Here is a 57,671-nt window from a genome sequence, read left to right as displayed (position 1 = left end):
ATTGATTAGTCATATCAAGGCTAATCCAATCGTTTCCAGTCTTTATTTTTGCTCCTACTTGCATAAATTTTTTTAATAAAAATGTTAATATTTTTGGTTCGGTGTTATAGCAAATGATACGTCCATTTGAAATAGCAGCTGCTGTTAGAAAAGTTCCTGTTTCAATTCTATCTGGTATGATTTTATATTTTCCCCCGTAAAGTTTAGAAACTCCTTTTATAATAATTTTTTTGCTTCCTGCCCCTTTTATTTGAGCTCCTAGACTATTAAGAAAATTTGCAACATCAACTATTTCTGGTTCAAGTGCAGCATTAAAAATTATAGTAATTCCTACAGCTAATGTAGCTGCACTCATAGCAGTAATAGTAGCTCCTACACTAGATTTAGAAAACATGATTCTAGTACCTTGTAACTTTCCTACAACTAATCCAATAATGTAATTTCTATATATAGTAATATTAGCTCCTAATTTAGTTAATCCGAATATGTGTAAATCAATTGTCCTATTTCCTATTTTGCAGCCTCCAGGAAAAGATATTTTTGCATATCCAAATCTTGCTAATAAAGGACCTAATATCCATATAGAAGCACGTATTTTTTTTGTTATACAATAAGGTATTTTGCAAACTTTTGCTTGATTTGAATCAAGGTATATTGTTTTTTTTATTTCTATTTTAACTCCTAACTTATCTAGTATTTTTATTGCGTTTATAGTATCTTGAATTTTTGGAATATTGTGCAGTTCTATTGGTTCTTTTGATAATATAGATGTTAGTAATATAGGTAAAGCGGCATTTTTAGATCCAGATATTTTAACTTCTCCCGAAAGATTAGTTGGCCCAGTTATATAACATGTTTTCATTTTTTATTTAGCGATTTTTCCCATTCTGTTACAGAATATGTTTTTATTGAAATAGAATGAATTTTTTTTTCTGTAATATAGTTCATTAATTTTGAATAGATTATTTTTTGTTTTTCTACTTCGCTTTTATTGTGAAAAATATTATCAATAGCTACTATTTCAAGATAATTGTTATCTCCTCGTACTTTGATTTTGTTTAGAGATAAAGAATCTTTTAATAAATTTTTAATTTGTTTTGTAATCATTAGTGTTTTCCAATAAACATTATTATATAGCGAAAAAATGTTTTGTTAACATACTTATTATTTCATGTAACATACGAACATGTTTTTGAAATAAATATCTAAGATATATATTTTAAAAGTTAATTTTTTAAAATTTTTATTTATTTTTTTAATATATCAAAAGAACATAATTCGTGTTTTCATATTTTTAAATTTTATTAATATAGTTTTTATTTAGAAAGTAATTCACATTTTACAGTTTGTTTTTTTATATCATTAATATTAACATTTTAACTATTGTTTTATAATGATTATTTAAAAGTCTTTAATCAACATCAAGTTGTATTAATTTTTTATAAAATATTCTTTATTTTTTATTTAAAAAAATCTTAAGATGTTTAAAGACATATTTATTGTATTTTTGATAAATTTTAGAAATTTTTAAACATCAAATAATTTTGATAACATATTTAAGTATATTTTTTTAAATGTATTTCAAGGAATTAATGTGAATAATTTAAATCCCATGACATTATCTGGTTTTGAAAAACTGAAAAAAGAATTAGAAATTCTTAAAACAGTAAAAAGACCAAAAATTATAGCTTCTATCATAGAAGCAAGACAACACGGAGATTTAAAAGAAAATGCAGAATATCATGCAGCAAGAGAAGAACAAAGTTTCTGTGAAGGAAGAATTAAAGAAATTGAATTGAAATTGTCAAGAGCGCAAATTATTGATGTTTCTCTTTTGAAAAATAATGGAATTGTTGTATTTGGTTCTACAGTTACTGTATTGAATTTACATGTTAATAAAAGATTTACATATCGCATTGTAGGGGATGACGAGGCAAATTTTAAATTGAATTTAATTTCAGTAAATTCTCCTATAGCTAGAGGATTAATTGGAAAAAAGATCAATTATATTTCTATTGTTAAGACTCCATTAGGTGGTATAAGATATAAAATAGAAAATGTAGAATATATTTAATAAATATACATTTATACACAAAATATTAATTAAATTTTTAAAGAGTTAATACGATTTTTTTTTAAATAAAACTTTTATTGTTCTTTAAGAAAAAACTTTCCTTTGATATAATATTTTTTATAAAATAGGAATTTTATATAATAGATGAGGTTTACAATTTTAGCGTACTTTATTTACTGAATTAAATTTTTTATTACATTTCATAGTTATTCTAATAACGTTCCATAAAAATTTAAATTATTATATTTATAATTATATATATTTAATTCGAATTAGTTTTTAAAAAATTATTATTTAAAAATGGTTTGGTGATGTCTAAATCAAGTTCTTTAAGTTCAAAAAGATGGTTAAAAAGACATATTAGAGACAAATATGTAAGATTATCTTATGAAAAAGATGTGCGTTCTCGAGCTTATTTTAAATTGGATCAAATTCATAATGCTATTAGATTATTTAAAAAAGGTATTAAAATTGTTGATTTAGGTGCTTCGCCTGGTAGTTGGTCAGAATATGCTAGTAAAAAAATAGGAAGATTAGGACATATTATAGCATGTGATATATTACCAATGATTCCTATTAAGAACGTATCTTTTTTTCAAGGAGATATTAGAGATTTGAATTTTTTTAATTGTCTTTTATCGTATTTAAATAATATAAAAATAGATTTAGTGATGTCCGATATAGCTCCTAATATGAGTGGATTTCATTGTATTGATCACTATCGTTCTATAAGGTTAAATAAGTTAGTTTTGAAAATTTCTGAAAAAATATTATCACATAATGGAAAATTATTAATAAAATCGTTTTATGGAAATCAATTTAATGTTTTAATCAAAAAAATAAAAAACATTTTTATTAAAATAAAAATATTCAAACCCGATGCTTCTCGAATTAATTCTAGAGAGGTATACATCGTAGCATCTGAACGAAGAATTTAGTCATCTTATATTTTTTAATAGTTTTAAATTTGTGAGGTTAATCTCTTGAGCGATATGGTTAAGAATTTGATCCTTTGGTTAGTAATTGCTGTTGTATTAATGTCTATATTTCAAAATTTTAGCTTTAATAATTCTAATTATAAAAACGTTGATTATTCTACTTTTTTATCAGAAGTAAATCAAGATCAAATTCGTGAAACACATATTAATGGTCGTGAAGTTAGTGTAATAAAAAAAGATAATACAAAATATGTTACATATGTTCCCATTAGTGATCCAAAATTACTTGATATTTTATTAGCAAAAAACATTAGAATAACAGGAGCAGTGCAAGAAGAACCTAGCTTTTTAACTTCTATTTTTATTTCATGGTTTCCTATGTTGTTATTGATTGGAGTTTGGATTTTCTTTATGCGTCAAATGCAACTGGGTGGTGGAAAAGGTGCTATGTCTTTTGGAAAAAGCAAAGCCAGAATGCTATCTGAAGATCAAATAACTATTACTTTTTCTGATGTAGCTGGTTGCGATGAGGCAAAATCTGAAGTAAAAGAGTTAGTTGATTATCTTAGAGAACCTAGTAGATTTCAGAAATTAGGTGGGAAAATTCCAAAAGGAATTTTAATGGTAGGTCCACCTGGCACTGGAAAAACTTTGTTAGCTAAAGCAATTGCAGGAGAAGCTAAAGTTCCTTTTTTTACTATTTCAGGTTCTGATTTTGTAGAAATGTTTGTAGGAGTAGGAGCATCAAGGGTTCGTGATATGTTTGAGCATTCTAGAAAATCTGCACCGTGCATAATTTTTATTGACGAAATAGATGCTGTAGGTCGTCAAAGAGGTGCTGGGCTAGGAGGCGGTCATGATGAACGAGAACAGACATTGAATCAAATGTTAGTAGAAATGGATGGTTTTGATGGTAATGAAGGAATAATTCTAATCGCTGCTACTAACCGTCCTGATGTATTAGATCCTGCTCTTCTAAGACCTGGTAGATTTGATCGCCAAATTTTTGTAGCTTTACCTGATATTAGAGGTCGTTCAAATATACTTAAAGTACATATGAAGAAAGTTCCATTAGGAAAAGATGTAGATTCTATGATTATTGCTCGAGGAACACCTGGTTTTTCTGGGGCAGATTTAGCAAATTTAGTTAATGAAGCAGCATTATCAGCGGCTCGAACTAATAGTCAAGTAGTTTCTATGTTAGATTTTGAAAAAGCAAAAGATAAAATCATCATGGGAACTGAAAGAAGATCTATGGTAATTACGAATAAACAGAGAGAATCTACGGCATATCATGAAGCTGGTCATGTTATTGTAGGGCGATTAGTTCCAGAGCATGATCCAGCGCATAAAGTAACTATTATTCCTAGAGGAAGATCATTAGGAGTAACTTTCTTTTTACCAAAAGATGATATATTAAGTATTAGCAAAAATAAATTAGAAAGTCAAATATCTACATTGTATGGAGGAAGATTAGCAGAAGAAATTATTTATGGTATAGATAATGTTTCTACTGGTGCATTCAATGATATAAAAGTAGCAACGCGATTAGCTAGGAATATGGTAACCCAATGGGGATTTTCTGAAAAATTAGGTCCTCTTTTATATTCTGAAGAGGAAGGAGAAGTATTTCTAGGTAAAACAGTCTCTAAATCAAAACATATGTCTAATGAAACAGCAAAAGTTATTGACGAAGAAGTAAAATTATTGATAGAAAAAAATTATAAAAGAGCTAAAACTATATTACATAAAAATTTAGATATTCTTCATGCAATGAAAGATGCATTGATAAAGTATGAAACAATTGATTGTTATCAAATAAATGATTTAATGGAACGAAAATCTGTACGTGCGCCTAAGGATTGGAATGCAGATAATTTTTAAAGGTAAGAATAGTATTAATTCAATATTATTGTTTTAGTAGACATTACTTTAAAATATTTTTAATTATTGTAAAATATAGTTATTTGTATTCATGAATTAATTAAAATTGATGGAAGAATATTGACATGCAATAAAATTTTTTTTGATATTGCTATCTCTTAAATTTTCATAAATGTTGAGAGATAGCTTATAGGTAAGACATTGGGGGGAATACTTACAAGAAAATTTTTAGGTGTATTGTTTATGAACTTGTAAAATCTATTTTTATATATATTCTGAATTATTAAAATATTTATATGTAAAAATTAAATGTTGTATAGGATTTATTTATAGATTATAGTTTTCATAATTCATATTACGCGAAAATTTTATATATATTTATTATGGGGATTAGTGCTTGAATTTTATAAAGTATTTTGGAACAGATGGTATTCGAGGAAAAGTTGGAAAGTTTCCTATAACTCCTGACTTTTTTTTTAAACTTGGATTTGTAATAGGATGTTTGTTTTTTAAAGAACATAAAAAAAAGGTCATAGTTGGAATAGATACTAGGAAATCTAGTTTTATTTTAGAATTAGCGTTGAATTCAGGTTTATCTGCATCTGGTGTTTCTGTGATATCTACAGGAAGTATTCCTACGCCAGCTATTGGATATTTAACCGGATTTTTTAATTTAGAATTGGGAATAGTGATATCTGCTTCTCATAATTTGTTTCAAGATAATGGTATAAAATTTTTTCTTAAAAATGGAATAAAGTTGTCTTCTAGAATAGAAAAAAAAATTGAAAATGCATTAAATAAACCTATTTCTTTTCAAAATGTACTTTATTCTGCTTCTGTTATAAGAATTTTCCATGCTCAAAGACAATATATTATATTTTGTAAGTCGGTTTTTCCAAAATATTTTAATTTGAGGAATTTTAAAATTGTATTGGATTGTGCTAACGGTTCTACGTATAAAATAGCACCTGAAATTTTTAAAGATTTTGGTGCGAATTTAATTATTATTTCTGCTTCTCCTGATGGATATAATATCAATAAAAATTGTGGTTCAGTATATATAAACAACTTAAAAAATTTAGTTTTATCTGAAAAAGCAGATGTTGGATTAGCTTTAGATGGTGATGGAGATCGCATGATCATGGTAGATCATTTAGGAAATAAAGTGGATGGTGATAAGATTTTATATATATTAGCAAAATTTTGTTTACATAGAGAATCAAAACAAGAAGGTGTAGTTACAACAATAATGAGTAATCGTGGATTACTAATAGAATTAAAAAAATTAGGTATTCCTTTTTTTGTATCAAATGTAGGAGATGTAAATATAATAAAAAAATTAAGAGAAAAAAATTGGAGATTTGGTGCAGAAAGTTCTGGTCATGTTGCGATGTTAGATAAATCATTTTGTTGTGATGGAATTATTACTAGTTTAAAGATTATGGAAGTTATGATGGATTATAATATGAGTCTTTTCCAATTATGTTCTGGAGTAAAATTTTTTCCTCAAAAAATTATAAATATAGATTTTGAGAAAAGAGATTATTTTTTCAAATATAGAGCAATGCAATTCTTAATTTCTAAATATAAAGGAATGTTAAGTAAATTTGGAAGAATATATTTCAGACGATCAGGTACAGAAGAATGTTTTAGAATTATTGTAGAAGATGAAAATGAAAAGATTGTTAATTATATCTCTGATAAAATAAAAAATATTTAAATATATTTAAAAGTTTAGAATATCGTTTTGATTGAGGATTCGTTTTTTAAAACTTTCTAGAATTTGGAAAATATATGTATAATTTTTTTTTAGGTATTTTTATATTTATTTCTATTTTTCTTGTTTTTTTAATTATGATACAAAATGAACAAGATATTAATCCATATCCTTCTAATATTGTTTTAGGAAAGTCTCGTTATAATTCAATTTATTGTAATAGTATATTGACTAGGGTTATATATGTATTTGCTTTTTTATTTTTTTTAATTAGTATGATAATATGTAATATTAGTTATAATAATATAATATAATTATATTAAATTAATACTAACATGTATTAAAATATTTTTTTATTGTTGAATATGCCGAGGTGGTGAAATTGGTAGACACGCTATCTTGAGGGGGTAGTACTTTTATTTTTAGTGTACGGGTTCGAATCCCGTCCTCGGTAGAAAACAATTCTATCATTATTTTTCAATTTTTCTTTGCATATTTACTCGAATATAATAAAATTATCCCGTGTCTTTAGGATAATTTTATTATATTCGAGTAAATATGCAAAGAAAAATTGAAAAATAATGATAGAATTGTTTTCTATATTAAAAATAATAAAATAATAAAATATAATTATTTTAGACAATCGATGTGAAAAATTTTATTAATGATTGTATGTAATTTTTTTTTTTTTTTTTTTTTTTTTAAAAAAATTTAATATTTTAATTTCTCCTAACATCGAGTTAGGAATAGCAGACTCAGGTAGCATTATTATGCTATTTTTTTTTATATGTTTTTTTATTAATTTTTTTTTTTATTTTTTTTTTTTTTTTTTTTTTTTTTGAAGAAAATATATATTTATTTTGGAAATGTTTGTATTACAGTAGTTTTTATTCCACAATGCTATTATATAAATTGAGGTAAACTAAGATGAGTAAAGAAATCTTAGCTGTTGTGGAAGCTGTTTCTAATGAAAAATCTTTGCCCCGTGAAAAAATTTTCGAAGCTTTAGAAAGTGCACTAGCAATAGCAACTAAAAAGAAATATGATCAAGAAATCGATGTTCGAGTAAAAATTAATCGAAAAAATGGAAGTTTTGAAACGTTTCGTCGTTGGTTAGTTGTAAATGAAGTGTTTCATCCAACTAAAGAAATTACATTTGAAGCTGCTCAATTCGAAAATAATTTAGTAAAAATCAATGATTATGTAGAAGATAAAATGTCATCGGTTACATTTGATAGAATAACTACTCAAACAGCCAAACAGGTAATCGTGCAAAAAGTAAGAGAAGCTGAAAGAGCAATGATCGTAGATCAGTTTCGTAGCCATTCTGGAGAAATTGTTACAGGAATTGTAAAAAAAATTCATAGAGATAGTATTATTTTAGATCTAGGAAATAATGCTGAAGCGTGGATTTTAAAAGAAGATATGTTACCTCGTGAAAACTTTAGATTAGGTGATCGTATAAAAGGTGTTCTTTATGCAGTTTATCCAGAATCACGAGGTGCTCAATTATTTGTAAGTAGATCTAAACCTGAAATGCTAATCGAATTATTTAAAATTGAAGTTCCAGAAATAGGAGAAGAAGTCATTGAAATTAAAGCAGCTGCTCGTGATCCAGGATCTAGAGCTAAAATTGCTGTAAAAAGTAATGATAAGAGAATAGATCCAGTGGGTGCTTGTGTAGGAATGAGAGGAGCACGTGTCCAAGCAGTATCTAGTGAATTATGTGGCGAACGAATCGATATAGTTCTATGGGATAATGACTCCGCTCAATTTGTTATTAATTCTATGGCGCCAGCTGATGTTTCCTCTATTGTTGTAGATGAAGATAATCACACTATGGATATTGCTGTAGATTCTGGAAATCTAGCACAAGCTATTGGAAGAAATGGTCAAAATGTTCGATTAGCTTCTCAATTAAGTGGATGGGAAATTAATGTCATGACGATTGATGATTTAAAATTAAAACATCAAAAAGAAGCTGACAAAATTTTAAATATATTTAAAAAATATTTAAAAATAGACGAAAAAATTTTAAAAATTTTAATTAAAGAGGGTTTTTCTTCAGTTGAAGAATTAGCTTATGTTCCATTTAAAGAATTACTAAATATTAACGCTGTTGATGAAGAATTAGCTTTATTAATTCGTAAAAAATCAAAAAAATCTTTAATTTTAATTGAAGAAGAAAATAAAAAAAAATTAGAACAAAAAAAACCACAACCAGAATTATTAAATTTAAAAGGAATGAATCAAATTATAGCTTTAAAATTAGCAAAAAAAAATATTTTTAATTTAGAAGAGCTTGCTGATCAAGGTGTTGACGATTTAATTGATATTGAAGAACTCAATGTCAAAACAGCTGGTGCTTTAATAATGGAAGCACGTAATATATGTTGGTTTGGTGATAAGACTTAAAGAAGGAATTAATATAATTGTGGAAATAAATATAGAAACTTTAGCTAATAAAATGAAAATTTCAGTAAAAAATTTAATAAAAAAATGTATAAGTGCTGGAATCGTAAAAACAACGTATAATTGTATTTCTTGTCATGAAAAAAAAATTTTAGATGAATATTTAAAAACTTCTAAGTTTTTCCCAGAAAAAACACTAACTGTAAGACGAAAAACACGAAGTACTTTAAGTGTGTCTGGAATGGGAGGAAAAAATAAGTACGTGCAAGTAGAAATTAGAAAAAAGAAAGTATATAAAAAGTTTGATAAAGAATTAAACAATAAAAAATTAAAAAATACTAATACTTCTATTAAAAAACATTCGCTTAATATTCACTCAAATAAAGATACAAAAAATGGAAATATAGTTCATTCTTTCAAAAATATTATTGAAAATAATTGTATTATTGGTAGTTTAAAAAAAAAATTAGCTATTAATCAGGATGACAAAAAAATAAAAAATTTTTCTAAGATTACTGAAAATAAAAATGACTTTTTAAAAAAAATAGAGTTAAACAAAAATTTAAATACAAAAAATTATAATATTGATGAAAGAAAAGTAAGTAAGGGAAAAGTTGGTAATCGAGTGAAATCTATAAAAAATAATAAAAATTATATTAGTACCAGTATAATGCGTACTAATTATATAAATATTAGAAGTAATAATAATTTAGAAATTAGTCCTCAATTTAGAAATAAAAAAAATAAAAAAAGTTCACGTTATAAAAATAATAGAAATATTATTGAAAAAAAAATAACTTTAGAAAATTTAAAAAAATTCACTTATATAAATCAAAAAAATCAATACTATAAAAATAGTGTTTTAAACCAAATTTTTACCAAACCGTCTTCTTTGATTAATAGAAACATAATAATTGGAAATATAATTACAGTATCTGAATTAGCTAATAAAATGGCAGTAAAAAGCTCAAAATTGGTTGAAACGATGAAAAGATTAGGATATATAGTAACCGTCAATCAAACTTTAGATAGAGATATTGCACAATTAGTAGCAGAAGAAATGGGACATAAAGTTACGATATGTCATGAAAATGAATTAGAACAAAAAATTATGGAAAATCGTAATATTAATACAAAAATTAAAGAACCCCGACCCCCTATAGTAACAATAATGGGCCATGTAGATCATGGAAAAACTTCTTTGTTAGATTACATTAGATTAACTAAAGTCGCTTCCCAAGAAGCAGGTGGAATTACACAACATATAGGTGCTTATTATATTACAATAAATGATAAAGTTATTACATTTTTAGATACTCCAGGTCATGCAGCTTTCACAGCTATGAGATCAAGAGGAGCTCAAATTACAGATATAGTAGTTTTAGTAGTTGCTGCAGATGATGGTGTAAAACCGCAAACAATAGAAGCAATACAGCATGCTCAAGCAGCATCAGTACCTATTTTAGTAGCAATAAATAAAATTGATAAATTAGAATCTGAACCTGAAAAAATAAAAAATGAACTAATGAAATATAATATTGTTCCAGAAGAATGGGGCGGTGAAAACATTTTTGTATACGTTTCAGCTAAATCAGGTGAAGGTATAGATAACTTATTAAAATCTATTATAATACAATCTGAAATTTTAGAGTTGAAAACAGTATATAAAGGTATGGCAACAGGGTCAGTTATTGAAGCATTTTTGGAAAGGGGAAATGGACCGAGTGCTACTGTATTAATACAAGAAGGTACATTAAATAAAGGAGATATAGTTTTATGTGGATTAGAATATGGAAAAATTCGCGCTATAAAAAATTTAATAAATCAAGACATTCAATCAGCGAGTCCTTCTATTCCAGTTAAAATATTAGGTTTATCAGGAATTCCTATATCTGGAGATAAAATAATTGTAGTAAAAAATGAAAAAGCTGCGCGTGAAGTCGCTTTATACCGTCAAAAAAAATTTAGAGAAAAAAATATTTTTAAAAGAAAAGCCGTTAAATTATCTAATATCTTTGAGAATATAAAACAAAATAACATTTTAGAGCTTAATATTATTTTAAAATCTGATGTTCAAGGTTCTTTAGAGGCTATTTCTGATTCTTTGAATATACTATCTAATAATGATGTAAAAATAAAAATTATAGGTAAAGGTATCGGAAATATTACAGAAACTGATACATCGCTTGCATTAGCTTCAAATGCTATTATTATAGGATTTAATGTTAAATCTGAATCTTCTGCAAAACGAATTATTAATGCAGAAAATGTAGATTGTCGTTGTTATTCAGTGATATATCATATTATTGATGAAATTAAAAAAATTGCATATGGAATGAAATCTCCAAAATATAAAACGAAAGTTTTAGGATTAGCAGAAGTAAGAAGTATATTTAAATCTCAAAAGTTTGGAAATATAGCTGGATGTATGGTTATAGACGGTGTTATCAAACGTAATAACTTAGTTCGGATATTAAGAAAAAACAAAGAAATTTATGAAGGAGAACTAGAATCTTTGAAAAGGTTTAAAGAAGATGCAAATGAAGTGAGAAATGGAGTAGAATGTGGTATTGGAATAAAAAATTATCATGATATTCGTATTAACGATGTAATAGAAGCATTTTGTACATTAGAAATTAAATAAAATATGTATAATTTCAATTATTATATTTTTCAAAATGATTGGAGAATGTTTTAATGTTGCAATCTAACCGTTTTTTTCGTATATCAAAAGAAATACAGAAAGAAATTTCATGGATTATTCAAAATTCTTTAGAAGATCCTCGTTTGAAATCACTAATAACGGTTTTAGAAGTACAAACATCTCGTGACTTTAATTATTCTAAAGTATATATTAGTATTTTTGATAAAAATGAAAAATTATCTATTAACGTTAATAATGTAGTTTTAACTTTGCAAAAATCTGCATCATATATTAGATATTTGTTAGCTAAAAGAGTTCATTTTCGAAATATTCCTTTTTTAAAATTTTTTTATGATAATTCATTAGTAAAAGGCATAAAAATGAATAAGTTAATAAACAAATCTTGTGAAAATAAGAGAAAAATCTTAAAGAAAAGAGATTGCTAAATGTTTTCTAATATATTTAAAAAAATTAACGGTATCTTATTAATTAATAAGCCAAGAGGTTTTTCTTCTAATAACGTTTTGCAACAAGTCAAAAAAATATTACATGTAAAAAAAGCAGGACATACAGGATCATTAGATCCTCTTGCAACAGGTATGTTGCCTATTTGTTGTGGAGAAGCAACTAAATTTTCTCAGTTTTTATTAGATACTAATAAACATTATCATGTTATTGCACGACTTGGACAAACTACAAATACGTCGGATTCTGAAGGTAAAATTATTAAAGTTAGAATAGTGAATGTTATTTTAAAAAATTTGATCAAAGTTTTAAATTCTTTTAAAGGAGATATTGAACAGGTTCCTTCGATGTATTCTGCAATAAAATATAAAGGTCGATCATTATATAAATATGCTCGAAAAGGAATAATTATACCAAGGAATAGTCGAAGAATTACTGTTTATAAATTAAAATATATTAGTTATAAAAATTGTTTTTTAGAATTAGAAATTATATGTTCTAAAGGAACTTATATTAGAACATTAATAGAAGATATAGGAGAATCTTTAGGTTGTGGTGCACATGTAATACAATTACATAGATTAAAAATTGGAAACTATTTATCCTCCGATATGATTACGATTAATCAACTTAAACAATTAAAAAAAAATAACAAAGGAAATTTTTTTGAAAAATTAGGAAAGATTTTACTTCCTTTAGATTCTCCAGTATTAATTTTTCCAGAAATAAATATATCTAGCATAGAAGCTAATCAAATAAAACATGGAAACAAAATAAAAGTTTTTTGCAATTTAAATAGTTTATTTTTCAGAATAACAGAAGGAAAAAATAAAAAATTTATTGGAATAGGAAAACTTAGTAAATTTAGAGAATTATTACCTTATCGTTTAATTACGTGTAGTTAGAAGTTCATCTATTTTTGTATGAATTTTTTTATAGTATATTGCTATAATAAGATATCAATAGCGTTTTCTAGCTATTTATTACTTTTTAATAGAAAAAGAAAAATATAGAGTATAATACTATGTCTGTAAACATTTTAAAAAAAAACGAGTTAATTTCAAAATTTGGTACTAATGAAAAAGATAGTGGACGATCCGAAGTACAAATTGCATTGTTAACATACAAAATAAATTGCTTACAAAAACATTTTTCTATTCATAAGAAAGATTTTTGTAGCCGACGTGGATTGCTTAATATTGTATCACATCGTAGAAAATTGCTGAATTATTTAAAAAATACGAATATATTGCGTTATACTCATATTATTGATCAATTAAAATTACGTCGTTGAAATTCGAAAAATGACAAACATTTTTTATAATATATATAAACTATTTTTTTTTAAAAGGGCAGATAGCCCTTTTTAAAAATTATATATATATTTGATTTAAAGTAATAGTAAATATATTTAAATGTTATTATTAAAAATATTTCGCATATTGATAAATTTTTTATATTTTTATTGAGAATAAAGAAATTTAAAAATTTTAATTTATATTTTATAAAAATATTAATTGTAATATATTAAGGACATTATTTTGTTAAACCCTATTGTACGTAAATTTCAATATGGTCAGCATACTGTTACATTGGAAACAGGTATAATGGCAAGACAAGCCAATGCAGCTGTAATGGCTAGTATAGATGATACTTCGGTATTTGTAACTGTGGTTGGCCAAAAAAAAGTATTATTGGATCAAAAATTTTTTCCATTAACGGTAAATTATCAAGAAAGAACTTATGCTGCTGGGCGCATCCCTGGTGGTTTTTTCCGTCGTGAAGGTAGGCCGAGTGAAAATGAAATATTAATTGCGCGTTTAATTGATCGTCCTATTCGACCATTATTTCCTAAAAGATTTTTTGACGAAGTACAGATAATTGCTACAGTAGTATCATTAAATCCAAAAATAAATCCTGATATAGTTGCGATGATTGGTGCATCTGCTGCACTCAGTATATCTGGATTACCTTTTTACGGACCTATTGGAGCTGCTAGAGTTGGCTATATAAACAAAAAATATGTATTAAATCCAGATGTTGATCAGATTCAATCTAGTGAATTAGATTTAATAATATCTAGTACTAAAAAATCAATTTTAATGGTTGAAGCTCAAGCTAATATTTTACCTGAAGATAAAATAATAGAAGCTATTGTATTTGGACATAAGCAACAACAAATAGTTATTCAAAATATTAATAATTTAATTAGTGATATAAATATTTCTGAATGGGAAACAAGTATATGTCCTATAAATGAAGATTTAAAATTACGTATTATTGATCTTTCTAAAGATTGTATAAACGATGCGTATCATATTTTAGATAGACAGAAAAGATTAAAAATATTAGACAAAATTCAAGTTGATATTAAAGAAACTCTCATTAATGAAAATTTTATGGTAGATGACGTAGAAGTACAATCGTTATTTCAAGATATTGAAAAAGATATTGTTCGTAATCGTATTCTAAATAATGAATTAAGAATTGATGGAAGAAAAAAAGAAATGATTCGCGAATTAGATATTCGCATAGGAATGTTGCCCAGAGTACATGGTTCTGCATTATTTACCAGAGGAGAAACGCAATCTTTAGTATCAGTAACATTAGGTACATCCCGTGATGCTCAAAACGTTGATGAGTTATTAGGAGATAGAACAGATAATTTTTTATTTCATTACAATTTTCCTCCATATTCAGTAGGTGAAATAGGTGTTGTAGGTTCTCCAAGGCGTCGTGAAATAGGTCATGGAAAATTAGCAAAACGTAGTATATTAGCAGTTATGCCAAAATTAGAAAAATTTCCTTATACAATACGAATAGTTTCTGAAATTACTGAATCTAATGGTTCTTCTTCTATGGCATCGGTATGTGGCGCTTCTTTAGCTTTGATGGATGCAGGAGTGCCAATATCTTCAGCAGTAGCAGGTATAGCAATGGGATTAATAAAAGAATCAGATAAATTTGTAATATTATCGGACATTTTAGGTGATGAAGACCGATTTGGAGATATGGATTTTAAAGTAGCTGGAAGTCAGAATGGTATTACTTCTTTGCAAATGGATATGAAAATCGAAGGTATCACTAAAAAAATTATTAAGTTAGCACTTTATCAAGCAAAGCAATCTAGATTGCATATTTTAAAAGTTATGACAAAATTTTTGCCATTTCCGAGAAAAGATATTTCTGAGTTTGCTCCTAGAATTCATACAATTCAAATAAATCCTGAAAAAATAAAAGATGTCATAGGTAAAGGTGGATCAGTAATTCGTATGTTAACAGAAGAAACCGGTACTACTATTGAAATTGAAGATAATGGAATTATAAAAATTTCTGCTATGATAAAAGAAAAAGCCAAAAATGCCATTCGTAGAATTAAAGAAATTACAACAGAGATTAAAGTAGGAAAGATTTATAGTGGTACAGTAACGCGTATTGTTGATTTTGGAGCATTTGTATCTATTGGAATAGGAAAAGAAGGATTAGTTCATATTTCTCAAATTTCTAGTAAACGTATAGAAAAAATAACTGATCATCTTCATTTAGATCAAAAAGTATTTGTGAAAGTATTAGAAATAGATAGACAAGGAAGACTTCGATTAAGTATTAAAGAAAATAAAAAATTTTTATATTGAAATAATATTTCAATATTTATTTAAAAATAATATATTTTAAAACATTTATTAAAGTCATTTTTATATATGAAAAGACTTTTTCATATACAGAATTCAAAAATTAGTATTATTGTATAATAATGTTTATATCTTTATTATAAAATATGCAAAAATTATATAAATTTTTATTAAAAATCATATTTTTAACATAAATAATTAATATTTAGAATTGGATTTTAAAACTTTTTAATTTTCAACTAAGTAATATAGATTTAAATACAAAACACATTTAAACATTCAATAAAATTCATATCTTATTTTATATGTATCGATTTGCATTTGAAAATATATTTTTAAATATTTTATTTAAAATGCAAAGAAAATAATTTTATTATTAAACTCTTATAGAGTATGAGTGTTTTTTCAAATTATCTATTTTGAGCCGGTTAACATTGTCCAATGAAAATAAAAAATATTTTTATTATAAGTTATGTAAACTGGCCGCTGTTACTTAAGAGGCATATGTATTTACATGATTTACACTTGTAAAAAAACGTTTTCTCATTTAGGTTTAAATTCATTTATTATAAAGGCGTTAAATGAAATAGGATATATAGAACCCTCTCCTATTCAATTTGCATGCATCCCACATCTTTTATCAGGAAGAGATGTATTAGGAATGGCACAAACAGGAAGTGGAAAAACCGCGGCTTTTGCATTACCTTTATTAAATAATGTTAAATTACATTTAAAAATTCCTCAGATTTTAGTTTTGACACCTACTCGCGAATTAGCAGTTCAAGTAGCTGAAGCTTTTTCTTATTTTTCCAAACATTTAATTGGAATACGTGTTTTAGCATTATATGGTGGTCAAAAATATGATGTACAGTTAAAAGTTTTGCGTAAAGGCCCTCAAATTATAGTTGGTACGCCAGGTCGTTTGCTTGATCATTTAAAAAGAGGAACTCTTAACTTATCTAATTTAATGTGTTTAGTGTTAGATGAAGCTGACGAAATGTTAAGAATGGGATTTATAGAAGATGTAGAAAATATTATGTCAAAAATTCCAACTAATTATCAGACAGCTTTATTTTCAGCTACTATGCCTGACGCTATCAGAAGAATTTCGAAGAGATTTATGAAAAATCCTAAAGAAATTAGAATTCAATCTAATACTATTACGCGTCCTGATATTCAGCAAAGTTTTTGGATAGTGTTTTGTAAAAAAACTGATGCATTAGTTCGTTTTTTAGAATCGGAAGATTTTTCTGCAACAATTATATTTGTAAGAACTAAAAATGCAACATTAGAAGTATCTGAAATTTTAGGAAAACATGGTTATAATAGTGCCGCATTAAACGGAGATATGAATCAATCTCTTAGAGAACAAACATTAGAAAAATTAAAAGATGGAAGATTAGATATATTAATTGCTACTGATGTTGCTGCTAGAGGATTAGATGTTGATCGTATTAGTTTAGTGATTAATTATGATATTCCTATGGATGTAGAATCGTATGTACATCGTATTGGTCGTACAGGTCGAGCAGGTAGAAAAGGAAAAGCATTGTTATTCGTAGAAAATCGCGAACGGCGTTTGTTAAGAAATATTGAACGTATAATGAAAATAAGTATGACAGAAGTAAAATTACCTAAAATTGAACTCTTAGGTCAACGTAGATTAGAAAAGTTTGCAAAAAAGGTACAATTTCAGTTAAATAGTAATAATTTAGATCAATATCGAAAATTGTTGCCTAAGTTAAAGCCAACGGAAAAATTAGACATAGAATTATTAGCCGCTGCACTATTAAAAATGGCGCAAGGAGAACGACCTCTCATTATAAATCCTGATGATAATGTAACACGTTTATCTCGTAATACGAATGTGTATACGCATCATATTCACAGATATAATGAAAATAAAAAACGTTTTCAATTTCGTAAAGGAAATAAAGATAATAACATGGATTTATATCGCATTGAAGTAGGTAAAAATGATGGGGTAGAAGTACGTCATATTGTTGGAGCTATTGCTAACGAGGGAAATATTAATAGTAAAAATATTGGAAGTGTTAAATTATTTCCAACATATTCTATTATTGAGTTAACAAAGGGATTGTCTAAAGTTTTATTGCGATTATTTTCTAATACTAAAATATTGAATAAATTAATTAATATAAGAATTTTGTGTAATACAGAGATTTCAAAAAATTATCAGTACAATAATCAAAAAAAATATCATAGTAATGAGTTTTTACATTCAAAAAAAATAATTAATCGAAAAAAATTTACGAAAGATGTTTATAAAGAAAATAAAAACATTGGTTCTTTTCGGCGAAAAATTATTTAATCGTAAAAAATTTTATTAAGATTAAGGTTTTTTAAATATTTTTAAACAATCATTTTGATTTAAAGTAGTTTTAGAAAATTTGCAATTTTTATATTTCTAATAATTTTGATTATAAGGCAAAGGAATAAATATTCTTTGCCTTGTTGAATGATATTTTTTAATTATTTTATTTTTTATAAGCAATCGCTTCAATTTCAATCAAAGAATTTTTTGGTAATTTAGATATTTCTATACAAGATCTTGTTGGAAAACGAGTAGAATATTTTAAAAAAAATTTTTCATATATTTCATTTATGATTTTTAAATTTTTTAAGTCAGTTATAAATAACGTGGTTTTTATAATATTTGCAATATTTGCATCATATTTTTTAAGTATATTTTTAATGTTTTTTAATATATCTCTAGTTTGAAAATCAATATTGTTTATTTCATTTTTTGAATCAATAGAATTTGAAATTTGCCCTGATATAAAAATTAAATTTTCTATGTGTATTGCTGTTGAATAAGGCCCGATAGGTTTTGGTAATATATCATTACTAATTTTTTCAATGTTCATAGTTTATTGATTCCTGATGTACTATTAGTAGTATTAATTTTATATTTTATATTTAAAAACACTTAGAAATATAGTTTATAAAACGTATTTTATTTATGCTGATTCATTAAAACAATATTTTTTTTAAATTCTTTTTCGCAATATTTACATACTAAGTACATATCATTATCTTTTTTAAATTTAAAACTTGATGAAATTTCTATGTCGTTACTAACACAATTACTATTTGGGCATATTAAAACTTTCTCTATAAAATGAGGAACAGTTGGAAAAATTTTTCCAATTAGTTTATAGTTTTTAATATGATTGACTGTAGCACATGGAGCATAAATGGATAGTTGATTTATTTGATTTTCAGAAAGAAAAATGTTTTCTATTTTTATAAGATCTTTTTTAATTAGTTTTTTTGAAGGTAAATTTAATCCTATAGTAATACGTTGTTCTGTTTCTGTAAATTTAAACAGCGTTAACAATTTAAAACCTATTCGAGCAGGAATATGATCAATAACACTTCCAAACTTGATAGCTTCTACTTTTAATTTATTTATTAGATTCATATATGTTTTTTTTTAGTATAAGTGCTAATAGTGCTTGACGTGTATATACTCCATTTTTTGCTTGTTGAAAATACCAGGCATGTGATGTTTTGTCTATATCTTTTGAAATTTCATTAATTCTAGGTAATGGATGTAAAATTTTTAAGTTCTTTTTGGCATATTTCAAATCAATAGTATTTAAAATGCATTGTGCTTTCATATTTATATATTCAGTGGATTCGAAACGTTCTTTTTGAATACGTGTCATATATAATATATCTATTTCTGAAATTATTTCTTTTATATTTTTGTATTTATTCCAAATTATTTTCTTTTTATATAACATAGTACTAATATATTTAGGAATGGTTAATGTATCAGGAGAAATAAAAAAAAAGCAATTATTTTTAAATTTTGATAAGGCTTGTGTTAAAGAATGTACCGTTCTTCCATATTTTAAATCCCCGACAATTCCTATTTTTAAATTATTCAATTTTTTTTGTGTTTCTTGAATTGTAAATAAATCTAATAATGTTTGAGTAGGGTGTTGATTAGCACCATCTCCAGCGTTTATTATAGGAACTTTATCAGAAAACTCAGATGCTAAACGTGCAGCTCCTTCTTTTGGATGGCGAATGATAATTAAATCAACATATGTGCTAATAACTGATATTGTATCTGATAAACTTTCTCCTTTTTTTCCAAAAGAAATATTACTTCCATCAGAAAATCCAATGGTTGATGCTCCTAATCTAAGTATAGCTGTTTCAAAAGATAATCGTGTTCGAGTAGAAGCTTCAAAAAAACAGATAGCGATTATTTTGTTTTTTAATAATTTTGGATAGTTTTTTTTTTAAAAATATTGGCAGTTTTTAAAATTAATTCTAATTCATTTTTAGTTAAATCGTTAATAGATATAATATTTTTTAAATACAAATTTTTATTAATTTCCATTGTGTTACCTTGTTATAAATTAACATAATGTGATTTATTTTTTTTGAAATATTTTAAATATATTTCAAAATTTTAATTATTTAATATCAATTTATAATTAATAATCATAAATTCCTAGTGTTTAATAGTAAAATTTTTTATCAAACTAGTTACCATTAATGCTTTAATTGTATGTAGTCTATTTTCAGATTGTGTAAAAATTGTATTTGAATATAATTCAAATATTTCATTTGTAATTTCTATTCCATTATGTAAATTATATTCTTGAATTATTTCTTTTCCTACAATTGTATTTTTATCATGAAACGCAGGTAAGCAATGTAAAACTTGTACTTTTGTATTTTTTGTTAAATCTATCATTTTAGAGTTTATTTGATATTTTTTAAGAAGTTTAATACGATTATGCCATTTTTCCTTTGGTTCTCCCATAGAAATCCATACATCAGTGTAAATAAAATCAGCATATTTTACTCCTTTCTTTATGTTTTCTGTGCAAATTATATCTCCTCCATTTTTGTTTGCTCTTGATTTGCATTGTAAAAAAAAATTTAATTTAGGCCAAAATTTACTAGGAGATACTAAGCGCAAGTTAAATCCTAATAGTGCTGCTGCTTCTAATAAAGTATTTCCTATGTTATTTTTAGTATCTCCAACGTAAACAAAATTAATATTGGATAATGATTTAGAAGGAGATAGTTCTTTAACAGTTAATAAATCTGCTAGTATTTGAGTAGGATGAAATTTTTTTGTTAGTCCGTTCCATATCGGTATATTGGAATGTTTTTTTAATATTTCAATTATTTTATGATCATGTCCTCGATATTGAATTCCGCTATAAAGACGACTTAATACTCTTGCAGTATCTTGAATGGATTCTTTATATTTTAAATGAGTAGTACCTGGACCTAAATATGTAATGTTTGCTCCTTGATCGAATGCTGCTACTTCAAAAGAACATCTTGTTCTTGTTGATTCTTTTTCGAAGATTAAAACTATTTTTTTGTCATTTAAATAACGTATTTCTTTTTTTCTCTTTTTCGAATTTTTTAAAAAACTAGCCACTTTAATGATGTATTTTATTTCATCACTGTCGAAATCAAATAATCTAAGACAACTTTTTTTATATAATGTATTCATTATTTTCCTAAACAAGAAATGATTTTTTTATGTATATTTAAATGTTACAATAATTAGAGAATATAAATAGCTTGGAAAAATTTTTTAAATATAACAATGATATTATTATATATATTAGAATATTCGTTTCTTCAAAATAAGAATAAAATTCTAATAAATCTAATAAAAATGTGATATAAATATTTTTATATTTTATAATATGTTTTAGAACAATAAAATTACTTTAATAATGATATTTAAACTTAATTGAATCCTAACATACTTGAAATTTAATTAAAATTAAAATTTATTTAAAGTATTGATATTTTTTGCTTTATGTTTGAAGAAATATTATTAAAATTTTATATTTATATAAATCAAATTTTAGGAAAAGTATGAAGTATAATATAAATTGCATAAAAATAAACAAAAATAATTCTAATTGTCTAATTTTCGGAATTTTTGAAGATTTAAAAGTTTTTGGATCTCTCAAATATTTAAATAAAACATCTAATGGATATATTGATAAAGTTATTCAGAATCAAGAAATGAGAGGAAGGAGTGAACAATTTTTATGTTTATATGATATTCCTAATATTATTTCAAAAAGAATTATATTAATTGGATGTGGAAAAAAAGAGTTATTTGACATAAATCAGTACAAAAAAATTCTTAAAACAAGCTTAAAAATTGTTCAAAAGATGTCTATTATTAATATTGATTATTTTATTTCTGAATTTGACATAGAGAAAGTAAATATATATTGGAAAATTAGACATTCGATTTCATTAATTCAAGAATTTACATATCATTTTAAGAAGTTTAAATCTAAAAAATTGGATTTTTATTCTGTATTGGATAGCATATATTTTAATACACGTTTACAAGACGATATATTACCAGGGAAAATAGCTATTAAACATGGATTAGCTATTTCGAAAGGAATAAAATATTCCAAAGATTTATCAAACACCCCACCTAATATTTGCAATCCTTCATATCTTGCTTTCAAATCTAAACAATTGTCTTCAAAATATCCAAATATTATGAGTGCAAGTATTATTAATCATAATGATATGAAGAATTTAAAAATGAATGCATATTTATCAGTTGGAGCTGGTTCTAAAAATAAGCCGATTATGTCTGTCATTAAATATAAAGGAAATAAAAGTTGTTCTTCAAAAAATATCGTTTTTATAGGAAAAGGTGTAACTTTTGATTCTGGAGGAATTTCGTTAAAGCCTTCTAATAACATGGACGAAATGAAATATGATATGTCGGGAGCAGCGGTTGTTTTCGGGTTAATGGTTTTTATATCTGAGTTAAAATTACCTATAAATGTTATAGGAATATTAGCAGGATGTGAAAATATGCCCAGTGGAGCATCTTTTAGACCCGGCGATATATTAACTACAATGTCTGGGAAAACAGTAGAAGTATTAAATACAGATGCTGAAGGAAGATTAATTATTTGCGATGTATTAACTTATGTGAAAAAGTTTAATCCTGATATAGTGATTGATATAGCTACTTTAACTGGAGCTTGCATAGTAGCATTAGGAAATGATGTCACTGGATTAATGTCTAATGATACTGAATTAGCCGAAGATATAAACACAGCAAGTATTCAAACAGACGATAAAGTTTGGATATTACCTTTATTTAAAGAGTATTATCGCAGTTTAGAATCAAATATAGCTGATATGAATAATACTGGAGGAAAATATGCTGGTGCTATTACTGCAGCTTGTTTTTTATCTAAGTTTTCTAAAAAATATAAATGGGCTCATTTAGATATTGCTGGAACTGCATGGACTTCGGGTAAAAGAAAATTTTCAACAGGTCGCCCTATGTCTTTATTAGCTCAATTTATTTTAAATAAGTTAGAAAATAAATAGTATATTTATATAAGTATGTATTTTTTTATATCTTTGAATTATTATTAACTATAATATTTTATTATTATTAAAAACATGAAAAAAATTTTTGATCCTGTAAAAATTGAAAAGAAAATATATGATTTTTGGGAAAAGAATAATTATTTTAAACCTAATTTAAAAGATAAAAACTCAAATTTTTGTATAATACTTCCTCCTCCAAATATTACTGGTGATTTACATATAGGACATGCATTTCAATATACGATTATGGATATTTTAATAAGATATAATCGTATGAGAGGAAAGAATACTTTATGGCAAGTAGGTACTGATCATGCTGGTATAGCTACGCAAATTATTCTTGAAAAAAAAATATTTCTAAAAGAGAATAAAACTCTTCAAGAATATGGTAAAGAAAACTTTATAAAAAAAGCATGGAAGTGGAAAGAACGATCTGTAAAAAAAATAACTAATCAAATGCGTCGATTAGGAATGTCTGTGGATTGGTCTAAAGAGAGGTTTACTTTAGATTCAGAAATATCCTATGCAGTTAAAGAAGCTTTTATAATTTTATATAATCAAAAATTAATATATAAAAGAAAAAAATTAGTTAATTGGGATCCTATTTTAAAAACAGTCGTTTCAGATTTAGAAGTTAAAAATCATGATTCTCTTTCTAATATGTGGTACATAAAATATTTCTTAAAAAACGAAAGTATTAGTTTATCAAATAAGAACAAAAAGAAAGAGTATTTAATAGTAGCAACTACGCGTCCTGAAACTTTATTTGGAGATACAGCAATTGCTGTTCATCCAGAAGATGTTAGATATAAAAAATTTATAGGAAGAAAAGTTTTTGTTCCTTTAATTAATAGAGTGATTCCAATTATTGGAGATAGTTTCGTTAAAATAAAAAAAGGAACAGGATGTGTAAAGATTACTCCTGCCCATGATTTTAATGATTTCGAAGTAGGGTTACGACATAATCTTCCCATGATTAATATATTTACTGATAATGGGAATATTTCTCATATTGCCAAAGAATACAATACATCTGGAAAACCTTCTTTTATTTATTCTGAAAAAATTCCTCTTAGATTTCATAATATGAATCGGTTTATAGCTCGGAAAAAGATTATTGATGAATTAAGTGAAAGTCAACAATTGGTGAAGACAGAAACAAAAAATGTAACTATTTCATATGGGGACCGCAGTAATTCAATTATTGAACCTTTTTTAACTGATCAATGGTATTTAAATATTTCGTTTCTAGCAGAAAAAGCATTGATGTCTGTAAAAAATGGATTTATAAAATTTGTTCCTAAAAAATATGAAAATATTTATTTTTCTTGGATGAATAGTATAAAAGATTGGTGTATTTCTCGACAATTATGGTGGGGACATCAAATTCCTATTTGGTATGATAAGGAAAACAATATATATGTGGGACATAATGAAGATGAAATTAGAAAAATATATCAATTGTCTAATAATCTGTTATTAAAGCAAGATAAAAATGTTTTAGATACATGGTTTTCTTCCGGTTTATGGATATTTTCTTCATTAGGATGGCCGAAAAATACTAAGGTTTTAAAAAATTTTTATCCGACTGATGTTGTTGTTAGCGGTTTTGACATAATTTTTTTTTGGATTTCTCGAATGATTATGCTTAGTATGCATTTTATGAAAGATTCTAATGGTCAGTCCCAGATTCCTTTTAAAACGGTCTATATTACAGGATTAATTTGTGATGAATATGGAAAAAAAATGTCTAAATCACAAGGAAATGTATTAGATCCCTTAGATATGATTGATGGAATTACATTAGAAAAATTGATTGAAAAAAGAACCAACAATATGTTACAACCTTTTTTAAAAGATAAAATTTTAAAGACAACTAAGAATATGTTTCCCAACGGAATTAATGCAACTGGTACTGATGCATTAAGATTTACTTGCTCGTCGTTATCTAGCCCGACAAGATATATTAATTGGAATATTAATCGTCTTCATGGCTATCGTAATTTTTGCAATAAATTATGGAATGCAAGTCGATTTGTATTATTAAATATTGATAAACAATTAATAATGAAATTTGAACAAAAAAATTTATCCATAGCTGATAAATGGATCGTTTTGAAATTAAATAATACAATAAAAAAATATACAAACGCTTTAGATACATATCGATTTGATGTAGCGTCAAATATATTATATGAATTCGTGTGGAAGATATTTTGTGATTTTTATATAGAATTAGTTAAACCTTTTATTATTTCGTGTTTTCCATCAGAATTAATTGGAACTACATATACTATGCTACATGTTTTAGAAACAATATTATGTTTAGCGCATCCCATTATTCCATTCATTACTGAAGAAATTTGGCAAAAGATTCGAATTGTTTTAAATGTAAAAGATGTTAACACGATTATGTTGCATTCATTTCCAAAGTATCAAAAAACTTTAAAAAATGAAAATTTAATAAGCGATATGCGTTGGATAAAAATTATTTTGTTAATAACGCGTCAACATAGATGTGATACTAAATTGTCTTATAAAACATTGATATCTATATATTTCAAAAATATCGATTCAAAAACGCAACATAGAATAAAAAAATACGATACGTATTTAAAAAAAGTTTTATATATCAAAGATATATTTATATTTTTTAAGGATGATAAGGAATTTTCTTTTTTAACATATTCAGTTGATGGAGTAGAGTTATTAATTCCTATATTAAAAAATTTTTTTAAAGAAATAGAAAGAAACAAAATTCATAAAAAAATTTTACAAATTAGTTCTAAAATAAGTCGATTAGAGAAAAAATTATTAAATATGAATTTTTTGAAATATGCTCCTTTCGAAGTTGTTAATAATACAAAAGATTATTTAGCTAAATGTAAGTTGATTCAGAAACAATTACTTTTAAAAAAAGAGACATGATATTAGCGTTTATTGAATTTTAAAATTTTTAAACTGATAAATATTGGAGAAATTTTGTATTATGATTGTTTTGCATAATTTAATTTCTAATAAAGAATTAAAAGATAAAATGTTGTTTGATAAAGTTTCTAGAATAACAATATCTTTTTATAAATATTTTTTTATTCACGATCCAAAAAAAATTAGAGATGATTGGTATGTAAGATTGAGAAAGTTCAATGTTTTGGGAAGAATATATATAGCTCAAGAAGGAATTAATGCGCAAATTAGTGTTCCTATTGATTTTTATCAAGATGTAAAAAAATTTATCTGTTCTTATTCTGATTCTTTGCGCGATTTATTTATCAATAAATCATTAGATAATAAAAAATCATTTTGGGTATTGCGAATGAAAGTAAAAGATACTATATTATCTGACCACTTATGCAAAAATTCTTATGATTTAAAATATATTGGAAGATATTTAGATGCTATTGATGTTAATATGATGTTAACAGAAAAAGATGTAATTTTTTTAGATATACGAAATCACTATGAATATAAAATTGGAAGATTTGAAAAAGCAGTGAACGTTCCAGTGAATACTTTTAAGGAACAGCTGCAAGAGGTTGTTAAATTATTAGCAGATGAGAAAGACAAAAAAATTGTACTATATTGTACCGGAGGAATAAGATGTGAAAAAGCATCATCCTGGATGATATATAATAATTTTAAAAATGTGTATCAAATCAGAGGGGGGATTATTGGTTATGTTAATAACGCTCAAAAAAATCACCTTCCTATATTTTTCAAAGGAAAAAATTTTGTTTTCGATGCACGAATGAGTGAAAAAGTTTCAGATGATATTTTATCAAAATGTTCGCAATGCGATGAATATTGTGACTCATATAAAAATTGTTATAATAATTCCTGTCATAAATTGTTTATCCAATGCATGAAATGTTCTGAAATATTTAAAAATTGTTGTTCAGAACATTGTATTTTTTTAAATAATTTGAAATAAAAAATATTTTTGATAATTTTAAATTCATATGTATTTGTACAAAAAAGTTAAATTATTTATCTTTTAATAATAAAATCTTATGCGAATATTTTTAAAACAATGTTTACTATAAAAAATTTTTAAAAATCTTGTATAATTTAAATGTATTTATATAGAAAGTTACATAACTCTATATATGCAATTTGTTAACATGTAATTCTAGATATTCCCATCTTAATAAATATTTTTTGAGTTTTTTTTCAAGAATTTTTAATGTGTTTAATGTTTCTTTTTTTTGAAGTGATAATTTTAAGAAAAATTCTGAAGAGTTTATATTACACTGTAATTCAGAAATATGGTTTTCTATTTTTTCTATTTTTTTTAATATATTTTTTAGTTCTTTTTTCAAAGTATTATTGTTTATTTTTTTTTGATTGATTTCTCTATTTTTTTTAAAAAATGCTTTTGTATTGTTTAATGTTATTTTAGAGTTTGTTAATTCTTTTGTATTATGAAAGTTTAAATATTTTTTAATATTTCCATTTTTTTCGAAATTCCAATATTTGTTAGCTACATTTTTTATAAATGTTTCATCATGACTAATTAACAATACTATTCCTTTATATTTTTTTAATGAATATTCTAAATTTTCAAGTGATTCTAGATCTAAATCATTAGTGGGTTCGTCTAATATTAATACATTACTTTTTTTTAAAAATAATTTAGCTAATAATAATTTGTTTAGTTCTCCTCCTGACAGTTCTTCCGCTTTTAATTTAAGCTTTTCTCTAGGAAATAAAAACTTTTCTAAATATTTAGATTTATGATATTTCTTTTCATTAATTAGTATTTCTTCCTTTGCATGAGATAAATTGTTTAATACGGTATCTTTTAAATTTATATTGGTTCTTTCTTGATCAAAATAAGAAATTTTAACGTTTGTATTAGAATAAATATTTCCATTATTTGGAACTAGTGTTCCTACTATTAATTTTAACAGTGTACTTTTTCCACTTCCATTAGTTCCAAGAAGTGCAATTTTCTCGCCTTTTTTAATAGTATCAGAGAAATTATGAATTAAGTTTATTCCATTTATACTAAAACATATATTTTTTAACTTAAAAAAAATATCTCCTTTATAATTATCTTGGTTAATTAAGATTTCTATTTTTTTTTCAAAACTTACATTAGATTTTTTTATATTTACCATTTTTTTGAGTTCTTTTATTCGACTTTCGCTCTTAGTAGATCTTGCTTTTACTCCACTATTAGCCCAGGATATTTCTTTTCTTATTTTTTTATCGAATTTAATTTTTTTTCTTTCAGAAATACATATATTGTTATATTGATTTTGTAAAAAAGAATCATAATTTCCTGTCCATGAAATTAAATTTCCACAATGTAAGTTAATGATTTTTGTAGATACTTTGTTTATGAAAGATCGATTATGAGATACAAATAACATGCTTTTTAAGGATTTGATCAAAAATTCTTCTAACCAATTAATTGTAGTAATATCTAAATAGTTGGTAGGTTCGTCTAATAATATTAGGTCGAATTTTCCAACTAATATTTTTCCTAATTCTACTTTTCTTAAGCAACCTCTAGAAAGAAGAGAAATTTTATCATTTTTATTTAAATTGAGATTGTTTATAATTTCATCAATTTTTTCTTTTTTTTTCCATAATTTTTTTGCATTAATTACGTTTTTTAAGTTTTCTTTTATTTTATCGGTATATGACAATGTCTGAAAATTTTTGTTTTCTAAAAAATTAAAATAATTTTTTAAATATTTTGATTCTTCTTCAAAACCCTCACAAATGAATTCGAAAATAGATTGATTGTTATGATAAATTGCATTTTGTTTTAAATATTTTATTTTTATATTTTTTTTATATATGATAGATCCGGAATCTAATGATTCTTCTCTTGCAATTATATTAAGAAAAGTAGATTTTCCTGTTCCGTTTTTTCCTATTAAACAAATTCTATCTTTTTCATTTATGTGAAAATTTACTTTATTTAATAATTTAACATTATTAAATATAATATTAGCATTTTGTACGTGAATTAGAGCCATAAATACCTCTTTAAATTTTTTTAAATTTTAAACAATAGATATATTTTTTATAAATATTACAAAAATTTAGATTTTTTAAACATTTATAGTAATTATTATTCTTTATTTAAGCTAGTAGTATTTTTATAAAATTAATTTTAAATAATTAATTTCTATAAAATTCATTTTTACAATTAATTTTTTATCGAGAAACTTTTTGATAGGATTAGTCTACTTTAAATGTAAAATGATTACATCATAAATTTTCTGTAGTAATGTTATAAATTTTTACTTTTTTATAGATTAAAAAAATAATATAATTTTAATAATTTTTAAAATACAGTTTTTAAAAAATAATGAATTGATATCTTTTGTATTAATAATTAATAACTTCATTTTTTGAATCTTCTCTAAAAATTTTAACAATATTAGTTTTTTAATTGTGACAAATTTATAGTGAGATTTATAATTTTTAAAATTACATCTGTGTTTTTTCTAGTAAAGAGAAATTTGATGTAATATTTGTATTTATTTTTTTAAAATATTACAATTAATTAAATTATTAAAAAATTTTTTTATTAATTTATATATAGATAATAATATGAAATTTTACTGGAAATAAAGGTATGTGTTGTATAAAAATTTTTTAATAGTTGTATTTTTATATTTTTTATATTAACTCCTATAGTGTGTTTTAAAATAGTTTTTTATATTGTAAATAATTGAGTTTTTAATTAATTTTTCGAAATTATTCGATTTATTAGCATATTAGTATAAATTACATTAAATTAATGGAAAATTTTATTTTTATTTTTAATCAATAAATTAATAGTTTCTATGATTATGAATCATAGCCCATTTATAAAAAATTATTAATAAATATTGTATTTTTATTTTAACAGGAAAGTTTTGAATTGAAAATATTTTCGAAATTTAATAGATTCAATATTATATTTTTATATGAATATTTATTAAAATTTACTTTTTTAAATATATTAGTAACTTTCAATAATTTAATATTAATAAATGCGTTTTTCTGGTTAAACGATAGTAATATATTATTAAAGAAATTGCATAATATATATTTATTTTTAAAAATATATTTAAAAAAAATACATGTAATGAATAATATTAAAAATTATTTCTATATTAACATTTTAAAATATTAAACAACTATATTAACATGATATTTAAATTGAAATTTATATATAAATCAAAAATTTAAAATCAAAAATTCATTTGAATACAATTAAATTAACATATATATGTTATTATTCGAATGTTTTATAAAAAGATTTTATACTGTTTTTTTACAAAAATATATATAAAAGTATAATATGAAAAAATATAATTATCCAATATTAAAAACTATTTTAGATACTGATGCATACAAATTTCATATGCAACAGGCTATTTTTTATAATTATCCTAATGTTATTGTATCTGCAAAATTTTTATGTCGAGGAAAAAATATTTTTGGAAAGTATTCTAATATACTAAAAAAACAAGTTGAAATGATGGCTTCTAATTTATATCTTACAAATGATGAATTTATATATATGTCGTCTTTTTCTTTCTTTCAAAAAAAATATTTATTGTGGTTAAAAAATTTTCGATATGATGTTTCACAGGTACATATATTCAATAATGGTGGTAAATTATGTATTCAAATTTATGGATTGTGGGAAGAAGTTATATTATGGGAAGTTCCTTTATTATCGTTAATAAGTGAAATTGTGCATAATACTGAATCTCCTCATGTTACATCAACTATAGCTTTGAATTATTTAAAAAAGAAAATTTTTAATTTTTACAAAAAAACGAAAAATATAAATTTATCTAATTTAAAAATAATAGATTTCGGAACAAGAAGAAGATTTTCGTATAATATTCATTTTTCTATAATTAAATTTTTAAAAAAAAATTTTCCATGGTTAATTGGATCGAGCAATTATCACATTTCTAGACTTTTAAACATAAATCCCGTAGGGACTCAATCTCATGAATGGTTTCAAGCACATCAGCAAATAAGTCCTATTTTAAAAAATAGTCAAAAAATGGCTTTAAAAATATGGGTAAAACAGTATGGGAAACACTTAGGAATTGCTCTTACAGATTGTATTTCTATGGATGCTTTTCTAAAAGATTTTAATTTTGATTTAGCGAATTATTATCAAGGATTACGACATGATTCGGGAGATCCATTTAAATGGGGAAAGAAAGCAATTTTTCATTATAGGTCTTTAGGAATTGATCCTCTTAAAAAAATATTATTGTTCTCTGATAATTTAACTTTTAATAAAATAGCAAAACTATTTTATTTTTTTAATAATCAAATAAATACAATTTTTGGAATAGGAACGAAATTAACATGTGATATTCCAGGTGTAAATCCATTAAACATTGTAATTAAATTAATAGAATGTAATGGAAAACCAGTAGCTAAAATTTCAGATAGTCCAGGAAAAATAGTTTGTTTTGATAAAATGTTTATGAAAAATTTAAAGACAGCTTTTAATTTGTAACTATAATTCTAGTTTTTATTAATAATCTATTGGGAGAACATAATTATGAATACATCTTCTATATTTGATATATGTAAAAATAAAGTGAAAGTAAATAAATATGTTTGTATAAAAGGTTGGGTAAAAAATAAAAGAAATTCTAAATCCGGAATTACTTTTATTGATATATATGATGGATCTTGCTTACATACTTTACAAGTTTTAGTATATTGTTCTTTATCTAATTATTATGAAGAAGTTGAAAAATTAACGACAGGTTGCTCAATAGTTGTTTATGGTACATTAATACGATCTTTTAAAAATGAACAATTATATGAGCTTCAAACAAAAAAGTTAAAAGTAATTGGATGGGTTAAAAATCCATCTAAATATCCTATTTCTTCAAAAAAACATACGTTTGAATATTTGAGAAAATATTCTCATTTACGACCGAGAACTAATTTTATTGGAGCTATATCTAGAATTCGAAATTGTTTATTTCAAGCGTTACATCAATTTTTTTATCAGAAAGGGTACTATTGGGTATCAGTTCCTATTATTACGGGATTAAATTCAGAAGGTGGTGGCGAAATGTTCAAGGTATCTACTTTAAATTTTTCAAATATCCCTATAAATAATTCTTTAAAAACAGATTTTAAAAAAGATTTTTTTGGAAAAGAAAGTTTTTTAAGTGTTTCTGGACAATTGAATTTAGAAGCATATGCATGCGCTTTATCCAAGGTTTATTCTTTTGGACCTACATTTAGAGCAGAAAACTCCAACACTACTAGACATCTTTCTGAATTTTGGATGTTAGAAGCAGAAACAGCTTTTTTTAAATTAGATGATTTAATGAATTTTTCTGAAAGTATGTTAAAAAATGTAGTTAATGTTGTATTAGAAAAATGCTCGACTGATATTGAATTTTTGCAAAAAATATTAGATACTGACATTTTTTTACGACTTAAACAGTTTTTAGATAAAAAATTTTTTAGAATAGAGTATATAGAAGCTATAAATATTCTAAAAAAATCTGGTGCATTTCCTATTAATTCAATATTTGCAGAAATGAGTTTATCATCTGAACATGAAAAGTATCTTATAGAAAAACATTTTAACTTTCCTACTATAATTATCAATTATCCTAAATCTCTTAAAGCTTTTTATATGAAATTAAATAAAGATAATAAAACTGTTGCAGCAATAGATTTATTAGTTCCTAGTATTGGAGAAATTTTAGGTGGTTCTGAAAGAGAAGAAAAGTTAGATGTTTTAGATAAAAGAATTTCTGAGTGTGGATTAAATAAAAAAAGTTATTGGTGGTATAGAGATCTTAGAAAATATGGAACGGTTCCTCATTCTGGATTTGGATTAGGTTTTGAACGTTTTTTATCTTATATTACAGGAGTCAAAAATATTAGAGATGTATCTCCTTTTCCTCGAACTGCAAATAATTTCGATGTGTAATAAAATCTATAAAATTAGATGTAATTATATTTATTTTCGAAAATTGTGTAAGTTTTAGGTTGCATTGAACTTTTTAATATGGTATATAATGTTTTTATGTTATTAAAGTTACCTGTATTACTTAATTAAAATAGTTTTTAAAATTTTAAAATTATAAATTTTGATATTAGTAATGATATAATGTAATAAAAAATAAATATTTATATCTTTTTAAAAAATCAATAATTTTAAAAATTAAAACTTTGCTGTATTGTATTTTAAGTTAATATTGTGCAATTTTTATTGCAATTATGTTAAAACATTTTTTAATATAATTATATTATTTTTTTTTTATTTAACGAAATTTTTATATATTCTATAATATTAAAAAATATTATTGTTTAAGATTTTTATCTTGACAAATTAAATATTTTCAGAAGAATGTATTTAAATTCGGTTAAAAATTCAAAAAGTTACAGTATAAGTTTAAGTTTTAATTTTTTTAAACCTTTGTATATTAATAATCTCTATAATTTCAAATTTATATAAATTTAAAACATCTTCTGATAATATTCAACAAATTTTTTAGTTTTTTAGAATTTCTATTAATGTTTCGAAGTCTAGAAAAATTTCTTTAGAAGAAACTAAAATTATTTGTGATTTAAAATATAAGATTTTATTTTTTTTGTATAAAATATTATACATTAAATAATTTGCATGGGATTTTTTAGCTAATAATAATGCTTTATTTCTATTAATAAGTACATCTTTCACAGAAATTTTGAAACATTTCTTAACTTTTTCAATTGTTTGTTTTGTAATTATATTAAAAAAAATAATGTCTGTTTTAAAAAAATTAAGTATAACATTTTGTATTTTATCTGTTTCGATGTGATAATGAGTATCATTTTCTATATCATTAATTAATAAGAAATTGTCTCGAAATGGCATATTAATATTTTTTATTTCGCTATATAAGTTATTTTTAAAGTTCTTTTCAAAATTTGATATATTTATAAATATTTTTTTAATTGAAAAAAATTTTTTACTTTCTAGAATAATATTTTTATATGATATTATATTACAACCCATTAGTATTAATATACATATTAATATATATAGAATTTTTATTTTCAAATCCCTATAATGATTCTATTTTATTAAAAAATTTAAAGATTTTTATTTATGGCATTTAAAAATTATATTTTTCCTAGTTTTTTCCCTCCTAATAAATGTAAATGTAAATGAAAAATTTCTTGACCACCGTGTTCGTTGCAGTTCATAATTAATCGATATCCTTTTTTATCGATATTAAATTTTTTAGCTAGTTTAATTGCTACATATAACATGTCTCCTAATATACCTTTATTTTCTTTAGTAATTTCGTTAGAAGATCTAATAAATTTATTTGAAACAACTAATATGTGAACAGGTGCTTTCGGATTAATATCTTTAAAAGCAGTTATATTTTTATCTTGATAAAGTATTTCTGAAGATATTTTTCTTTTTATTATGTTTTTAAATATTTCTGAATTTTCCATAATGATATTTTTTTAAATTATAATTATTGAACAATGTATTATAAAATTTCTTAAAATTTATTTAAACTATTCTAAAAATAAAATGATTAATTTTTGCAGAATGACACTGTATAAATTAATGATTAGATATGTAATTATCAATTTCTGTTTTTATATTATCTGATTTAGTACCAAACACAATTTGTACTCCTAATCCTGATACAATTACTCCAGCAGCGCCTAAATTTTTTAGTTTTTTTATATTTACTTTAGACGTATTCATAACTGTAATACGCAATCTTGTAATACATGCATCTAAAGAAGTAATATTATTTTTTCCTCCTAATGCTAAAATTAATAATGGTATCATTTCTTTTGTATTTTGGAACAATAATATTCTATTAAAATGTTCTCGGCCTGGTGTTTTTAAATTTAATTTTTTTATAGTTATATAAAAAATACTATAGTAAATACAGCCATATAATATTCCTACTATAGGAAATAACCAAAAATTATTGCTATTTCCGCTGAGTACTATAAAATCAATTAAACCATGGGAAAAACTAGTTCCTGATTTCATATCTAATAGAATACAAATAGGAAAAGCTAAACCAGCTAAAATAGAATGAATCACATATAATATTGGAGCTACTAATATAAAAGAAAATTCAATAGGTTCAGTAATTCCAGTCAAAAAAGCAGTAAGTGCGCCGGAAATCATTATTCCTCCTATTTTTGCTCTATTTTCTTTATAAGAACAATGCCATATTGCTAATGCTGCAAAAGGTAGACCATACATTTTAAATATAAAACCTCCAGATAACTTTCCCGCTGTAGAATCACCTGCCATATATCTAGCAATATCTCCATGAAATGTTTGTCCTATGATATTTGTATATTCTCCTATTTGCATTTGAAATGGCACATTCCAAATGTGGTGTAATCCAAATGGAACTAAAGCTCGTTCGACCATTCCATATATTCCAAAAGCAAGTGTAGGATTTTGATATGCAGCCCATTCTGAAAAACATTTTATTATATTTCCTATAGGTGGCCATATAAACGATAAAATAAAACCTATCAAAATTGCTAATAAACCGGATACAATAGGAACAAATCGTTTTCCAGAAAAAAAACCTAAATATTCTGGGAGTTGAATTTTATGAAATTTATTAAATATATACGCAGCAATAGAGCCAGCTATAATTCCTCCTAATATTCCAGTATCTAATAAATGTTTTTTATTTATTTCCAAAACTGGAATATTTAAAAGAAATGAACTCATAATGGAAAATGTTTGTATCATAATACTATAAGATAGTACTGCTGCTAGTGCAGATACTCCATCATTTTTAGTAAATCCTAGAGCTATTCCAATAGAAAAAATTAAAGGCATATTGGAAAATACTGTTCCTCCTGCTTCAGCTATAATTTTTGAGATAATATGAGGAACATAATTAAATTGTGCAGATCCAATACCTAGCAATATTCCTGCGATAGGAAGTACAGATACTGGGAGCATTAATGATTTTCCTATTTTTTGCAAATTTGCAAATATATTTTCAAACATGTTTTAAATATCCTATTGCATTTTTCATGCAATTTATTAAGTAAATTATTTTTATATAAATAATTATGTTTGTATGAAAATAAAAATCGAATAATGGAAATTTATTATAAGAATATCTTTGTTAGAAATCTATTTAAAATCTATATTTACATTAAATAAGGTAAAAAAATTTTTTGTAGTATGATACGCAAGATTTTCAATACTAATATTTTTTAATTTAGAAATGATTAAAGCTATATTATATAAATAAGCTGGTTGGTTTTCTTTTCCTCTATAAGGCTCTGGAGATAAATATGGAGAATCTGTTTCTAAAAGTATTCTGTCTAATGGTATAAATTTTACTGTTTCTTGTATATCACGAGAATTTTTAAACGTTGCAATTCCGGAAAAAGATATATAGAATCCCATATTCAATAGTATTTTAGCATTTTTTTTATTTTCAGTAAAAGAATGAATAATTCCTTGGCATTTATTTGCTGATTCTTCTTTTAATATTTTAATGGTATCTTGTATTGCATATCTAGTATGTATTAACAGCGGTTTTTTAAATTCAATTGCACTGCGAATGTGTTCTCGAAATAACATTTTTTGAAGAAAATCATATTTTTCTATTTTATGAAAATAATCTAATCCTGTTTCTCCTATAGCTATTACTTGTTTTTGTTTAAAAAATTTTTTTAAACTTGTTATTTCATATTTATTTTTATTTACATTTAATGGATGGATTCCACAGGATAAAAGTATATTTTTATTTCCTTTTATAAAATTTTTTAGATAGTTAAAATTATCAATAGATGTTGATACTGTTAACAATAATTTAATATGGTTTTTTATAGATTTTTCTAAAACGTCTTTTAATCCCATATGAATATTTTTATAGTCTAATAAATCAATATGACAATGCGAGTCTACGAAAAACATAGTATCTTTCTCTTTTAAAAAAATTAATTTTTATTTACTTTTAAAGTACTTTTCCATCGTAATAATTGTTCAGTTAATAATAGTTCTGAATTAATTCCTATGATGTTATTTAATCTAAAGTTACAATGCATCCATGATCTTAAACTGTAGTCTAAGAGATAAAAAGAGCATTGACTTTGTAAAAATTTTATCATAGATATCTTATCTAAATTTATTATATTATTTTCATTATCATATTCTATTTTTATAGAATCCAATAATAAGCTACATAACCAGAAAATCTTTTTTTCTATATTCCCAAGTTTAAAATTATTTAATAGACGAAAAAAACTTCCGTTTTTTATGAAATCTTGTAGATAAAGAAGAAATGTATCTCGTTCTTTCCATAAAGATTTAGAAATAAATTTTTGTGTTAACATAGGAAGTCCTTGATTTATACGCAAACAGGTTATAATAGTTTTTTTATTCATTTTTGGATTTTTATTTTTTAACCAAGTATAGCTAATTTTTTCTAATGGAACAGAAATTTTATATAAAATACAACGGCTACGTAATGTAGAAAATAGTGAATGAGAAAGATAGTTTGTAAATAAAAAATATGTATTTTTAGGAGGTTCTTCTAAAGTTTTTAGTAAAGCGTTAATGCCATGTTTGGTTATCTTTGAAACATTAGGAAAATATACAATTTTATTTCTATCTTTTTTAGGAGTATAAAATATTTGATTGCATACAGTTTTTATAATTTCTATTCCTATTATATTTTTTGTAGATAGCAACTCCATGTCATACCAATCAGGATGATTTTTCGTGTTCATTAATATGCAATTTTTACATGTTTTGCAAAACAAAAAATTTTTTTCTTTTTGAGAACATAGTAACCAATATCCAATCATCTTTACTAATAAAGATGTTCCTATTCCTCTATTTGTTTCTAATATAATAGAATTATTTGTTTTTGTTTGTTTGAAATGATTAATTATATTTTTATAATGTATTAACAACCATGGATATAAATTCATACGTTTTTTTTTAACCATGAATAAAATTCTAATTTAAAAATTTTTTTTACTAATTTTAAATTGTAGTTAGCATTTATTTTAATAATTTTTGGATTTTTTTTTACAAATTTTAAATATGTATTTCGAACTTTCGTGAAAAATTCTAATTTATTTTTTTCTATACGATCTAAATTTTTTCTTTTTTGAATTCTTGTTAAACCAATAATAGGCGTGACATCTAAATAAAATGTGATATTAGGAACGATTTTGTTTACAAAAGTTGATTGTAAAAATAATATTGTTTTTTCTTTAATTCCACGTCCTCCTCCTTGATAAGCTAAAGAAGATAATGTATGCCTATCGTTAATGATCCAGTTCCCTTTTTTTAGTTCAGGATTTATAATTGATTTTATTAATTGGATTCTTGCAGCATAAATTAATAATAATTCTGTTTCATCAAAAATATGTTCTTTTTTTATAGAATTTTTAATTAAATATCTTATTTTTTCAGATAAAGGTGTACTTCCAGGTTCTCTTAATGTTTTTACATTAGAAATGCCATATTTTAACAATAATTTTTTTGTAAAGTTACATATGGTAGTTTTTCCAGAGCCTTCGATTCCTTCAATTACTATAAATTTACCTTTTAACATTTTAAATTTCCCAATTTAGTAATGTATATTTAATAGTTTTTTGAAAGGATTAAAATGTCTATTAAAAAATAAATTGGAATTTTTTATTTAATTTTATCTTTTACGAATGTAAGTAGTGATTGTACGGTATTAAAATTTTCTGCTTCTTCATCTTGTATTTCAATATTGAATGTATCTTCTAGACTCATAATTAGTTCGACATGATCTAATGAATCTGCTCCAAGATCTTCAACAAGAGAAGACATATTATGAATATCTTCTTCCATTACACCTAATTGCTGTGATATTATTTTTTTAATTTTTTTTTCTATACAGTTCATATAAGTAATCCTGTGACCTTTGAAATTAATGTTTAAAAAATAAAAAAATTATACTATTAAGTTATAAGTATTTTTATTTTTATGGTATTAAAAAATTTTAAGGCATGTACATTCCACCATTTACGTGTATGACTTGACCTGTAATATAATTCACGCGATCAGATATTAAAAATAAAACAGTCTCGGATATATCATTAATTGTTCCAAATCTTTTCATTGGTATATTTAAAAGATATTTATTTCTTTTTTTCTGAGTTAAATTCTGTATCATATTAGTTTTTATAAAACCGGGTGCTATCATATTTACACAAATTCCTTTGGAAGCCACTTCTTTTGCTAAAGATTTGTTAAAACCAATTAATCCAGATTTAGACGCAGAGTAATTAGTTTGTCCATAATTTCCTATATGACCTATAATAGATCCTATCGTAACAATTTTCCCTTTTTTCTTTTTTGTCATTCTTTTAATAATAGGTTTTGAAATATGAAAAACAGAACTTAAATTAACTTGTAAAACATTATTCCAATCTTCATATGTCATATTAACTAATAGTTTATCTTTTACAATTCCTATATTGTTAATTAATATATCAATATATTCAAAATTTTTATAAATTTCTATTATAGTATTTTGAATTGAATTAGGATTATTCACATCAAGAATTATTCCTGTTCCATTTTTTTTAAGATAATTTTTAATTATTTTTATTCCATGATTAGATGTAGATGTTCCAATCACAATAATTCCTTGATGCATCAATTTTGTGGCAATTCCTTTTCCTATACCACGACTAGCTCCTGTCACTAATGCTATTTTTTTTTTTAATTTCATAATTTGTTTTTATGTAATTATTTTAAAAATGTTCAGATAAATTTATTTTCATTATTAAGTGAAATTGATGGAATTGCAACAAGAAATTTATTTAGCTTAGTGAGTGTATTATTTAATCCAGCTTCTAGAAATATAGATGTTTTTTTTTTAGATAAATATATAATAGAATCCATCCATCTTACAGGACAATATAACTGTCTAGATAAAGCTTTTTGAATAGCTAATACAGAAGTTTCTATTTTTGCATCAACATTATTTACTACTGGAAATATAGGTTTTTTAAAAGTTGTGTCTTTTAAAACTTTTAACAATTTTTTTGCAGCTCTTTTCATTAATAAGCAATGGGATGGAGGATTTATAGAGAGACGGAAAATTTTTTTAGCACCATTTTTTTTGCAAATTGTACTTATTTTGGATACTATAGATTTTTCACCCGAAATAACGATTTGATACGGAGTATTTATACAAGCTATTGAAACTTTTTTTTTATTTTTAACATTTCTTAAAATATTTTGAATATCGCATTTTTTTAATCCTAATATAGCATGCATAGCTCCTTTTTTTTCTTTCATACATTCTTTCATAAGTTTATTGCGAATAATAATTAACTTTATAGCGTCTCTAAACTTTAAAGATTTAGAACACACTAATGCTGAATATTCTCCTAAGCTATGTCCAGCTAACATTAATGGAATTTCTTCGTTCTTATTTTTCCAAAGTCGATATATAGCAATTGATGCTGTTAATGTAATTAGTTGAATATATTTACTTTTATTTATTAATTCTTGCGGATGATTTTCAATTAATTTTTTTAAATTATATTTAATATAATCAGAAGATTCTTCAAACGTTTTTTTTATAATTGGATATTTTTTTATAAAAGAAAATAATAAATTTATGTTTGGTATTTCTTGTCCAGGAAATAAAATAGAATATGAATACATTAATAGCCCTTTCAAAATAAAAAATCTAAATTTTATGGTTGAAGAGATTTGTTATTTTTTTTAAAAATATAAAATTATAATTAATAATTTATACTATGTTATTTTTATAAATTATGTGTTTACGTTGTCATGTAAAGATAAATTTTTAATTTCATAAAAATATTTTTAAGATCTTTTACTAATAGTATTTTTAAATATAATATATTTTTATATCGATACATTCATTTAAATACATATAATTACTAAAAATCACTTATTTTCTATGTTTTATTTAAATAGTATATTAATACATAAAAATATGAAGTGCTATTGTATTTTAAATAGCACTTATATATTAAATATAAAATGTATGTATTAAACATATAAAATTTAAATAACTTTTTTACCTTTGTAATATTTTTTTTTAGTAATATGATGTCTAATATGAAGCTCTTTAGATGTTTTATCTATAGACAACAATGGAATATTTATATGGTCATGCGATCTTCGCATTCCTCTTTTAGAACGAGTTGGTTTATTTTTTTGTACTGCCATTAATATTTCCTTTTTATTGTGTATATTAAATTTTAAGTTTTAATTAATAATTCTAAAATTTTTAATAATATGAGATATTTAAAATATGTATTTCAAAACTTTAATAAGAATAGATAAATTCTTATAATTATTTAATATTATTAATTACAAATAGTTTTTATAAAATTTATTTAAACATTTTTAAATTTTTTTATAAATATATGATTATTTTAAAGTTTATTTAATATTCTTTCAAATTCTTTATCTATTGGGGCAGTTACTTTTAACTTTTTTTTTCTCCTTGGATGAAAAAAAGTAATAGAATTAGCATGCAATAATAATCTTTTCGTAGAACAATTATTTTTTACTTTTTGATCTAGTTCTATTTTACCATATTTTTCGTCCAATACAATCGGATGGTTTATATATTGAGTATGTACTCTAATTTGATGAGTTCTTCCAGTTACCGGGGTAATTAACATTAGAGTGTTATTAGTATATTTTTTTTTGATTTTAAAATAAGTTTTTGAAAATTTTCCATGAATATTATTAATGGTTACAATATGATTTTTGTAAGATCTTGTTTTTAATAAAGGAGCAGAAATATGCTTTACATCTTTTGGCCAACATCCATGTACTAAAGCTAAATATTTTTTTTGGATTTCTTTTTTTCTAAGTTGTTTATGTAGTTCGCATAGTATTGAACGTTTTTTAGCTAAAATTAAAACTCCTGATGTTCCTTTATCAAGTCTATGCACTAAGTCCAGTTCTATTTCTTTCGCACGTAATATTCTAAAATATTCAATAATACCAGAGTTAATTCCACTTCCACTATGTACTGCCATTCCAGGGGGTTTATTTAGTATTAATAAATCACTATCTTCATATAAAATACTATTAATAAGAAGAGACTTTAATTTTTGACTTAATTCAATTTTTTTTATTTTTTTGTAAAAATTTTTAATAGAAGGAATTACTATATAATCTCCTAATTGTAATTTGTATTGAGGTTTTATACGCTGTTTATTAATTCTTATTTGTCCCGTTCTTAATTTTTTATAAATTGTATTTTTCGCAAGTTTTTTAAATTTTTTTAATAAAAAATTATCTATTCTTTGTTGTATATTTTCTTTTTTTATATTTATAAATAATGTAGAAGTATTTTTGGTATTCATAAGTTTTCCTATATCGAATATTTTTATAAAAAATTTTAAATTATGAAAAGTGCTGTTAAAATTTATAAAATAATTTATATCAATAACTTTAATCACAACATATATTATTAATATAATTGTAGTATATTATTTTAAAATATAAATCTATAAATTTTATAGTTTGTTCATGTTTAAATGTTTATGAATTTTGAAATGAGAAAATTATAATGAAAAGAATTTTAGTTAATTCTAAAAAAAAAGAAGAACTTTTTATTGCTTTTGTAGACGGTAAAATATTATATGATCTAGACGTAGAATACTTGGAATGTAAACAAAGAAAGCTTAACATTTATAAAGGTAAAATAATTAGGATTGAATCAAGCTTAAATGCGGTATTTGTTGATTACGGATCGAATAAAAATGGATTTCTTCCATTTAAAGAAATTTCTAAAAAATATTTTTTTAAAAATAATGTAAATAAATTTTATCATGGTACTCAAAATTCTTTAAAATTAGGACAAGAATGCATTGTTCAAATAAGAAAACAAGAAAGAGGGAAAAAAGGAGTTTCGTTTACTACCTTTATAAGTTTAGTTAGCAGTTATTTGGTACTAATGCCTGAAAGTCCAAAAATTCAAGGAATATCTAAAAAAATAAACGGTAAAAATAGAGTTAATTTAAAAAAAATTTTTTCATTATTAAAAATTCCGCGTAACATGGGATTAATTATAAGGACTTCAGGCTTTAAACAGTCAGCAATTGAACTACAAATAGATTTAGATATTTTATTAAAAAATTGGAAGACTATAAAAGAAATTGCAAAAGTAAGTTCAGCGCCAATTTTAATTCATCAGGAAGGTAATGTAATTTTTCGAGTTTTACGCGATTGTCTTTATAATGAAATTGATGAAATTCTTATTGATAATCCAATTATTCTCAAGTATGTATATGAATATATACATTTATTAAGACGAAATGATTTCACAAATAAAATAAAATTGTACACTAAAAAATGCTCATTGTTTAAATATTATCAAATAGAATCACAAATTAACTCTGTTTTTCAACGCGTTCTTAAACTTCCTTCGGGTGGTTCTATTACTATTGATACTGTAGAAGCATTAACTGCTATTGATATAAATTCAGCTCATTCGAAAAAATACTTAAATATTGAGCAAACAGCATTTAATACAAATTTAGAAGCTATTTATGAAATTTCTCGTCAATTACGATTGCGCGACTTAGGAGGATTAATTGTAATTGATTTTATTGATATGAAAATACTTAATAATAGAAAATTGATCATACATTTTTTACGTAATATTCTCCGTAAAGATCGTGCATGTATTAAAATTGGGAGTATTTCTAAATTTGGTTTATTAGAAATGTCTAGACAACGTTTAAGTGCTTCTTTAGAAAAATTTAATTATTATTATTGTTCTATATGTAACGAAAAAAATAAATGATGATTATTAATTTTAATTGTTATTTCATATATAAATTCAAAAACGTTTCTTAAATTTTTTAAAAGTATTTTTTATTTTTATTTTTATTTTGTCTGCTTCTTGAGCATATATTTTTTTATTTTATTTTATAATTTGAAATTTTTGGATGATATTCAAATCTATGAAAAACTTTTATTTGAAAGTTTTATTTTAATTAAATATTCAAATATTATTTTTGTTGAAGTAGATAAAAATTTTTTAGAATATACTTCTTTTAAAAGATAGTTTGTTATTTCGTATTATATTTTTAATACTTACCAATGAAGTTTAAATTTTTAATAAATAAATTTATATTATTTAAACTTTAAGATGTAATTTTTTAAAATAGTATAAAATTTTAAATAATGTAAAAAATTTTTTATTAATTATAGTTTATATTTTCAATACATTTTTTTATTACATTAATATTATTTGTCTGTATAAATATTATTTATTAACAGTTTTATATTGATGTGAAAATATATAGCAAATAAGTTTTTAACAACTTAAATTTACATTCTATTTTATAGAAGATTGAATACTTAAAAAAGTAAAATTTTTATAAAATTTTATAATAAATATTTAATGTTCTATGTATATTAGATATTTTTATTTTTAATTATTAAGTTTTGTTTAAAATAATATTTAATAACTTTAATTATAAAAAAATAAAAATAAAAATTTACAATAATATGTTATATATTTTTATATATTTAACAATTAAATATTGCAAATATTTTAAAATAAATTTCAATTTTTCAAATTTGTTTTTTTAAATTGCAATATTTTTATTTAACAGATTTATCTGTTTTTCGATCATTTCTGCTAATCCTAATCCTTTTTTACTAATTTCTTGAGTAATGAATTGATCGTACATATCTGAATATATATTTTCGTGATCTTTTCTAATAAAATTATCTTTTGGAAAACTATTTCTCATGCTTTTAAGCATCATGTATAAAAATATTTCTTCTACTTGTTTTGCTATTTTTAAAACATTACTATCATGTTTTTTTTCAAAAAATTTTGGTAGTTTAGAAGTAATTTCAAAATTTGAATCTTGATTTATAGGAAAAACAAAGTTTTTATTCATTATTATATAACCTCTAACTTAGCACGTAGACATCCTACATTGTGCATAGCTTGTAATATTGATATCAATTCAAATGGCTTAATTCCAAGTGAATTAAGAGCACGAACTATATTATTGAGATGTACAACTTTGTCAATGTATTTAATTTCATTGTTATTTTTGTAATCATTATTATATTTATTATCTTTGTCTTTAATTTCTAAAGTATTAGTCTCTACATTAAAAAAAGGAATATGAAATTTTTTTTGTTCATTGTTTGTATTATTAATAATCATAGATATATCTCCGTGTGCTATTGCACATGAATTTATTTCTATTTCATTATTCATGACAATATCGCCAGTTTTAGTATTAATAATTATTTTTGCATCTTGAATCGGTAGATCAACATTAATATTTTGAATAGTTGACAACATTTTAACTTGTACAGTACTATCTCCGGAAGTATGTAATTGTATAGTTTTAGAATTTAGTGCAACTGCAGAATTTGGATATTTAGTATTAATTAAATCACTAATTTTTTGAACTACAGAAAAATCTTCATTATTGAGTTGTAAAACGATAATTTTATTTTTTCCGAAATTAGTATAAATTTCTCTTTCTATTATAGCGCCATCAACAATTCTTCCACTATTATATAGATTAATTGAAGAATTTTTAAAGGTATTTTTTTGGAAGTATTTCTCGTCGACTGTAACATTTCCTTGAGCAATAGCATATATTTTATTATCAGTACTTCTGAGAGGAGTCATTAATAATACTCCCCCTTTTAAGCTTTTTGCATTTCCAATGGAGGAAACTATAACGTCTATTTTTTGCCCTATATGAATAAAATTTGGATACTTAGCTGTAACTATTACTGAAGCAATATTTTTTAATCGCATATTCTTTTCCATAGAAAAATCAATTCCTAATTGAGCCAACATATTTTTCAGTGTTTGAACAGTATATGGGATATGATTAGTATCATCTCCAGTTCCATTTAAACCGGCGATTAAACCATATCCTATAAGTTGATTTTCGCGAATTCCTTGAATAGTAATTAAATCTCTTATTTTTTCAGCATATGTATTTGTAGTTATTAATAAAACCAGTGTAAATACATATTTCAATAATATTCTTTTGAACATAATATTCCTTAATTGATTGATATCAATAATTAAATATTTTATATAAAGTATTAACCAAGGAAATATTGAAATAAATTTTTTTAAATTTAATTATATTAAATCGATAAAATACTTAAAAATAAACGTTGAAACCAACCAATACGAAGACCTTTATTAATAAATCCATCACTTATATATTCGATACGCGAATTAGCTATTTGAGTTGATATTATAGAATTATCTTTAGAAATATTACGAGGATTCACTATTCCGGAAAAACGTATTTTTTCCTTTTCGTCATTAATGGAAATTTTTTTTTCTCCTGAAACTTCTAAATTTCCATTAGGAAATACTTGACGAACGGTAACTGTAATTAATCCGACAAATGTATTGTTTGCAAATAGGCTACCTTTCCCTGTAAAATCGTTTTTAGAAAAACCATTTAATCCAGCTTGATTCTCATAATTATTATTTTTATGATTAGTACCAAACGTTATTCCTAAATCAGTACTACCATCATGTGTTAAATTATTAGATAAATTCTGACTAGCACTGACGTTTTCTTTTAAAACAACAATTAGAGTATCTCCTACATTATGCGGTCTATAATTTTCGAATAATGGTTCAAAGTAAGAAATATTTGTATTTTGTTCTTTATAATTTGAATTATTAATTAAATCTGGCCATATTATGGATAAATCTGAAAATCTCGACTTATCTTGGTTTAATATTTTGCTTGGATTTAACACACAACCATTAAGTGTCACAAACAAAATACAAACCAAATAATATTTAATTCTAAAAGTGAATGTCATATTTTAAAAATATAATCCTTAACAATTCTAATTTAATAAAACTTTTATAGTTTTAGAAATACGTATAAAGTTATGTTATAATTGAGACAATTTTTGTAGCATTTGATCAGCTGTAGTAATAACTTTACTGTTAATTTCATAAGCACGTTGGGTTTGAATCATATTAACAAGTTCTTCTGCAATATTAACATTAGAAGTTTCCACATATCCTTGATATAGTAATCCAGTCCCGTTTAGTCCTGGAGCAGTAACAATAGGACTTCCAGAAGCTTCAGTTTCTTGATACAAATTTTCTCCTAAATTTGATAATCCAGAACTATTAACAAAATTAACAAGATGTATTTGTCCTGCTTGAACAGGTTGAGATTGGCCTTGTACAGTAAAGGTTACTGTTCCATCTCTTCCTACATGCATATTTATACTACTTGATGGAAAACTAATTGTAGGTTGTATAGGAAATCCACTATTTGTAACTAATTGGCCATTTTGATCTACTTGAAATGATCCATCTCTTGTATAAGCTGAATCTCCATCTGGAAGTTGTACTTGAAAGAATCCATTTCCATTTATAGCAATATCTTTAGAAGAATCGGTTTTAGAAAGATTTCCTTGATTATGAATTCTTTCTGTAGATACAGGTCTTACTCCTGTCCCCATTTGTAAACCAGACGGTAATGTTGTATCTCCAGATGATTTAGATCCTGGTTGTCGTATAGTGTGATAAATTAAATCTTCAAAAATTGCTCTAGATCGTTTAAATCCATTAGTACTTACATTAGCTAAATTATTAGAAATAACATTCATATTTATTTGTTGAGCATCTAATCCAGTTTTTGCAATCCATAAAGATGGTATCATATTTAAAGAATCCTTTAATTGTTAATGTTTAAAAATTTATTAATAAGTTGTGTGTTTTCATCGCAATTATGTAATATTTTCATTTGAATATCAAATTTTCTGGAATCTTCAATGATTTTAATTATGTTTTCTGAAACGTTTACATTACTATCTTCTAATGTTTCAGATAATATTTTTATATTTGAGCAATTTTTAATATTTTTACTATATAAATTACTTTTTTCGAAAAAATACAATCCACCATTTTTATAATTTAAATCTTTAAAGTCAATATTTACTAATTTAATTTTATCGATTGTTTCATCAACATTGTTATTATTTCTGACAATTTTTATTGTTCCATCGGAGAGTACTTTTATGTTTTTATGTTCTGGTATAATTATTGGTCCATTTTTTCCAATAACTATATTTCCCAGACTTGTTAATTCTCTCTTTGAATTTATTTGTAAATTTCCATTTTTAGTATAAGCTAGGTTATTTTTTTTAGTTTTTATTTCTAACCACCCATTTTGGTTAATAATAGCAATATCTAAAGGACGCTGGGTATGTCTGAAAACTCCTGGTGTTGGATCAAAGTATTTTTTAAGTACTTTCTCATTATCTTTTTCGGATATGTTATTAGATAAAATAATAGGAGATATTAGTATAGATTTGAATCCTATTGTTGACGCATTGGCTATGTTATTGGCAAATATTTCTTGATTATCTAATATTCTTTTTGCAGACATCATAGCTGTGTACTTTAAAAGTTCCATAAATATTTTATAAAATTTCTTTTTTAAAAGTAATTCAGGAGATATTAATATAAAATATAAAAAATTAAAATCAAATATTAATATTTTATATTAATTTTTATGTGTAATATTATTACAGAAATTTTAAAAAGTTAATATAAAAACTTTAATTAAAATTTTTATTTTTTAAACATATCATATCTTTTAAAAATTGCAGCAGATTTTAAAACTCATTAAAGTAACTTTAGATAAATCAAATATATTTAGTTTATTTTTTTAACTATAATATATGTATAAAATAGTTTCTTGAACTTTTATTATGTACATCATATGTTTAAGCACTAAAAAAATTATGTATAATTTTAATATGTGTATTTTATAATTTTAAGATAATTAATATTAATATTAATTTAACAATTATATCTAAAGATAAAATAAAATTTTTTAAAAAATTTTATTTTATAAAAATTCTAATAATTTAAAAATATCGTATTTTATTGTCCTATTGTTAGTGTTTTTATAACCATAGATTTTGTTGTATTAAGTACTTCTAGCATTGCTTGATAATTTCTAGATGCTGCAATAAAATTTACTGTTTCAGTAACTACATTAGCATTTGAAATTTCAGAAAATCCTTTAGAATCAGAAATAGGACTATTTGGATCATATATTTTTCTTAATGGACTTGTATCATCTATTATTTTTTTTACTTGTGTACTTTTAGATTGAGAATTATTAGTAGTATAAAATTGCAATATAGCTTTTTTTGCTATATATGGATGTAATTTTCCATTTTTATTTACTAAACTATCTATATTAGCTAAATTATCTGCATGAACTTGCATTTTTTGGGATTGTGCCATCATTGCTAAATTAGAAATGTCAAATATTTTTAATAATGACATAAATTTATCCTTTTAATATATTCATAAGATTTTTAAATTTATTGTTTATAATAGAGATTTCTATTTGATAAAATAGACTATTTTTAATAAAATTAATTTTTTCACATTCTGCGTTTACTGGTTTTTTTGTAAAAATATAGTTTTTATTTACAATTTTTTGATTGTCATTAATAATATTGAATTTTTTTAAAGGAATATGTTTTTTAGATGTTAATTTCAATTCATTTTGAAAATTTTTTTTGCTTTTTTTAAGTAAAGAATCCAATGTTTTTGAAAAATCAATGTTTATTGGAATATAGTTAGGTGTATCACTGTTTGCAATATTTGAAGCAATTAGTTCTTGTTGATACGCACGTAGGTTTAATATACATTCATTTACATAGAATTCTTGATTTAATTTATTTAACATTTTCAATCCGCAAAGTATTTTTAAAAAATTTAATATTTTTGTATTATTCATATATTAAATTTTTAATCTTTTTCTATTAATTATATTTTTAAGGTATATTAAACTAAAATGTTTAAAACATTAGTCTTTAATAAATATACTTTATATAGAACAATAACTACTTGGAATAGTATACATTTAATTTTTAATTATAAAAATTTTTAATATAATTAAAACGGGAAAACATATGATTTTAAAGATTTATATTTTTTTAAATTTTTTATTGTTTTTTTCTTTTTCAGTTCAAGCTGATTCTTTTCAAGAACATCTTATTAAATTTTTAAAAGAAAAACAAACTTTTTATTCTAATAATATGAGTATTTTTTTATATAATAAAATTCCTTATAAAACACAAATGAATTGTTTTTCTCCAACATTTATTTTATTAGATGTTTTCAAATCATCAGAATTAATGAACATTAAAGTAATTTGCGGTCATATACATCAATTTATTCAAGTAAAAGTAGAAATTAAGGGAGAATATATAGTAGCTTCTCGAAATATTAAAAAAGGACAAAAACTAATTGATTCAGATATATTTGTAAAATATGGAGTTTTACAAAAAAAGTTTTTTAAATTGTATTTAAATAAAAAACAAGCGTTAAATTTAATAAGCTTTAAAAAAATAAATAAAAATGAATTAATTACTAAAAATTTATTACATCCTGTATGGTTAATTAAAATTAATCAAAAAGTATTAGTCATGATAAAAAATGAAGGATTTACAATTATTTCTAAAGGAAGAGCTATTAATAATGCTTATAAAAATCAAATAGTGAGAGTAAAACTTAAAAATGGGAAAATAATATTAGGACTAGTAGACAATGATGGAAATGTTATTGTAACTTAATAATTTTTTATAATTTATTTTACATTCATTTTTTTGAAATAAAATTATGTATTTGTGTATTATTGTAATTTTTTAATAGATTTTTTGATATTTTAAATAAATTTAATTGAATTTGTATGGTTAGGAACTTAATATAATAAAAAATTTCTTTTAATAAAATATTTGCCATAGTTTAAAATGTTTATTTTTTGATTAAATTTTATTGAATAATACATATTTTTATTACGTAGTATATAATTTTAGAGTGATTATTGTATTACATCAATTTTATAATTTTAAAAATTCGTATAATCTATTATTTCTTTAGTATTTATATTTTCTAAATTTTTTAAACTTAAAATTTTTTCAGAATCTCATTAAAATTCTATTGATAAGATTTTTTCTATTAAATATATAAAATTTTTACTATTTTTTATGAATTAAACATAAAATATTCATTTATTATAAATTTTAATGTAAATTTAATAAAATTAGTGTATTTTCTCAATTTTAATAGATAATTTGTACTATTTTTTTTGTAATTTAGTAAAAGATTTTTTATTAAATACATATTTTATGTTATCAGGTCTTTTGTGATAAGGTAAAAAATAATTTTTAAAAAAGTAGAATTTTATTCTAATACATTAAATATTTATTGTTTAATTAAATAAAAATAATAAAAATTTTCATAATTTTAGATGTTTATAAAAATTATTTATATATTTTATTATTTCTCAATATTTTATAATCTATTAAGTATATATTCTGATTTTAGGATCTTTATAATGAGTTTTTATTTTAATTTCTACATGTCAATAGTTAACAATCGTATTCAATTAATATTATTTAAAAAAATAATAATTTTATATCATGGGACTAGTTATAAAAAAGGGAAAATAATATTATGAATGTATTGAAATCACTAACATTATTAAGTATTATAACTTTTTTTTCTAAAATATTAGGTTTTATGCGAGATTCGCTTATCGCATATACATTCGGAGCATCAGGACTAACTGATTCTTTTTTTTTAGCTTTTAGAATTCCAAATTTATTTCGAAGGATTTTTTCAGAAGGTTTTTTTTTGCAAACCTTTGTTCCTATTTTGTCAGAATATAAAAAAATTCATAATATAGAGCATGTTAAAAAACTAGTTTCTAATATATTAGGTTTTATGGTTGTTTTTTTAAGCATTTTTACAATTTTTGGGATACTATTTTCATCACAAATAATCTTTTTCATTTCTCCTGGACTAAAAAAAAATTTTTATAAGTTATATTTAACAACAGAGATACTTAAAATAATTTTTCCTTATATACTTTTTATTTCCTTAGGATCACTAATTAGCTCTATTTTAAATTCCTGGAATTATTTTTTGATACCAGCTTGTTCTTCTATTTTATTAAATATTAGTATTATAATTTTTATTTTATTTTTTTCTTCATATTTTTATGTATCTATTTTTTCTTTAGCTTGGGCATTTTCGTTAGGTGGATTAATTCAATTGATCTATCAAATTTTATTTTTAAAAAATATTAATATGTTAGTATTTCCTCAATGTAATATAAAAAATTTTAAATTATATAAAATTTCAAAAAGAACAAAAATCATTATTTTTGGAATTATAATTAATCAGATTTCATTGATTATAAATACTATTTCTTCTTCATTTTTGATTTCTGGATCTATATCATGGATTTATTATGCTGATCGATTAACAGAATTTGTTTCAGGTATTTTAGGAGTATCTTTAGGAACTATTTTATTGCCATTATTATCTCAACAATCGAATAATAAAAATAATAAAGAAAACTATAAATTGTTAGACTGGGCTCTTCGAGTAGGGTGTATAATAGCTATTCCTAGTTCTTTGTCTTTAATGATTTTATCAAAAGTAATAATAATTGCATTATTTCAATATGGAAATTTTTCAATATTCGATGTAATTATGACTAAAAATATTTTAGAATTTTATTCTATTGGACTAATTCCATCAATTTTAACGAAAGTTATGTTATCCCAATATTATTCTAAAAATGATTTTATTAATCCTGTAATAATTTCTAGTTTTATTTTAATAGTTACACAGATTATGAATATATTATTTCTTCCTATTTTAAAGCATAATAGTTTTGCTTGTTCAAGTAGTATTTCTTCTTGGATTAATTTTGTCTTGTTATATTGGATTTCTATTAGAAAAAAATATTTTTTTCCAGAATATGGATGGTTAAATTTTTTAGGAAAGATTTTTATTTCTGTTATAATTATGTTTCTTGTATTGTATTTAAATTTAGTTTTTTTTTCTAATTGGCATTCAATAACTATATTCCATAAATTATTTCAATTAATTTTAATTTGTTTTTTATCTGGTTGTAGCTATTTTTTAATGTTGTTTGTATTAGGAGTGCGATTATCTCATTTTTCATTATTTTTTTTAAAAAAATAAAATTTCTGGAGGAAGAGGGATTCGAACTCTCGGATGATTTCTCATCGGCGGTTTTCAAGACCGCTGCCTTAAACCACTCGGCCATTCCTCCATTTCATAGTTTCATGAAACTGCAGTATATAATATTTTTTATATTTTTTAAAGAAATTCTTTTTATATTTATATTTCAACCATTGGAAAAATAAGTATTATATCGCATAACATTTTAATTAGTATCAAAATACTTGTAATTTTATATTAATTTTGATAGAGTAAAATTTCTGGCGCGTTGACAGATCGGTTATGTAGCGGATTGCAAATCCGTTTAACCCGGTTCGATTCCGGGATGCGCCTATAATGGTTTATATAAAAATTACTTTTAGTAAGCCCAGATGGTGAAATTGGTAAACACAAGGGACTTAAAATCCCTCGGCTATATAAAGCTTTGCGGGTTCGATTCCCGCTCTGGGTAGAACTTTTTATAAATCCATTTTTAATATTTTTTCCCTTGATAAACTCTAAAGTTATTTTTTTCTTTTAAGATTTTGTATTTCAGTTTAGTATCTTTAAAATATTTATCACAAAATATATTAGAACTTACTACTATTCTTATTTCTCCTTTTGATTTTAAATATTTTTCTGATTTTCTGATTATTTCACTCACATAATTTAAATTTATTTTTGAATTTTTATGTATAGGGGGGTTAGACATAATAAAATCAAATTTTTTACAAATATGTGAATAAACATTACTTGGAAAGATTTTTCCCTTTACATTGTTACATTTTAATGTTAATTCACTAGATTTTAAAGCTGCCATATTAGTATCTATTAAAAAAAATTTATTTTTTTTTGAATATTGAGCTAATGATACTGATAAAATTCCTGATCCACATCCTATGTCGAGTATATCTCCTGTTATTGATTTTTCAAAAGTTGATATTAATAATTTAGAACCTAGATCGATTTTTTTATAACTAAAAATTCCTGGAATAGTTTGTATTTTGATTTGATTCCAGTTTATGTTATGTATAAATTGATCAAGTTGAAAGTTAGGTTTTGAAATTATTTTTCCATAAAATAATAAACAGTGTTTTGCTGAATCTATTTTTTTTAATATTACCCATTTTTTTAACAAATTTTTGGCAGTATTTATGCCACTGTTTTTTTTTCCAACTAAAAAAAAATTTTTTTCTTTATTTAATTGAGAAAATATATGTTTTAAATGAAATATAGCTTCATATTTGCTGTTTGGCCAAAAATATAAAATAGCATCAGAATTATAAATTTTCTCTTTTTCTTCTAATAAAGAAAACTTTATTGTGTGTGATGTATTTTTTTTGAAATAAATCCAATTTGTGAAGTCTTGAGTATGTATAATTAGTTGTTTAAACGTATCTAAATACAATATGTTTGATATATTTCCTGATATAAAAATTTTTTTTTTAAAAATAAATTAATATTTCTGAACACTATTTTATTTGTATTTTTCATATTTTGCAATTATTCTAATTTAATTAAAAATGAAAATGTTTTTAAATATTAAATTTTATTTTAATATAATGTTATTTATAAAATATTTATATAAAATTTTTTAAAATTTTATATTTTATAAAAATAAAAATATTATAAAAAAATGGAACTTTAATACGATTTTTATTAAATAAAAAACAATTTTTTTATATAATATAATGATTTTTTAAATAATGTTTTTAACTTTTAATAAAATTTATTTTTTTAATATGGTTTAATAAGTTTAATTATTTAAAAAATCTAAAGATCTTTTATTAATATAGTGTCGAAAAAATGAAAAATGTTCCATTAGAATTAAAAGAAAATATTTTTAAAATATTAGTATTATATTTACATACTGATTCAATAGAATTAATAAATAAAGAATTAATAAAAAAAATTAATATGTCTCCCGAATTTTTAAAAAATTTACCAATATTAATTAATGTGAAAGATCTATCTAATGTAAAAAATTGGAATGATATAAGAAAAATAATTCTTTCTTATAGTTTCCGTATCCTAGGAGTGAGTGGTTGTAATAACAATATTTTAAAAAATATCATTATAAAATCTGGATTACCTATTATTTCAGAAGAAAAAAGATTAATTGATTCTATAAGTAAAAATAAATTAAAATATTCTCATATTTTTGATTTCAATGAATGGAAGAAAACTAAAATTATTACTATTCCTATCAGATCTGGTCAAAAAATTTATTCTATTAATTCTGATTTAATAATTATTAATAATGTTAATTCAGGAGCAGAAATTATAGCAGATGGTAATGTTCATATTTATGGAAACGTGAGAGGAAGAGTATTAGCAGGTGCTCAAGGAGATATTACACGGCAGATATTTTGTACAAAATTTTTTGCAGAATTAATTTCTATTGCAGGTAAATATTTATTAAGTGATCAATTTTCTCCTGATATTATAGGGAAAAGCGTAAGAATTTATATAAAAAATGAAAAATTAAACGTTTTGCAATTTAATTAAAAATAATTAAAGGACGAATTTATGGCTCGTATCATAACCGTAACGTCAGGTAAAGGAGGTGTAGGGAAAACTACTTCTAGTGCAGCTTTAGCAATAGGTTTTGCACAAAAAGGATACAAAACAATAGTCATTGATTTTGATATAGGATTACGAAATTTAGATTTAATTATGGGTTGTGAACGTAGAGTAGTATACGATATTATAAGTGTAATTAATGGAGATGCAAATTTAAATCAAGCATTAATTAAAGACAAAAGAACTGAGAATTTATTTATTCTTCCAGCATCTCAGACAAGAGATAAAAGTTCATTAACTAAGTTAGGTATTAACAATATTTTTTGTGAATTAGTTGATATGCAGTTTGATATTATTCTATGTGATTCTCCAGCTGGAATAGAATCTGGGGCAATTTTAGCGATATATTTTGCAGATGAAGCAATAATTACTACGAATCCGGAAATATCTTCTATAAGAGATTCAGATCGCATTTTAGGAATTATTTCTTCGAAGTCTAAACGTTCAGAAAATAAATGTGATCCTATCAAAGAACACTTATTATTAACTCGTTATGATCCTATTAGAGTTAGTCAGGGTGAAATGCTAAGCGTAAAAGATGTTGTAGATATTTTAAGAATACCATTAATTGGAGTTATTCCTGAAGATTCTTCTGTTTTAAAATCATCTAATCAAGGAAAGTCTGTAATTTTACATAAATATTCTAATGCAGGAAAAGCTTATTGTGATACTGTAAAACGATTATTAGGAAAAAGTACTCCATTTCGATTTATCAAGAAAGAAAGAAAAAGTTTTTTAAAACGGTTATTTGGGAGATAAATATGGCTCTAATAGACTTTTTTTTATCTCGGAAAAAGCATACTGCAAATATAGCAAAAGAAAGATTACAAATTATTGTTGCTGAGCGAAGAAAAAAAGATCATGAACCCAATTATTTACCTGAGTTAAAAGAAGAAATTTTGCGGGTAATTTGTAAATATGTAAAAATAGATCCTAAAATGATTTCAGTTCAATTAGATCATAAAGAGAAAGATATTTCGATTTTAGAATTAAATGTTATTATTCCTGACTGAAATAGAAAAAATAATTTATATAAAAAATGTTCATAATATCAATATTTGTTGATCCAGAATTTTTATTCTGGATAGATAAAAATAATTTTATGTTTGGTAGTTATGTAATTTAATGTTTTAAAAGAATTATATTAGAAATAGATACTAAAAATATCTTGGAAATATTTTATAAGATAAGCTACTTTTTTGATAACGTTTATTTGATAAATATAAAGTAATAATAAATTGAGCATTTGGAGAATAAATGTTGGAAAAAATAAGGTTTTTATAAATATTTTTAGAAATTAGTTTTGAATAATTTCCAATTATCGTCCATGATTTTTTTAAAGAAGATAACTTTTTTTGGACTTCCTTAATAGAAAGAATTTTTTTTGATTTTTTTTTGATCCAAAAATTTTCTTCTCTTTTAACATATTTTTCTAAATACATATCTTGATTATTTTTTTTTGAAATCATTAGGACTCGATTTTTATTTAGTGTTTTCCATACTTGTTCTGCCATAATTAATGGTGCTGGTAAAGTGACTATTGGAATATTTAATCCTAATGACAAACCTTGAGCTATAGCGATAGATGTTCTTATTCCTATGAAATTCCCCGGTCCTGTAGAAATAGCAATAATTTTTATTTCATGTAAATTAATAAAATTTATTTTTAATATATTTTTTATCATAGGAAGTATATATATAGTTTGATTTTGATTGCATTTTTTATTTTCATGATAAATGTTATTGTTATGTAGTAGTGAAATAGAGCAATCAAAATATGAAGAATGAAATGCTAGAATAGTTTTAGACATATTGATTTTTATCTTTTTAAAATATACTGTCATTTTGAAAATGTGATAATTATAAATTATATTTTCATTATT

Annotated in this window: 49 protein-coding genes, 4 tRNA genes and 1 pseudogene (2 of these 54 cut by a window edge); 25 read left to right on the top strand and 29 right to left on the bottom strand. The window is 23.3% G+C overall.

Going from position 1 to position 57,671, the window contains the following annotated elements:
- Window positions 1-862, bottom strand: the 5' portion of a protein-coding gene (gene murA, locus U0T64_01785; protein ID XBC41097.1) for a UDP-N-acetylglucosamine 1-carboxyvinyltransferase. It extends 389 nt beyond the left edge of the window; only the first 862 of its 1,251 coding nucleotides appear in the window; the start codon lies at window positions 860-862; its stop codon lies beyond the left edge, outside the window.
- Window positions 859-1,107, bottom strand: a complete 249-nt coding sequence (locus tag U0T64_01780; GenBank protein ID XBC41096.1) for a BolA/IbaG family iron-sulfur metabolism protein — start codon at window positions 1,105-1,107, stop codon at window positions 859-861. The genes murA and U0T64_01780 overlap by 4 nt, the downstream gene beginning before the upstream one ends.
- Window positions 1,108-1,594: 487 nt before the next feature.
- Between U0T64_01780 and greA the strand changes: the two genes are divergently transcribed.
- From greA to U0T64_01720, 12 genes are all read left to right on the top strand, one after another.
- Window positions 1,595-2,074, top strand: coding sequence for a transcription elongation factor GreA (greA, locus tag U0T64_01775; GenBank protein ID XBC41095.1), 480 nt, complete (start codon window positions 1,595-1,597; stop codon window positions 2,072-2,074).
- A 311-nt stretch (window positions 2,075-2,385) separates the two neighbouring features.
- On the top strand, window positions 2,386-3,012 hold the full coding sequence (locus tag U0T64_01770; protein XBC41094.1) for an SAM-dependent methyltransferase: 627 nt from the start codon (window positions 2,386-2,388) through the stop codon (window positions 3,010-3,012).
- A 54-nt stretch (window positions 3,013-3,066) separates the two neighbouring features.
- Window positions 3,067-4,896 (top strand): ATP-dependent zinc metalloprotease FtsH, encoded by a 1,830-nt coding sequence (ftsH, locus tag U0T64_01765; GenBank protein ID XBC41521.1) that lies wholly within the window; start codon window positions 3,067-3,069, stop codon window positions 4,894-4,896.
- A gap of 397 nt (window positions 4,897-5,293) precedes the next feature.
- Entirely contained in the window at window positions 5,294-6,616 is a 1,323-nt protein-coding gene (glmM, locus tag U0T64_01760) for a phosphoglucosamine mutase (protein ID XBC41093.1), read from the top strand.
- A gap of 364 nt (window positions 6,617-6,980) precedes the next feature.
- Window positions 6,981-7,067, top strand: a tRNA-Lys gene (locus U0T64_01755).
- Between the two features lie 473 nt (window positions 7,068-7,540).
- Window positions 7,541-9,028, top strand: coding sequence for a transcription termination factor NusA (gene nusA / locus U0T64_01750; GenBank protein XBC41092.1), 1,488 nt, complete (start codon window positions 7,541-7,543; stop codon window positions 9,026-9,028).
- Window positions 9,029-9,044: 16 nt separating this feature from the next.
- Entirely contained in the window at window positions 9,045-11,669 is a 2,625-nt protein-coding gene (gene infB / locus U0T64_01745) for a translation initiation factor IF-2 (protein XBC41520.1), read from the top strand.
- Between the two features lie 53 nt (window positions 11,670-11,722).
- Window positions 11,723-12,115, top strand: a complete 393-nt coding sequence (gene rbfA, locus U0T64_01740; GenBank protein ID XBC41091.1) for a 30S ribosome-binding factor RbfA — start codon at window positions 11,723-11,725, stop codon at window positions 12,113-12,115.
- Window positions 12,116-13,039 (top strand): tRNA pseudouridine(55) synthase TruB, encoded by a 924-nt coding sequence (gene truB / locus U0T64_01735; GenBank protein ID XBC41090.1) that lies wholly within the window; start codon window positions 12,116-12,118, stop codon window positions 13,037-13,039.
- Between the two features lie 119 nt (window positions 13,040-13,158).
- A complete protein-coding gene (gene rpsO, locus U0T64_01730) occupies window positions 13,159-13,428 on the top strand; it encodes a 30S ribosomal protein S15 (GenBank protein XBC41089.1) in 270 nt (89 codons plus the stop codon).
- A 247-nt stretch (window positions 13,429-13,675) separates the two neighbouring features.
- On the top strand, window positions 13,676-15,769 hold the full coding sequence (pnp, locus tag U0T64_01725) for a polyribonucleotide nucleotidyltransferase (protein XBC41088.1): 2,094 nt from the start codon (window positions 13,676-13,678) through the stop codon (window positions 15,767-15,769).
- A 511-nt stretch (window positions 15,770-16,280) separates the two neighbouring features.
- Window positions 16,281-18,098, top strand: a complete 1,818-nt coding sequence (locus U0T64_01720) for a DEAD/DEAH box helicase (protein XBC41087.1) — start codon at window positions 16,281-16,283, stop codon at window positions 18,096-18,098.
- A 166-nt stretch (window positions 18,099-18,264) separates the two neighbouring features.
- On the opposite strand, the gene U0T64_01715 is transcribed toward U0T64_01720, so the two are convergent.
- The 4 genes and pseudogenes from U0T64_01715 to argF all read right to left on the bottom strand — a co-directional run bounded on the left by U0T64_01715 (window position 18,265) and on the right by argF (window position 21,281).
- On the bottom strand, window positions 18,265-18,654 hold the full coding sequence (locus tag U0T64_01715; GenBank protein XBC41086.1) for a Rid family detoxifying hydrolase: 390 nt from the start codon (window positions 18,652-18,654) through the stop codon (window positions 18,265-18,267).
- Window positions 18,655-18,743: 89 nt separating this feature from the next.
- Window positions 18,744-19,211 (bottom strand): aspartate carbamoyltransferase regulatory subunit, encoded by a 468-nt coding sequence (gene pyrI / locus U0T64_01710; GenBank protein XBC41085.1) that lies wholly within the window; start codon window positions 19,209-19,211, stop codon window positions 18,744-18,746.
- Window positions 19,195-20,138: pseudogene (pyrB, locus tag U0T64_01705) on the bottom strand (aspartate carbamoyltransferase). Before pyrB ends, pyrI begins: the two are co-directional and overlap by 17 nt.
- 120 nt (window positions 20,139-20,258) lie before the next feature.
- On the bottom strand, window positions 20,259-21,281 hold the full coding sequence (argF, locus tag U0T64_01700; GenBank protein XBC41084.1) for an ornithine carbamoyltransferase: 1,023 nt from the start codon (window positions 21,279-21,281) through the stop codon (window positions 20,259-20,261).
- A 374-nt stretch (window positions 21,282-21,655) separates the two neighbouring features.
- On the opposite strand from argF, the gene U0T64_01695 reads away from it, so the two are divergent.
- The 3 genes from U0T64_01695 to U0T64_01685 all read left to right on the top strand — a co-directional run bounded on the left by U0T64_01695 (window position 21,656) and on the right by U0T64_01685 (window position 27,092).
- A complete protein-coding gene (locus U0T64_01695; protein ID XBC41083.1) occupies window positions 21,656-23,158 on the top strand; it encodes a leucyl aminopeptidase in 1,503 nt (500 codons plus the stop codon).
- 75 nt (window positions 23,159-23,233) lie between these two features.
- Window positions 23,234-26,089, top strand: coding sequence for a valine--tRNA ligase (locus U0T64_01690; GenBank protein ID XBC41082.1), 2,856 nt, complete (start codon window positions 23,234-23,236; stop codon window positions 26,087-26,089).
- A gap of 61 nt (window positions 26,090-26,150) precedes the next feature.
- The gene (locus tag U0T64_01685) at window positions 26,151-27,092 is read left to right on the top strand and encodes a rhodanese-related sulfurtransferase (GenBank protein XBC41081.1); all 942 of its coding nucleotides are present in this window, start codon (window positions 26,151-26,153) and stop codon (window positions 27,090-27,092) included.
- A gap of 169 nt (window positions 27,093-27,261) precedes the next feature.
- Here the strand turns inward: U0T64_01685 and U0T64_01680 are convergent, their stop codons facing one another.
- Window positions 27,262-29,151 carry an ATP-binding cassette domain-containing protein gene (locus U0T64_01680; protein ID XBC41080.1) on the bottom strand — a complete coding sequence of 630 codons (1,890 nt, stop codon included), beginning with the start codon at window positions 29,149-29,151 and terminating at the stop codon, window positions 27,262-27,264.
- 1,316 nt (window positions 29,152-30,467) lie between these two features.
- On the opposite strand from U0T64_01680, the gene pncB reads away from it, so the two are divergent.
- Both pncB and asnS read left to right on the top strand, forming a co-directional pair.
- Window positions 30,468-31,655, top strand: a complete 1,188-nt coding sequence (pncB, locus tag U0T64_01675; protein ID XBC41079.1) for a nicotinate phosphoribosyltransferase — start codon at window positions 30,468-30,470, stop codon at window positions 31,653-31,655.
- Window positions 31,656-31,700: 45 nt separating this feature from the next.
- Window positions 31,701-33,101, top strand: coding sequence for an asparagine--tRNA ligase (gene asnS, locus U0T64_01670; GenBank protein XBC41078.1), 1,401 nt, complete (start codon window positions 31,701-31,703; stop codon window positions 33,099-33,101).
- Between the two features lie 564 nt (window positions 33,102-33,665).
- Here asnS and U0T64_01665 read toward each other — a convergent pair.
- From U0T64_01665 to U0T64_01615, 11 genes are all read right to left on the bottom strand, one after another.
- The gene (locus tag U0T64_01665) at window positions 33,666-34,031 is read right to left on the bottom strand and encodes a hypothetical protein (GenBank protein ID XBC41077.1); all 366 of its coding nucleotides are present in this window, start codon (window positions 34,029-34,031) and stop codon (window positions 33,666-33,668) included.
- A 248-nt stretch (window positions 34,032-34,279) separates the two neighbouring features.
- Window positions 34,280-34,621, bottom strand: coding sequence for a histidine triad nucleotide-binding protein (locus U0T64_01660; GenBank protein ID XBC41076.1), 342 nt, complete (start codon window positions 34,619-34,621; stop codon window positions 34,280-34,282).
- 115 nt (window positions 34,622-34,736) lie between these two features.
- A complete protein-coding gene (gene ptsG, locus U0T64_01655) occupies window positions 34,737-36,170 on the bottom strand; it encodes a PTS glucose transporter subunit IIBC (GenBank protein ID XBC41075.1) in 1,434 nt (477 codons plus the stop codon).
- A 129-nt stretch (window positions 36,171-36,299) separates the two neighbouring features.
- Window positions 36,300-37,091: a YchF/TatD family DNA exonuclease gene (locus U0T64_01650; GenBank protein XBC41074.1), complete on the bottom strand. Its 792-nt coding sequence runs from the start codon at window positions 37,089-37,091 to the stop codon at window positions 36,300-36,302.
- A gap of 23 nt (window positions 37,092-37,114) precedes the next feature.
- Window positions 37,115-38,128, bottom strand: a complete 1,014-nt coding sequence (locus tag U0T64_01645) for a DNA polymerase III subunit delta' C-terminal domain-containing protein (GenBank protein ID XBC41073.1) — start codon at window positions 38,126-38,128, stop codon at window positions 37,115-37,117.
- Complete coding sequence (tmk, locus tag U0T64_01640; protein XBC41072.1) at window positions 38,107-38,742, bottom strand: dTMP kinase; 636 nt, start codon at window positions 38,740-38,742, stop codon at window positions 38,107-38,109. The genes U0T64_01645 and tmk overlap by 22 nt, the downstream gene beginning before the upstream one ends.
- An 83-nt stretch (window positions 38,743-38,825) precedes the next feature.
- On the bottom strand, window positions 38,826-39,062 hold the full coding sequence (gene acpP / locus U0T64_01635) for an acyl carrier protein (GenBank protein ID XBC41071.1): 237 nt from the start codon (window positions 39,060-39,062) through the stop codon (window positions 38,826-38,828).
- Window positions 39,063-39,159: 97 nt separating this feature from the next.
- Window positions 39,160-39,894 carry a 3-oxoacyl-ACP reductase FabG gene (gene fabG, locus U0T64_01630; protein XBC41070.1) on the bottom strand — a complete coding sequence of 245 codons (735 nt, stop codon included), beginning with the start codon at window positions 39,892-39,894 and terminating at the stop codon, window positions 39,160-39,162.
- Between the two features lie 32 nt (window positions 39,895-39,926).
- Window positions 39,927-40,838 (bottom strand): ACP S-malonyltransferase, encoded by a 912-nt coding sequence (gene fabD, locus U0T64_01625; GenBank protein XBC41069.1) that lies wholly within the window; start codon window positions 40,836-40,838, stop codon window positions 39,927-39,929.
- A gap of 369 nt (window positions 40,839-41,207) precedes the next feature.
- Window positions 41,208-41,372, bottom strand: coding sequence for a 50S ribosomal protein L32 (gene rpmF / locus U0T64_01620; protein XBC41068.1), 165 nt, complete (start codon window positions 41,370-41,372; stop codon window positions 41,208-41,210).
- 209 nt (window positions 41,373-41,581) lie between these two features.
- On the bottom strand, window positions 41,582-42,526 hold the full coding sequence (locus U0T64_01615) for an RluA family pseudouridine synthase (GenBank protein ID XBC41067.1): 945 nt from the start codon (window positions 42,524-42,526) through the stop codon (window positions 41,582-41,584).
- Window positions 42,527-42,732: 206 nt separating this feature from the next.
- On the opposite strand from U0T64_01615, the gene U0T64_01610 reads away from it, so the two are divergent.
- The gene (locus U0T64_01610; GenBank protein ID XBC41066.1) at window positions 42,733-43,971 is read left to right on the top strand and encodes an Rne/Rng family ribonuclease; all 1,239 of its coding nucleotides are present in this window, start codon (window positions 42,733-42,735) and stop codon (window positions 43,969-43,971) included.
- A gap of 790 nt (window positions 43,972-44,761) precedes the next feature.
- On the opposite strand, the gene U0T64_01605 is transcribed toward U0T64_01610, so the two are convergent.
- The 7 genes from U0T64_01605 to flgB form a co-directional block, all read right to left on the bottom strand.
- Window positions 44,762-45,082, bottom strand: a complete 321-nt coding sequence (locus U0T64_01605) for a rod-binding protein (GenBank protein XBC41065.1) — start codon at window positions 45,080-45,082, stop codon at window positions 44,762-44,764.
- A 2-nt stretch (window positions 45,083-45,084) separates the two neighbouring features.
- Window positions 45,085-46,212, bottom strand: a complete 1,128-nt coding sequence (locus U0T64_01600) for a flagellar basal body P-ring protein FlgI (GenBank protein ID XBC41064.1) — start codon at window positions 46,210-46,212, stop codon at window positions 45,085-45,087.
- 95 nt (window positions 46,213-46,307) lie between these two features.
- Window positions 46,308-47,006 (bottom strand): flagellar basal body L-ring protein FlgH, encoded by a 699-nt coding sequence (locus U0T64_01595; protein ID XBC41063.1) that lies wholly within the window; start codon window positions 47,004-47,006, stop codon window positions 46,308-46,310.
- A 75-nt stretch (window positions 47,007-47,081) separates the two neighbouring features.
- A complete protein-coding gene (gene flgG / locus U0T64_01590) occupies window positions 47,082-47,864 on the bottom strand; it encodes a flagellar basal-body rod protein FlgG (GenBank protein ID XBC41062.1) in 783 nt (260 codons plus the stop codon).
- A gap of 14 nt (window positions 47,865-47,878) precedes the next feature.
- Window positions 47,879-48,619 (bottom strand): flagellar basal body rod C-terminal domain-containing protein, encoded by a 741-nt coding sequence (locus U0T64_01585; protein XBC41061.1) that lies wholly within the window; start codon window positions 48,617-48,619, stop codon window positions 47,879-47,881.
- A 473-nt stretch (window positions 48,620-49,092) separates the two neighbouring features.
- The gene (gene flgC / locus U0T64_01580; GenBank protein ID XBC41060.1) at window positions 49,093-49,503 is read right to left on the bottom strand and encodes a flagellar basal body rod protein FlgC; all 411 of its coding nucleotides are present in this window, start codon (window positions 49,501-49,503) and stop codon (window positions 49,093-49,095) included.
- Between the two features lie 4 nt (window positions 49,504-49,507).
- Window positions 49,508-49,912, bottom strand: a complete 405-nt coding sequence (flgB, locus tag U0T64_01575) for a flagellar basal body rod protein FlgB (protein XBC41059.1) — start codon at window positions 49,910-49,912, stop codon at window positions 49,508-49,510.
- 226 nt (window positions 49,913-50,138) lie between these two features.
- Between flgB and flgA the strand changes: the two genes are divergently transcribed.
- Window positions 50,139-50,801, top strand: a complete 663-nt coding sequence (flgA, locus tag U0T64_01570; GenBank protein ID XBC41058.1) for a flagellar basal body P-ring formation chaperone FlgA — start codon at window positions 50,139-50,141, stop codon at window positions 50,799-50,801.
- 883 nt (window positions 50,802-51,684) lie between these two features.
- A complete protein-coding gene (murJ, locus tag U0T64_01565) occupies window positions 51,685-53,226 on the top strand; it encodes a murein biosynthesis integral membrane protein MurJ (protein XBC41057.1) in 1,542 nt (513 codons plus the stop codon).
- A gap of 6 nt (window positions 53,227-53,232) precedes the next feature.
- On the opposite strand, the gene U0T64_01560 is transcribed toward murJ, so the two are convergent.
- A tRNA-Ser gene (locus U0T64_01560) sits at window positions 53,233-53,317 on the bottom strand.
- Between the two features lie 171 nt (window positions 53,318-53,488).
- Between U0T64_01560 and U0T64_01555 the strand changes: the two genes are divergently transcribed.
- Window positions 53,489-53,559 (top strand) — tRNA-Cys (locus tag U0T64_01555).
- 32 nt (window positions 53,560-53,591) lie between these two features.
- Window positions 53,592-53,677, top strand: a tRNA-Leu gene (locus U0T64_01550).
- Window positions 53,678-53,698: 21 nt separating this feature from the next.
- On the opposite strand, the gene U0T64_01545 is transcribed toward U0T64_01550, so the two are convergent.
- Entirely contained in the window at window positions 53,699-54,613 is a 915-nt protein-coding gene (locus U0T64_01545; GenBank protein XBC41056.1) for a methyltransferase, read from the bottom strand.
- A gap of 398 nt (window positions 54,614-55,011) precedes the next feature.
- On the opposite strand from U0T64_01545, the gene minC reads away from it, so the two are divergent.
- Genes minC through minE form a run of 3 tightly spaced genes read left to right on the top strand, consistent with a single transcriptional unit; the run spans window position 55,012 to window position 56,801 of the window.
- On the top strand, window positions 55,012-55,713 hold the full coding sequence (gene minC / locus U0T64_01540; protein XBC41055.1) for a septum site-determining protein MinC: 702 nt from the start codon (window positions 55,012-55,014) through the stop codon (window positions 55,711-55,713).
- Between the two features lie 21 nt (window positions 55,714-55,734).
- A complete protein-coding gene (gene minD / locus U0T64_01535) occupies window positions 55,735-56,547 on the top strand; it encodes a septum site-determining protein MinD (GenBank protein XBC41054.1) in 813 nt (270 codons plus the stop codon).
- Window positions 56,548-56,549: 2 nt separating this feature from the next.
- Window positions 56,550-56,801, top strand: coding sequence for a cell division topological specificity factor MinE (gene minE, locus U0T64_01530; GenBank protein XBC41053.1), 252 nt, complete (start codon window positions 56,550-56,552; stop codon window positions 56,799-56,801).
- Window positions 56,802-56,945: 144 nt separating this feature from the next.
- On the opposite strand, the gene tsaB is transcribed toward minE, so the two are convergent.
- Window positions 56,946-57,599 carry a tRNA (adenosine(37)-N6)-threonylcarbamoyltransferase complex dimerization subunit type 1 TsaB gene (gene tsaB, locus U0T64_01525; GenBank protein XBC41052.1) on the bottom strand — a complete coding sequence of 218 codons (654 nt, stop codon included), beginning with the start codon at window positions 57,597-57,599 and terminating at the stop codon, window positions 56,946-56,948.
- A 67-nt stretch (window positions 57,600-57,666) separates the two neighbouring features.
- Window positions 57,667-57,671 carry the 3' portion of a TerC family protein gene (locus U0T64_01520; GenBank protein XBC41051.1) on the bottom strand. Its footprint extends 1,567 nt past the window's final position, so only the last 5 of its 1,572 coding nucleotides appear in the window; its start codon lies beyond the right edge, outside the window; it ends in the stop codon at window positions 57,667-57,669.

The organism is Buchnera aphidicola (Nurudea yanoniella) (assembly GCA_039829995.1).
Taxonomy (GTDB): Bacteria; Pseudomonadota; Gammaproteobacteria; order Enterobacterales; family Enterobacteriaceae; genus Buchnera_B; species Buchnera_B aphidicola_AV.
The sequence above is the reverse complement of the archived record's forward strand: the minus strand, read 5'-3'. Positions and strand labels throughout refer to the sequence as shown.

Coding starts and splice junctions, on each gene's coding strand:
- U0T64_01780 (XBC41096.1), bottom strand. CDS start 1,107: ATGATTACAAAACAAATTAAAAATTTATTAAAAGATTCTTTATCTCTA.
- U0T64_01770 (XBC41094.1), top strand. CDS start 2,386: ATGTCTAAATCAAGTTCTTTAAGTTCAAAAAGATGGTTAAAAAGACAT.
- ftsH (XBC41521.1), top strand. CDS start 3,067: ATGGTTAAGAATTTGATCCTTTGGTTAGTAATTGCTGTTGTATTAATG.
- nusA (XBC41092.1), top strand. CDS start 7,541: ATGAGTAAAGAAATCTTAGCTGTTGTGGAAGCTGTTTCTAATGAAAAA.
- rbfA (XBC41091.1), top strand. CDS start 11,723: ATGTTGCAATCTAACCGTTTTTTTCGTATATCAAAAGAAATACAGAAA.
- truB (XBC41090.1), top strand. CDS start 12,116: ATGTTTTCTAATATATTTAAAAAAATTAACGGTATCTTATTAATTAAT.
- rpsO (XBC41089.1), top strand. CDS start 13,159: ATGTCTGTAAACATTTTAAAAAAAAACGAGTTAATTTCAAAATTTGGT.
- U0T64_01720 (XBC41087.1), top strand. CDS start 16,281: ATGATTTACACTTGTAAAAAAACGTTTTCTCATTTAGGTTTAAATTCA.
- U0T64_01715 (XBC41086.1), bottom strand. CDS start 18,654: ATGAACATTGAAAAAATTAGTAATGATATATTACCAAAACCTATCGGG.
- pyrI (XBC41085.1), bottom strand. CDS start 19,211: ATGAATCTAATAAATAAATTAAAAGTAGAAGCTATCAAGTTTGGAAGT.
- argF (XBC41084.1), bottom strand. CDS start 21,281: ATGAATACATTATATAAAAAAAGTTGTCTTAGATTATTTGATTTCGAC.
- U0T64_01695 (XBC41083.1), top strand. CDS start 21,656: ATGAAGTATAATATAAATTGCATAAAAATAAACAAAAATAATTCTAAT.
- U0T64_01690 (XBC41082.1), top strand. CDS start 23,234: ATGAAAAAAATTTTTGATCCTGTAAAAATTGAAAAGAAAATATATGAT.
- U0T64_01685 (XBC41081.1), top strand. CDS start 26,151: ATGATTGTTTTGCATAATTTAATTTCTAATAAAGAATTAAAAGATAAA.
- U0T64_01680 (XBC41080.1), bottom strand. CDS start 29,151: ATGGCTCTAATTCACGTACAAAATGCTAATATTATATTTAATAATGTT.
- pncB (XBC41079.1), top strand. CDS start 30,468: ATGAAAAAATATAATTATCCAATATTAAAAACTATTTTAGATACTGAT.
- asnS (XBC41078.1), top strand. CDS start 31,701: ATGAATACATCTTCTATATTTGATATATGTAAAAATAAAGTGAAAGTA.
- U0T64_01665 (XBC41077.1), bottom strand. CDS start 34,031: ATGCCATTTCGAGACAATTTCTTATTAATTAATGATATAGAAAATGAT.
- U0T64_01660 (XBC41076.1), bottom strand. CDS start 34,621: ATGGAAAATTCAGAAATATTTAAAAACATAATAAAAAGAAAAATATCT.
- ptsG (XBC41075.1), bottom strand. CDS start 36,170: ATGTTTGAAAATATATTTGCAAATTTGCAAAAAATAGGAAAATCATTA.
- U0T64_01650 (XBC41074.1), bottom strand. CDS start 37,091: ATGTTTTTCGTAGACTCGCATTGTCATATTGATTTATTAGACTATAAA.
- U0T64_01645 (XBC41073.1), bottom strand. CDS start 38,128: ATGGTTAAAAAAAAACGTATGAATTTATATCCATGGTTGTTAATACAT.
- tmk (XBC41072.1), bottom strand. CDS start 38,742: ATGTTAAAAGGTAAATTTATAGTAATTGAAGGAATCGAAGGCTCTGGA.
- acpP (XBC41071.1), bottom strand. CDS start 39,062: ATGAACTGTATAGAAAAAAAAATTAAAAAAATAATATCACAGCAATTA.
- fabG (XBC41070.1), bottom strand. CDS start 39,894: ATGAAATTAAAAAAAAAAATAGCATTAGTGACAGGAGCTAGTCGTGGT.
- fabD (XBC41069.1), bottom strand. CDS start 40,838: ATGTATTCATATTCTATTTTATTTCCTGGACAAGAAATACCAAACATA.
- rpmF (XBC41068.1), bottom strand. CDS start 41,372: ATGGCAGTACAAAAAAATAAACCAACTCGTTCTAAAAGAGGAATGCGA.
- U0T64_01615 (XBC41067.1), bottom strand. CDS start 42,526: ATGAATACCAAAAATACTTCTACATTATTTATAAATATAAAAAAAGAA.
- U0T64_01610 (XBC41066.1), top strand. CDS start 42,733: ATGAAAAGAATTTTAGTTAATTCTAAAAAAAAAGAAGAACTTTTTATT.
- U0T64_01605 (XBC41065.1), bottom strand. CDS start 45,082: ATGAATAAAAACTTTGTTTTTCCTATAAATCAAGATTCAAATTTTGAA.
- U0T64_01600 (XBC41064.1), bottom strand. CDS start 46,212: ATGTTCAAAAGAATATTATTGAAATATGTATTTACACTGGTTTTATTA.
- U0T64_01595 (XBC41063.1), bottom strand. CDS start 47,006: ATGACATTCACTTTTAGAATTAAATATTATTTGGTTTGTATTTTGTTT.
- flgG (XBC41062.1), bottom strand. CDS start 47,864: ATGATACCATCTTTATGGATTGCAAAAACTGGATTAGATGCTCAACAA.
- U0T64_01585 (XBC41061.1), bottom strand. CDS start 48,619: ATGGAACTTTTAAAGTACACAGCTATGATGTCTGCAAAAAGAATATTA.
- flgC (XBC41060.1), bottom strand. CDS start 49,503: ATGTCATTATTAAAAATATTTGACATTTCTAATTTAGCAATGATGGCA.
- flgB (XBC41059.1), bottom strand. CDS start 49,912: ATGTTAAATAAATTAAATCAAGAATTCTATGTAAATGAATGTATATTA.
- flgA (XBC41058.1), top strand. CDS start 50,139: ATGATTTTAAAGATTTATATTTTTTTAAATTTTTTATTGTTTTTTTCT.
- murJ (XBC41057.1), top strand. CDS start 51,685: ATGAATGTATTGAAATCACTAACATTATTAAGTATTATAACTTTTTTT.
- minC (XBC41055.1), top strand. CDS start 55,012: ATGAAAAATGTTCCATTAGAATTAAAAGAAAATATTTTTAAAATATTA.
- minD (XBC41054.1), top strand. CDS start 55,735: ATGGCTCGTATCATAACCGTAACGTCAGGTAAAGGAGGTGTAGGGAAA.
- minE (XBC41053.1), top strand. CDS start 56,550: ATGGCTCTAATAGACTTTTTTTTATCTCGGAAAAAGCATACTGCAAAT.
- tsaB (XBC41052.1), bottom strand. CDS start 57,599: ATGTCTAAAACTATTCTAGCATTTCATTCTTCATATTTTGATTGCTCT.